This window comes from Streptomyces sp. NPDC008001, assembly GCF_042958085.1.
In the GTDB taxonomy this organism is placed as follows: domain Bacteria; phylum Actinomycetota; class Actinomycetes; order Streptomycetales; family Streptomycetaceae; genus Streptomyces.
Genome location: NZ_JBIBIZ010000008.1, coordinates 491,597 through 541,316, shown reverse-complemented (window position 1 = coordinate 541,316; position 49,720 = coordinate 491,597). Strand labels below are relative to the sequence as shown.

At 73.1% G+C, this 49,720-nt stretch carries 43 protein-coding genes and 1 tRNA gene (1 of these 44 only partly in view); 16 read left to right on the top strand and 28 right to left on the bottom strand.

What is annotated here, in order from left to right; translation table 11 throughout:
* Positions 1-135: 135 nt before the first annotated feature.
* The 4 genes from ACFZCD_RS23760 to ACFZCD_RS23745 all read right to left on the bottom strand — a co-directional run bounded on the left by ACFZCD_RS23760 (position 136) and on the right by ACFZCD_RS23745 (position 5,240).
* A complete protein-coding gene (locus ACFZCD_RS23760) occupies positions 136-1,374 on the bottom strand; it encodes a helix-turn-helix domain-containing protein (RefSeq protein ID WP_391833962.1) in 1,239 nt (412 codons plus the stop codon).
* 787 nt (positions 1,375-2,161) lie between these two features.
* Positions 2,162-2,920, bottom strand: coding sequence for a hypothetical protein (locus ACFZCD_RS23755; protein ID WP_391833960.1), 759 nt, complete (start codon positions 2,918-2,920; stop codon positions 2,162-2,164).
* Between the two features lie 9 nt (positions 2,921-2,929).
* Complete coding sequence (locus ACFZCD_RS23750; protein WP_391833958.1) at positions 2,930-4,003, bottom strand: hypothetical protein; 1,074 nt, start codon at positions 4,001-4,003, stop codon at positions 2,930-2,932.
* 82 nt (positions 4,004-4,085) lie between these two features.
* On the bottom strand, positions 4,086-5,240 hold the full coding sequence (locus ACFZCD_RS23745) for a siphovirus ReqiPepy6 Gp37-like family protein (RefSeq protein WP_391833956.1): 1,155 nt from the start codon (positions 5,238-5,240) through the stop codon (positions 4,086-4,088).
* A gap of 514 nt (positions 5,241-5,754) precedes the next feature.
* Between ACFZCD_RS23745 and ACFZCD_RS23740 the strand changes: the two genes are divergently transcribed.
* Together ACFZCD_RS23740 and ACFZCD_RS23735 are read left to right on the top strand one after the other, a co-directional pair.
* On the top strand, positions 5,755-6,240 hold the full coding sequence (locus ACFZCD_RS23740) for a ricin-type beta-trefoil lectin domain protein (protein WP_391833954.1): 486 nt from the start codon (positions 5,755-5,757) through the stop codon (positions 6,238-6,240).
* 271 nt (positions 6,241-6,511) lie between these two features.
* Positions 6,512-6,973, top strand: coding sequence for a hypothetical protein (locus ACFZCD_RS23735; protein ID WP_391833952.1), 462 nt, complete (start codon positions 6,512-6,514; stop codon positions 6,971-6,973).
* Between the two features lie 117 nt (positions 6,974-7,090).
* Here the strand turns inward: ACFZCD_RS23735 and ACFZCD_RS23730 are convergent, their stop codons facing one another.
* Together ACFZCD_RS23730 and ACFZCD_RS23725 are read right to left on the bottom strand one after the other, a co-directional pair.
* On the bottom strand, positions 7,091-7,234 hold the full coding sequence (locus ACFZCD_RS23730; RefSeq protein WP_391833950.1) for a hypothetical protein: 144 nt from the start codon (positions 7,232-7,234) through the stop codon (positions 7,091-7,093).
* 69 nt (positions 7,235-7,303) lie between these two features.
* The gene (locus ACFZCD_RS23725; protein ID WP_391833948.1) at positions 7,304-7,864 is read right to left on the bottom strand and encodes a hypothetical protein; all 561 of its coding nucleotides are present in this window, start codon (positions 7,862-7,864) and stop codon (positions 7,304-7,306) included.
* Positions 7,865-8,083: 219 nt separating this feature from the next.
* Between ACFZCD_RS23725 and ACFZCD_RS23720 the strand changes: the two genes are divergently transcribed.
* On the top strand, positions 8,084-8,554 hold the full coding sequence (locus ACFZCD_RS23720; RefSeq protein WP_391833946.1) for a hypothetical protein: 471 nt from the start codon (positions 8,084-8,086) through the stop codon (positions 8,552-8,554).
* A gap of 145 nt (positions 8,555-8,699) precedes the next feature.
* On the opposite strand, the gene ACFZCD_RS23715 is transcribed toward ACFZCD_RS23720, so the two are convergent.
* Positions 8,700-8,787, bottom strand: a tRNA-Leu gene (locus ACFZCD_RS23715).
* Positions 8,788-9,016: 229 nt separating this feature from the next.
* Here ACFZCD_RS23715 and fdhD point away from each other — a divergent pair.
* Positions 9,017-9,868 carry a formate dehydrogenase accessory sulfurtransferase FdhD gene (fdhD, locus tag ACFZCD_RS23710; protein ID WP_391833944.1) on the top strand — a complete coding sequence of 284 codons (852 nt, stop codon included), beginning with the start codon at positions 9,017-9,019 and terminating at the stop codon, positions 9,866-9,868.
* 37 nt (positions 9,869-9,905) lie between these two features.
* On the opposite strand, the gene ACFZCD_RS23705 is transcribed toward fdhD, so the two are convergent.
* Positions 9,906-10,367, bottom strand: a complete 462-nt coding sequence (locus tag ACFZCD_RS23705; RefSeq protein WP_391833942.1) for a MarR family winged helix-turn-helix transcriptional regulator — start codon at positions 10,365-10,367, stop codon at positions 9,906-9,908.
* A 135-nt stretch (positions 10,368-10,502) separates the two neighbouring features.
* Between ACFZCD_RS23705 and ACFZCD_RS23700 the strand changes: the two genes are divergently transcribed.
* Positions 10,503-11,462 carry a zinc-binding alcohol dehydrogenase family protein gene (locus ACFZCD_RS23700; RefSeq protein WP_391833940.1) on the top strand — a complete coding sequence of 320 codons (960 nt, stop codon included), beginning with the start codon at positions 10,503-10,505 and terminating at the stop codon, positions 11,460-11,462.
* Positions 11,463-11,528: 66 nt separating this feature from the next.
* Positions 11,529-13,484: an exo-alpha-sialidase gene (locus ACFZCD_RS23695; RefSeq protein ID WP_391833938.1), complete on the top strand. Its 1,956-nt coding sequence runs from the start codon at positions 11,529-11,531 to the stop codon at positions 13,482-13,484.
* A 15-nt stretch (positions 13,485-13,499) separates the two neighbouring features.
* Here the strand turns inward: ACFZCD_RS23695 and ACFZCD_RS23690 are convergent, their stop codons facing one another.
* The gene (locus tag ACFZCD_RS23690) at positions 13,500-14,516 is read right to left on the bottom strand and encodes a bile acid:sodium symporter family protein (protein WP_391833936.1); all 1,017 of its coding nucleotides are present in this window, start codon (positions 14,514-14,516) and stop codon (positions 13,500-13,502) included.
* 95 nt (positions 14,517-14,611) lie between these two features.
* Here ACFZCD_RS23690 and ACFZCD_RS23685 point away from each other — a divergent pair, with 95 nt between their 5' ends.
* The 5 genes from ACFZCD_RS23685 to ACFZCD_RS23665 all read left to right on the top strand — a co-directional run bounded on the left by ACFZCD_RS23685 (position 14,612) and on the right by ACFZCD_RS23665 (position 21,605).
* On the top strand, positions 14,612-15,475 hold the full coding sequence (locus ACFZCD_RS23685; RefSeq protein ID WP_391833934.1) for a LysR family transcriptional regulator: 864 nt from the start codon (positions 14,612-14,614) through the stop codon (positions 15,473-15,475).
* A 480-nt stretch (positions 15,476-15,955) separates the two neighbouring features.
* Positions 15,956-17,908 carry an AMP-dependent synthetase/ligase gene (locus ACFZCD_RS23680; protein WP_391833932.1) on the top strand — a complete coding sequence of 651 codons (1,953 nt, stop codon included), beginning with the start codon at positions 15,956-15,958 and terminating at the stop codon, positions 17,906-17,908.
* 170 nt (positions 17,909-18,078) lie between these two features.
* Entirely contained in the window at positions 18,079-18,879 is an 801-nt protein-coding gene (locus ACFZCD_RS23675; protein ID WP_391834032.1) for an aldo/keto reductase, read from the top strand.
* A 47-nt stretch (positions 18,880-18,926) separates the two neighbouring features.
* Positions 18,927-20,147, top strand: a complete 1,221-nt coding sequence (locus ACFZCD_RS23670; RefSeq protein ID WP_391833930.1) for a DUF1266 domain-containing protein — start codon at positions 18,927-18,929, stop codon at positions 20,145-20,147.
* 48 nt (positions 20,148-20,195) lie between these two features.
* Positions 20,196-21,605, top strand: a complete 1,410-nt coding sequence (locus ACFZCD_RS23665; protein ID WP_391833928.1) for a cryptochrome/photolyase family protein — start codon at positions 20,196-20,198, stop codon at positions 21,603-21,605.
* A gap of 68 nt (positions 21,606-21,673) precedes the next feature.
* Here ACFZCD_RS23665 and ACFZCD_RS23660 read toward each other — a convergent pair whose 3' ends face one another.
* Complete coding sequence (locus ACFZCD_RS23660; RefSeq protein WP_391833926.1) at positions 21,674-21,979, bottom strand: 4a-hydroxytetrahydrobiopterin dehydratase; 306 nt, start codon at positions 21,977-21,979, stop codon at positions 21,674-21,676.
* A 196-nt stretch (positions 21,980-22,175) separates the two neighbouring features.
* On the opposite strand from ACFZCD_RS23660, the gene ACFZCD_RS23655 reads away from it, so the two are divergent.
* Positions 22,176-23,978, top strand: a complete 1,803-nt coding sequence (locus tag ACFZCD_RS23655; protein ID WP_391833924.1) for an FAD-dependent oxidoreductase — start codon at positions 22,176-22,178, stop codon at positions 23,976-23,978.
* Between the two features lie 32 nt (positions 23,979-24,010).
* The gene (locus ACFZCD_RS23650) at positions 24,011-24,820 is read left to right on the top strand and encodes a helix-turn-helix domain-containing protein (RefSeq protein WP_391833922.1); all 810 of its coding nucleotides are present in this window, start codon (positions 24,011-24,013) and stop codon (positions 24,818-24,820) included.
* Here the strand turns inward: ACFZCD_RS23650 and ACFZCD_RS23645 are convergent.
* The 4 genes from ACFZCD_RS23645 to ACFZCD_RS23630 form a co-directional block, all read right to left on the bottom strand.
* Entirely contained in the window at positions 24,810-25,181 is a 372-nt protein-coding gene (locus ACFZCD_RS23645) for a nuclear transport factor 2 family protein (RefSeq protein WP_391833920.1), read from the bottom strand. The two genes, ACFZCD_RS23650 and ACFZCD_RS23645, sit on opposite strands and share 11 nt — an antisense overlap.
* A gap of 139 nt (positions 25,182-25,320) precedes the next feature.
* Positions 25,321-25,671, bottom strand: coding sequence for a VOC family protein (locus ACFZCD_RS23640; RefSeq protein WP_391833918.1), 351 nt, complete (start codon positions 25,669-25,671; stop codon positions 25,321-25,323).
* Positions 25,672-25,727: 56 nt separating this feature from the next.
* Positions 25,728-26,543, bottom strand: a complete 816-nt coding sequence (locus ACFZCD_RS23635; RefSeq protein ID WP_391833916.1) for a class I SAM-dependent methyltransferase — start codon at positions 26,541-26,543, stop codon at positions 25,728-25,730.
* A 43-nt stretch (positions 26,544-26,586) separates the two neighbouring features.
* Entirely contained in the window at positions 26,587-28,071 is a 1,485-nt protein-coding gene (locus ACFZCD_RS23630; protein ID WP_391833914.1) for a bifunctional phosphatase PAP2/diacylglycerol kinase family protein, read from the bottom strand.
* A 76-nt stretch (positions 28,072-28,147) separates the two neighbouring features.
* Here ACFZCD_RS23630 and ACFZCD_RS23625 point away from each other — a divergent pair, with 76 nt between their 5' ends.
* Positions 28,148-28,720, top strand: coding sequence for a TIGR03086 family metal-binding protein (locus ACFZCD_RS23625; RefSeq protein ID WP_391833913.1), 573 nt, complete (start codon positions 28,148-28,150; stop codon positions 28,718-28,720).
* Positions 28,721-28,841: 121 nt separating this feature from the next.
* Entirely contained in the window at positions 28,842-29,375 is a 534-nt protein-coding gene (locus tag ACFZCD_RS23620) for a GNAT family N-acetyltransferase (RefSeq protein WP_391833911.1), read from the top strand.
* 33 nt (positions 29,376-29,408) lie between these two features.
* Here the strand turns inward: ACFZCD_RS23620 and ACFZCD_RS23615 are convergent, their stop codons facing one another.
* Both ACFZCD_RS23615 and ACFZCD_RS23610 read right to left on the bottom strand, forming a co-directional pair.
* Positions 29,409-30,485 (bottom strand): MBL fold metallo-hydrolase, encoded by a 1,077-nt coding sequence (locus tag ACFZCD_RS23615; protein ID WP_391833909.1) that lies wholly within the window; start codon positions 30,483-30,485, stop codon positions 29,409-29,411.
* A 420-nt stretch (positions 30,486-30,905) separates the two neighbouring features.
* Entirely contained in the window at positions 30,906-32,114 is a 1,209-nt protein-coding gene (locus ACFZCD_RS23610) for a pyridoxal phosphate-dependent aminotransferase (RefSeq protein ID WP_391833907.1), read from the bottom strand.
* Between the two features lie 372 nt (positions 32,115-32,486).
* Here ACFZCD_RS23610 and ACFZCD_RS23605 point away from each other — a divergent pair, with 372 nt between their 5' ends.
* Positions 32,487-33,893 (top strand): amino acid permease, encoded by a 1,407-nt coding sequence (locus ACFZCD_RS23605; protein ID WP_391833905.1) that lies wholly within the window; start codon positions 32,487-32,489, stop codon positions 33,891-33,893.
* Here ACFZCD_RS23605 and ACFZCD_RS23600 read toward each other — a convergent pair.
* The 12 genes from ACFZCD_RS23600 to ACFZCD_RS23545 form a co-directional block, all read right to left on the bottom strand.
* Positions 33,883-34,644: an SDR family NAD(P)-dependent oxidoreductase gene (locus ACFZCD_RS23600; protein ID WP_391833903.1), complete on the bottom strand. Its 762-nt coding sequence runs from the start codon at positions 34,642-34,644 to the stop codon at positions 33,883-33,885. The two genes, ACFZCD_RS23605 and ACFZCD_RS23600, sit on opposite strands and share 11 nt — an antisense overlap.
* 51 nt (positions 34,645-34,695) lie before the next feature.
* Complete coding sequence (locus ACFZCD_RS23595) at positions 34,696-35,277, bottom strand: TetR/AcrR family transcriptional regulator (RefSeq protein ID WP_391833901.1); 582 nt, start codon at positions 35,275-35,277, stop codon at positions 34,696-34,698.
* 126 nt (positions 35,278-35,403) lie between these two features.
* Positions 35,404-37,422 carry a DUF5107 domain-containing protein gene (locus ACFZCD_RS23590; RefSeq protein ID WP_391833899.1) on the bottom strand — a complete coding sequence of 673 codons (2,019 nt, stop codon included), beginning with the start codon at positions 37,420-37,422 and terminating at the stop codon, positions 35,404-35,406.
* 163 nt (positions 37,423-37,585) lie between these two features.
* The gene (locus ACFZCD_RS23585) at positions 37,586-38,122 is read right to left on the bottom strand and encodes a GNAT family N-acetyltransferase (protein ID WP_391833897.1); all 537 of its coding nucleotides are present in this window, start codon (positions 38,120-38,122) and stop codon (positions 37,586-37,588) included.
* A gap of 41 nt (positions 38,123-38,163) precedes the next feature.
* Positions 38,164-39,564 (bottom strand): CoA transferase, encoded by a 1,401-nt coding sequence (locus ACFZCD_RS23580; RefSeq protein WP_391833895.1) that lies wholly within the window; start codon positions 39,562-39,564, stop codon positions 38,164-38,166.
* 588 nt (positions 39,565-40,152) lie between these two features.
* On the bottom strand, positions 40,153-42,294 hold the full coding sequence (locus ACFZCD_RS23575; RefSeq protein WP_391833893.1) for a CHAT domain-containing protein: 2,142 nt from the start codon (positions 42,292-42,294) through the stop codon (positions 40,153-40,155).
* A 1-nt stretch (position 42,295) separates the two neighbouring features.
* Positions 42,296-42,775 (bottom strand): hypothetical protein, encoded by a 480-nt coding sequence (locus tag ACFZCD_RS23570; RefSeq protein WP_391833892.1) that lies wholly within the window; start codon positions 42,773-42,775, stop codon positions 42,296-42,298.
* Positions 42,776-43,205: 430 nt separating this feature from the next.
* Positions 43,206-43,976: a 4'-phosphopantetheinyl transferase family protein gene (locus tag ACFZCD_RS23565; protein ID WP_391833890.1), complete on the bottom strand. Its 771-nt coding sequence runs from the start codon at positions 43,974-43,976 to the stop codon at positions 43,206-43,208.
* Positions 43,977-44,078: 102 nt separating this feature from the next.
* Positions 44,079-47,360 carry an amino acid adenylation domain-containing protein gene (locus ACFZCD_RS23560; protein WP_391833888.1) on the bottom strand — a complete coding sequence of 1,094 codons (3,282 nt, stop codon included), beginning with the start codon at positions 47,358-47,360 and terminating at the stop codon, positions 44,079-44,081.
* A complete protein-coding gene (locus tag ACFZCD_RS23555; protein ID WP_391833886.1) occupies positions 47,357-47,587 on the bottom strand; it encodes a phosphopantetheine-binding protein in 231 nt (76 codons plus the stop codon). The genes ACFZCD_RS23560 and ACFZCD_RS23555 overlap by 4 nt, the downstream gene beginning before the upstream one ends.
* Positions 47,588-47,592: 5 nt before the next feature.
* Positions 47,593-48,225, bottom strand: a complete 633-nt coding sequence (locus tag ACFZCD_RS23550) for an isochorismatase family protein (protein ID WP_391833884.1) — start codon at positions 48,223-48,225, stop codon at positions 47,593-47,595.
* A gap of 78 nt (positions 48,226-48,303) precedes the next feature.
* Positions 48,304-49,720 carry the 3' portion of a (2,3-dihydroxybenzoyl)adenylate synthase gene (locus tag ACFZCD_RS23545; RefSeq protein ID WP_391833882.1) on the bottom strand. 311 nt of this gene lie beyond the right edge of the window, so 1,417 of the gene's 1,728 nt are visible here — the last part of the coding sequence; its start codon lies beyond the right edge, outside the window — the gene reads right to left on this strand; its stop codon occupies positions 48,304-48,306.

The window sequence follows — 49,720 nt, the reverse complement described above, 5'->3', positions numbered from 1 at the left end:
TCGTCCGGAACAAGATCAGCACGCATCCGGACACCCTGCCGACCAAGATTGCCGAGCGCAAGACCCACAGCTCAACTCATTCTGAAACGATCAGTTAGTCGTCCGTCCTATACCACTCCGCCGTGAAAGGTGCCCTTAAAGGGCAGATTTGGCAGTCGCTGGGGGGAAGCCATGCGAAATGCCCGTTTGTGCCCCAATGAGATCCCTGACCCGCCGCAGCCGCCCCGTTGAGGCACGGCCCACCTTCTCGACGATGACATTGGGCAATGCCTGATGGCGGGCCCATTCAGGTGCCTGGACCAGTGTCTCCTCCAGCGTGTCCAGTGACCTGTCCCAGAGGCCAGCATCCGCGAGCGTCATCGCCTTATCCATGGCGTAGCGATGCCGGGCGGCTTCAGTGAGCCCTGTGACGTCCTTGATGCTGTCAATCAGCGTCAGCGCCTTGCCGGTCAGACCAAGGGCTACGTTGATACCCACCGCTTGCGTAGTAGCGGTCAGCGGGCCGAAGAGCGTCCCGTATGCCCGATGCTCCGCACCCATGCGTACGCCAGCAGCGTGGGACTGCGACAGATAGTCGGCAGCACGTTCCTTGTCCTTCAGGCGCGAGGCGACCACCGCGGCGAAGTTGATGTGGCTGCCGTAGACAGTCAGCTGGTCAACAGTTGCAGTGGAGAACCGTGGCTCAACGTCCACTGCAGCCTTCTCGGCCAGCCGAAGCGCGTCCTGAAGCCGTGCGTCCCGCAAGTAGATCCAGGAGCGCCCTGAGGCCACGACAGCCGGCTGCAGCTCGTCTGCCGAGCGTTCGGCTGCGGCCTGGGCGTGCCCGATCGCCGCGTACGCCAGGTCACGCGCGCCCATGAGGTTGGCTACGTAAGCGGAGATGCGGTAGCTGTCGGCGAGAAGGCCCCAGGCTTCGCCTTGCTCGCCAGTGGGGCGACCGTGAAGATGCATCGCCGCCTGCTGCAGAAGCGGGGCTGCCAGGGCGCCCGCCTCCACATAGAGACCTTTCCAATACCGTTCCCAGCACGCACGGATGACCGACCGCAGGTCGTCAGCCCCACCTGCCTCCTCGACACCTTCAGGCAGCAGCCCTGCGGCCGTGTCATGCACCGTTTGAGAAAGCGTGCGCAGCGTGATCCGATCAGCTTGGGCCATGGCTCGTCGGGGAGCCTGCTGCCCGAGGATGACGGACGTATCGGCTCCGAGGGCGTCCGCGATGGTCAGGAGCGTGTTCAGGCTGAGCGCCTTGTCCTGCTCAGCCTTCTGGATGGTGACGACGGACAGCCCCGTCATCTCGGCGAGCTGGGACTGGGTGACGTCCCTGCCCCGCAGGATCTTGATGCGTTGACCGTTCGAGTACTCGCTCCACTGCATGCCCCAACTCCTATCGGTGAAGCTCCCGTTCTTGAACGGTACCCGCACAGGGCGGCCTGTTGAGGCCGGCAGAGCCATCGCTCCCCAGGCGGCGTCACCAGCACCAGAGGAAGCAGCGACCATCCCCAGGGCCCTGAGGAGGCCCTGGGAGGGGTATATCCCCCCGACAATAAATATGTACCTGTGCTCCGAGCTGGGCATCACACCACCGACTCAATAAGTAGCGCGGATCACTTTATTAGTTGGCTAGCCTGCCCCAAGAGCCGCCGAACGGCGGCAGATCGCCCCGCCGGCGACCTCCACAGGCCCACTTGCAGCCATCTCAAAGCCCCAGCATTCGAATTCCACACCGCCAGACCGTCTGGGTCTCGCGAATGGGCGAAACTTTGATACCCGTACACGGTCGGAAAGAGGCACCCCCGGTGGGTCCTTTTCTTTTCTAACTAGGCATTACCCCCGGGTGCTACATGTGCCCTGACCTGCGGAGGGCAGGACCCCGGCTGGCGACAGCAGCGGAGACGGCTCCGCGGCCCCACCCTGCTGCGCACAGATCGATACCACCAGGTCACCGGTGCGCACGTCGGCCGGGACCGGCAACTCCGCCACGTCACCGGATGCGCTCGCGGAGACACTGCTGGAGAAGGACGGAAACTCGCTCGGCGGCCGGGCCTCACTGCGCCACTCGGCGCCATCCCAGTACAGGGGGGCACAGGCCGCCACGTGGCCCCGTCGAAGGCCTGGGGCGTCTGGTCCACCCAGGTCTTGCCCGTCGAAGACGAGGACTTGGTTAGCCATCTTCACCCACACGTCCCCCGCCCGTGGGGCGGCCGGCGGGAGCGGCCCCGAAAAGAGCCGGGCGGATCCCAGGTTCGAGGCCGTGACAGTGCCGCTGCTGATGACGGAGCCGTCCCCCCCTCACCTGAAAGACCGCGCCCTCGTTCGTCGGGCTCGCCGCGGTGGAGCTGACGTTGATCAGCGTCTTCCCGGCGCCGAACCCCGGGGCGCCGATGCACAGGGGCACCTTCTTCCCGATCGTGTCGAGGTAGAGGGCCCCGGTGCTGCGCAGCCGTGTCCGCTCATCCCCGTCCGCAGTGCGGAGGCGAAGTACGTTGCCGGTGGGGTCGTCGGTGACCACGGCGGACAGCCACGAGTCACCTGTCGGGGCCTGGACTTCCGCCGCGCGGGTGGGGAGGTAGGCCGCGAGGCGCTCGTCGGTGTACGCCCGGGACTGGTGCGGGTCGGTGTCCGTCAGGTGCTTGCGGAGCCGATCGCCCACGGTCACGGACACCAGGGCGATCCGGCCGACGTCGAAGTCCACCCACAGCCGCTCAGCATCGTTGGGCGGCCCGTAGAAGGGTGGGATGACGCCGCGGACGTCGGCCTGGAGCTGGATGATCGGTGCCTCGTCGGCGTCGGTCAGGTCAGTGATCTGCCGGGCGGCGTCGGAGGGGCCGTCCCAGACCGTGCCGACGGCCCAGGGGACGCGCCGGCCGTCGATGTCCTCTGCGACGTCGGAGGCCGTACCGCCGAAAAGATTCCGCGCCATGCTGCCTCCTTATTCGCTGAACACGTTGGCTTCGTAGGCGCCGGAGAAGTAGATCGTTGACCGGCCTGGGAAAGTTCGGAGCACGTCCATGCCCTCAGAGACGGTCTGCGAGTTGTGGTAGTACATGCTCGCGTGCGTGGAACCCCCACCGGGCCAGCACATTGTCTGAAGCTGGATGAGGTTGGCCATGCCGCCGCGATAGTCCATGTTGCGCATATGGCCGTTCAGGACCTGACCGGTAGCCCCGTTGGCCTGGTGGGGCAGTTCGAAAGCGATGGGGACGTCCGGCCGGTTCTTGATGTTGGTCGTCGTCGTGTTCTTGATGCTGATCGAGTAGTAGACGACGTTCGGGGCGATCCAGCGCCAACAACCCTTGTACACCATGCCGTTAGAGGGGACATTGATGGCGTTGGCCAGGCCGGTGTTGTAGGTCCGCGACTTCCCCACGTGCCGGGTGATGAGGCAGCCGTCACGGCCCTTGAACATCTCGTTCTGAGAGTCCCCGCCGTTGTTGTCCAGGTCGTAAAGGAAGGTGCCCACGGTAAGAAGATCTGCTGCAGGCCGGGGGTTCCACGGGGTGGCAAAGGCCTGCGGCAAGTCGAACGGGGCCCTCAGAGAGAGCTGCGGTGCCCCGTCCTTCGCGGGGACGTCGACCTCGTACAGCACCATTTCCCACTGCTGGCCCGGAATCCGCTTCGGCAGCGGCGCAATCGGGGAGGCGCTGGGCTGACCCTTGACCACCGCGGCATTCACCGAACCCTGCACCATGTCGGCGCGCACGACTACCGTGTCCTTACGGGCCTTGTCCGTCGGGTTGGGCTCAACAGTCAGCAGGGTGGAGGCGGTGAGCTGGTAGTAGAAGCCGCCGACCCAGGCACGGCCCGGCTGAAGCTCGATGGTGCGGCCGTTGATGACCGTGGCGGAGAACGGCAGCGCCCCGGAAGCATAGGATTCGCTCGTGAGCCGGAAATCGACCCGGTCCCCGCCCCACATGCCAGCCATGGTCTGCCACTGAGTCTCGGACACCATTTCCGTGCCGCCGGCCGGGCTCGACCGGGAAAACGGGTAGCTTATCTCTACCAAATGCTCACATCCTTGCTTCAAGTTTCCGCAGCTTCTCCCGCATCTCGAAAACCGTGTTGTAGAGGTTCAAAGGGGAGCCGGTTCACTGGTCGCCGACCTTCGGCGTGACTGCGGATACCCGTCCGCCGTCCTCCACACTGATGTTGACCTCGCGGACGATGTCCGTGTACTCCTCGCCATCCGCAGCAACGGTCACCTTGTCGCCAACGAAGTAGTCCCGGCCGAACTGCAGTTGCTCCGTGTCGATGGGGTAGATCTGGAAGTTCCCGTTGCGAGCACCCTCGCGCAAGACACTGTCGGCAGCATCGACCACGGCATTCTTCGCCGCCTCGAAGTCGGCATCCGTGACGTCAGGCTTGGCCTTGACCGGCTTACCTGCCGCAGGGTCGGTCTTGAGGGGAAGGTCCCAGCGGTCAATGAACTGCTCGATCTGCAGGCCCCATTCCTTCTCGGCCTCCTCGTCGACCTTCTGCCGGATGTACCGGTCGGCGCCCTCGCCCTGACAGGCAACAACGGCCCGGGTCACACGCGGAACGGCCCGGGTCACACGCGGAGCCGTCAATGTCCACGTGTACTCGCGCAGATTCCCCGGCTCCGGGGAAAACCGCACCGTCTTGCTTTTGTCCTGTGGCTTGAAGACGTCCAACGTAATGACCTTGCGGTCGGGATTGTGAACGAACCGGTAGCCGACATTCTTGGACCGGCACCAATCTTCGAGCTTGGTGCCCAGGACATCGAAGCGCAGGCTCTCCGCGACGGTGTCGCCGACGGCAGCGCCGACCCCGACGCCCGGCATCTGTCGGTCGGGCAGGGCCCGGGGGCCGATCGCGTGGTTCAGCTCCCACCACATGGCCTCGCCGGCCGTGCCGCTCGCACCGCGGAAATCCTTCGCCTGATACTGCTGGCTGACCGCCTTTGACGGGTCCGGGAAGGCCAGACGGCTGTATGCCAGTTTGTTGTCACACTTGCCTCCGACAAAAACGCTGCCCACACCAATGTGCTGCTCAACAGTCCAATACCGCTGGAAGAACTCGATCTGTCCGCTGAAGATCGGGAAGTCCACGCCGTCTTGCCAGACGCTGATTCCACCACCGCGCTGCAAGAGCTGCGCTTGGGGTGTGCGGTCCTTCACCAGGATTTGCCAAGTACCCTGCCGACAGAATCGGATGACGAGAGCCATCTTGATCCACGTGTCGATTTCTCCAATGCGGTTCAGAGCCTTGTCTCGGACCTCCACTCGGCATCCCAGGTTGCACCTCCAGTAAATACTCTATTGCCTTGTCGATCTCCCCAGCCGTAGGCCGCTGTATTCGCTGGTTGGGAAAAACCCGCGAGATCGCGATTGCAGACGGGGCAAGGTGCGGAAAGTCCGGCTGAGTATGCCCGTCTGGTCGGAACAGCCACACGGATAGGCGTGCGGACATACTGGAGCTGACGGTGATGGGTAATCCTCTTGGAGGAAACACGCAGCTCAGAGCGGGTTTCCTGGGTTTCCTCTTCCACGGGAAACCCAGACAACGTTGACCCGGCTGCCATGCCGGTGATGGCATGCAGTTACTGCACGGCGACCCGGCCAGACGGGGGCCGCAGGCCGGCGGCTCTGTGGCCGCAAGGGAGCAGAACAAGCCTTGCATGTCACGTGTTGTCTGGGTCTCAGCCTTCCTGAAGGCTATGCGACCTACCTAGGATCGTCGCTCAGTTCGACGAACGTTCAGTCCATCCACCTGCAGTGCGCATGGAAAGGGGGCAGCATGAAGAACGTGAAGAAAACGGTGCTGGCCCATCTGGCGGCAGCAATTGTCATAGCACCGTTGGCGGTAGTCGGGGTTTCTGGTGCAGCTTCCGCCCATAATGGCGACGTGGAGACCTGGCGAAACGTGGCCACCAAAAGGTGCCTGACCCATGACGGGAAGCATAAAGTTTACACTGCAGCTCAGCGTAGCTGCACTCAGGGATGGACTGAGCGCGCCATCCGTGAATACTCCGGAGGGCAGGGAATCTACCAGCTTGCATGGCATGTGGCCGGGAAAGACTTGCTGTGCCTCGACAGTAGCGACGCAGGCAGGGTCTACATGAACCCGTGCAACAAGGGCAGGTACCAAATGTGGGAGCAAATCAAGTCTTCGAGGGGCTGGGAGCTCACCAACGTTGCGACGGGCCGTGTTCTTGACAGCACCGACAGCGGCACGGTGTACACAAACCCCCAGAACTTCGGCCCGTATCAGCACTGGACGTGACGTTCAGATGAGCGGCCTATCCGGGTTCTAACAGCCTCTTGGGAGTAACGGAGCCGCCGCGACTCTTGCACACATTCCCTCATGGTCGCTCCTGGGGGAGTTGCCCGTCTGCGATTGATTGATCGCGCGACATAATTGGCAGGCTGGGAATCATAAGAGGGCCAAACAAGCCTCGCAGACTACATGCTGTCTGATTCTCGGTCTGTTCGGATGTCATATGCGATTGGTATGGTCACCCAGTCCAGCTCCACACTCACAGAAAGGGAACGGTGTGAGGAGAACGAAAAATCGGGTTCGCGCCCGGCTGATAACCGCTGCCATCGTAGTTCCGCTGACGATAGCTGGAGCGTCAGGTCAGGCGCTTGCCGACGAAAAGGCCGTGACGTGGAAGAACGCGAAAACCAGGCTGTGTCTTCAGGTCACGAGGGCCGCCAAGGTAGTAACCGGAGATTGCAGTAATCGCCTGTGGAGGGACTGGATTGAGACCCCGGTAGGCATCAATTACTACCTGTCCCCAGTCGAGTTCCCGTCCCAGTGCCTCGACAGCAGCGACGCGGGTAATGTGTACCTGAAGACTTGCCACCTCGGCGACTACCAGAAATGGGAGGAGGTGAAAACCTCCACCGGGTGGAAGCTCACGAATCACCAGACAGGCCGCGTTCTGGACAGCAACGCCGACGGTAACGTGTACACGAATCCCAGCTACAACAACCTGTATCAGCGCTGGGAATAACATCCGGGTTAGCAGCTCGGCCTCCGACGTGTGGGACTGTTCGGGGCAACCGGGCCGCCATCACGGTGCGCCGATGCCTCCAGGAGTTGCTCCTGGAGGCATCGTTCTGTTTCCCACCTAGTAAGTGCCGGTGGCGTCGGCCTGGAAGAGTACCCCGGGCCAGCGCCGGTCGGTGAAGGAGGTGAGCTCCCCCTCACCTCCGTACCCGGTGATCGACACGTAGGTGTGCCCCCACGCCATCGGGTGGGGCGGGATCGGCACCGGAACGGGCCGGTCCTCGACCACCTGATCTCGTGTTGCTGGTACGGGAATGAGGAACCTCCTTGTCGATTACATGCCGTACATCACCTCCGCGTACTGCATGGCCCGAAGCAAGGCCTTCGGCGTGGTCTCACCCTTGGCCTCGTGGACGTGGATTTCGTAGGTCCGGCCGCCCAGAAGTTCCTGCGTCTGCTGGGCGCTGTGCACTCGTTCGCCCCCGTGGAAGTCCACGAGCTCCGGGCCCTGTTCGCCCACCAAGCGGAGGCCCGGTGAGGCGGACATGGTGCCCATCCAGTAGCCGGACGTCCCGTTGAGGGCCCGGCGCCAGCCGGATCCGTAACGGTCGATCGCGTAGGAGAGACCGGCATAGAGGGAGGCCATCGGATTGAATTGCCCGAGGCCCCGGTACGGTCCCGCGTACGCATTGAAGGTCGAGCCAATCACCTGCAGCAGGCCCTTCGACGGGTCACCCGCCTTGGCGTTGGAGTCCCAGTTGTTGACCATGTTGGGGTCACCACCGGATTCCACGTCGATGCGGTGGAGCACCAGGGGGACGTCCGCGAGGGAGATTCCGCCCCGGGCGCCCAGCTCGTGAATGACCCGCTCGACCAGCGGTCGCCACTGGCCCACCAGGCCGGCGAACTCGCCGGTCCCCTCGGAGAAACGCGCCAGGGAGCCCGGCCAAGGGTTCAGGGACGGGCCCTTGCCCGCACCCGGAGCACCACCACGTGGGCGGAGTGCTCCATCACGCTCGGATGGGTCGTTGTCGAAGAGGGCAAGACCTTCCGACTCAGAAAGCTAACCAAGGAGGGCGAAGACGACGCGGTCATCTACGTGGACCAAGCCCTCATGGACGTGCTCCAGTGGCAGTGGGAGCGTCAGCAGTACGAGAAGCAGGTATTGGGGAACCTCTGGGTTGATCACGGCCTCGTGTTTGCCCGGGACTCCTTCAAGCTGTTCAAGCAGAGCCGGGCCGGCGGCGCACAGGACCCCGAGAAGGTCTCTGCCCGCTGGCGGACCCAGCAGGCTCGCCACAACCTGCCAGAGGGGTTTGGACTGCATGGCTGGCGCCGCACCAAGATCACAAATGATCTGGAAGCCAAGGAGAACCCCGTCGAGGTCTCCGCGAATGCCAGGCATCGCTCAGGGGCTGGCTACACGATGAAGCACTACGGCCAGCGTCGGGCTGACAACGCCAAGCGGTTGGCCTCTTCCAGCGCTCGCCGGATCGGCCTTGGAGGCGTCGGCCCGGCTGCTCAGCCCAGTCTCACTGAAGTCGTCCCGTCGGGCCCGCGCAGCCTGCCGACCCTGGCAGCCTGACGCAAGATCCCTAGCCGACCGGTCTCGTGGTTGGTCACGCCGTCGGCAAGGAAGCCCCGGAATCCTACTGGTCACGCGCTGGTCACGCCGAAGCCCGATCCAGTCCCGGAAAACAGAAAAACCCCAGGTCAACTGGGGTTTCTGCTGGTGTCCGAGGGGGGACTTGAACCCCCACGCCCGATAAAGGGCACTAGCACCTCAAGCTAGCGCGTCTGCCATTCCGCCACCCGGACTAGGTGTTGTCTCCGGCGGGGTGTTCCCCGCGGCGACATGGATAACAATACCAAGGTTTCGGAGTGCCTTTCACCTGGGTATCCAGCCGATACATAAGCCCTTCTTATGGGTGATATCCGGGCAAAGGCGGACAGTCGGGCCTGCCCGGGAGCCGTGGGCTTCGCCGGGGAGTCGCCGGGGACAATGGGACCGCCAGGGAACCCCCACGACCACCGGGACGGATCACTCATGGGACGGGTCACCGCACGACGCCGCGTCATCCGCATCCGGGACGGCGCCGTCAGTGCCCGCCCGGACACGCTGGTGACCGAGGAGCCGATGGAGATCCGGCTGAACGGCAAGCCGCTCGCCGTCACCATGCGCACGCCCGGCGACGACTTCGCGCTCGCGGCCGGCTTCCTGGTGAGCGAGGGCGTGCTGGGCCGGGCGGACGAGGTCGCCAACATCGTCTACTGCGCGGGAGCGACGGAGGACGGCTCCAACACGTACAACGTGGTGGACGTGCGGCTGGCGCCCGGGGTCCCGGTGCCCGACATCACCCTGGAGCGCAACGTCTACACGACGTCCTCGTGCGGGCTGTGCGGGAAGGCGAGCCTGGACGCCGTGCGGACCACCGCGCGGTACCCGCTGTCCGACGGGCCGGAGCCGATGCGGCTCACACCCGCCCTGCTGGCCTCCCTTCCCGGCCGGCTGCGGGAGGCGCAGCGCGTCTTCGACCGCACGGGCGGGCTGCACGCCGCAGCGCTGTTCTCCGCGGACGGCGAGCTGCTGGACGTGCGCGAGGACGTGGGGCGGCACAACGCGGTCGACAAGCTCGTCGGGCGGGCCCTCCAGCAGGGCCTGCTGCCGCTGGCCGGGGCGGTGCTGCTGGTCTCGGGGCGGGCCTCGTTCGAGCTGGCGCAGAAGGCGGTGATGGCCGGGATCCCGGTGCTCGCCGCGGTCTCGGCACCGTCGTCGCTGGCGGTGGACCTGGCGGCGGAGACGGGGCTGACGCTGGTGGGCTTCCTGCGCGGGGCGTCGATGAACGTGTACGCGGGCGAGCAGCGCATCGTCCTGGACGAGCAGCCCGCGGTGGCCTGAGCCCGCACTCCGCGGGGCCGGCCGGCGCCCGCGGGCGTCAGCCCAGCGGCCCCTCTTCCCGCTCCTCCGCCACGCGGGCGAGCAGGGCGACGAACTGTTCCCGCTCGGCGGGGGTCAGCGCCGCGAGCAGCGAGCGGTTGGCCTCGTCGCCCAGGCGCGCGAGCCGTTCCAGGCAGCTGCAGCCCTCGGCGGTGAGGGCAATGACGTTCTTGCGGCGGTCGCCGGGGTCGGGGGTGCGGGTGACGAGCCGGACCCGCTGGAGGTCGTTGAGGAGGCCGACCATGTCCTTGGGATCGAAGCCGGTCGTGCGGACGAGGGCCGCCTGGGCGGCGGGACCGCCGTCGGCGAGCGCGGCCAGCACGGCGTGGTGCGGCATGCGCAGGCCCTCCTGGGCGAACGCCTCGCCGAGCAGGCGGCGGCCGCGTCCGGCGGCGCGGTTGAGGAGCCAGCTGGGGAGGGCGCGGATGTGGTCGAGCGCGGGCTCGTAGGGCTCAGTCATGGCGTGACCCTACCGAAAAATCCATTGGGATCCCCAACAAAAAACGTTGGACATCCCAATGGATTCGACTTTACTGTTGGAACCACCAACGAATAACCGTTGGGAGTCCCAACGACCCCCTGGAGGTGCGGCCCCATGCGCCGTGTCCGCTATCACCAGAACGGCGGCCCCGAGGTCCTGCGCCTGGAGGAGACCGACGTCCCGCAGCCCGGCCCCGGCGAGCTGCTCGTGCGCACCGAGGCCGTCGGCGTCACCCTTCCCGTCGTCCGGAAGGTGCGCGGCGGGGGTCTCCCACTGCCCGCGAGCCTGGGCGGCGAGGTCGCCGGGGAGGTCGTGGCGGCCGGCCCGGACGTGACCGGCTTCGCACCCGGCGACCGCGTCACCGGCCTGTGCTTCGGCGACGGCTACGCCGACTATGCCCTGCTGCACGCCGCGATGGCCTCGCCCGTGCCCGGCGGAGCGACCGCCACGGACGCCGTCGCACTGGTCCGCTGCGGCCTGGTGGCGCGCGGGGCGTACGCGGCGGCCCGTCCGGCGCCGGGCGAGTCGGTGCTGGTGACGGGCGCGGCGAGCGGCGCGGGCCACCTCGCCGTGCAGCTCGCCAAGGTGCTCGGCGGCGGCCGGGTGGTGGCGGCCGTCAGCCCGGCGGCCGCGGAGGCCAAGGCCGCCTTCCTGCGCGAGCTGGGCGCGGACCACGTCGTGACGTACGACGACCTCGCCCGCGAGGACAGCGGCCGGTGGGGCGGGGACGTCGACATCGTCCTGGATGCCGTCGGCGGCGAGCTCCTCTCCCCCGCCGTGGCCGCGCTCGCACCCGGCGGCCGGCTCGTCGCGTACAGCTCGGGCGGCGGGACGATCGAGGCGTACGACCTGCTCGTCGGGGCGAAGTCCGTGGTGGGCTTCCAGATGGCGCTGATCGCCCGCCACCGGCCGGAGCTGATGGAGCAGTGGCGGCTGGAGCTGTGGGAGCTGTTCGCCGCCGGGCGGCTGCGCCCGTGCGTCCACGCCGAACTGCCGCTGGATGATGCCGCCAAGGCGCACGAGCTGATCGAGGCGCGCGTCAACCTGGGCAAGGTGGTCCTGCGGCCGGCGTGAACCCGTATGGGCTCTTCGGCCGGGTCCGACTTGTGCGACAGTCGTACGGCGCCTACGTTCGGCCGCATGGCGCCGCCGTACGTCCGCACTGGTCCCGCCGCCCCCCGAAGCCCCGTCAGAAATGCGTTGGCCAACGCCATCCCGGCTACCTTGGCCACTCTCGCCCTCCTGGCCTGCTCCCTCCTCCCCCTGCCGCGGCTCGCGGCGCAGCCGGCCCGTGCCACGGCCGCCGGCTTCGAGGAGCAGGTCCTCTTCAAGGCGGGGCGGGAAGCGCCCGGCACCGACGCGTACGCGTGCTTCCGCATCCCGGCGCTGGTCACCACCGTCCGCGGCACCGTCCTCGCCTTCGCCGAGGGCCGCAAGGGCAACTGCGGTGACGCCACCGACATCGACGTGGTCGTCAAGCGCTCCGCCGACGGCGGCCGCACGTGGAGCCCGCTGGAGGTGGTCGACGAGGGGCGCGGCGACACCCACGGCAACCCCGCCCCCGTCGTGGACCGGCGCACCGGCCGGATCACGCTCCTCACCACGTACAACAAGGGCCGCCCGGACGCGGGCAACTGCGACGTGCCGTGCGACCGCACGCCCCACGTGCAGCACAGCGACGACGACGGCGCCCACTGGTCGGAGCCGGAGGACCTGACGCGGGAGCTGCGCCCGCCCGGCTGGAACTCCTGGTACGCCACCGGGCCGGGTCATGGCATCCAGCTGGCCCGCGGTCCGCACCGCGGCCGCCTCGTCGCCGGCCTCAACGCCGAGAGCCACGACGGCACCCGCGTCCGCGCCAACCACGCCGCGCTCGCCCTCAGCGACGACGGGGGCGCGCACTGGCGGCTCGGGGCGGTGGACACCCAGGTGACCGCCCCGGACGGCACGTACGCGCAGAAGCCGTCCGAGCTGACGCTCGCCGAGCGGGCCGACGGCTCGGTGTACGCGGGCGGGCGCGAGCAGGACGGTACGGAGCTGGGCAACCGCGACTTCGCCGTCGGCACCGACGGGGGTGCGGAATTCGCCGGGCCGTTCCGGGCGGTCCCGGACCTGTACACGCCCATGGTGCAGGGGTCCGTGGCCGTTCTGCGCCCCGGGCGCTGGATCTTCGCGTCGCCCGCCGACCCCGACCGCCGGCGCTCGATGACGATCCGCTCCTCCTATGACGAGGGGCGCACGTGGGAGGGCACGGAGCACGGCAGGCTCGTCACCGCCGACTGGGCCGGTTACTCGGACATGGCCGTGGTGGACGGCGAGACGGGTGCGGCCGGGCTGCTGTACGAGGCGGGGCGGAGCAACGCGCGGGACGAGATCCGGTTCGCCCGCTTCACCGAGGACTGGCTGGGCCCGCGCCCCGGCCCCTCCCCCACGACGCCGGACGGGGCGCCGGGCGCGCGGCCCGCGTACGTCCTGGGAGGCCCGCGCCCGGTCCGGGGCCGCTCAGGCGGGGGCCTCGCCTTCGACGGGGTGGACGACGCCGTGCGGCTGCCCTACCGGGCCTCCCTTCCGCTGGGGACGCGGGACTTCACGGTGGTGCTGTGGTTCCGGTCGGTGCCTGGCGGGGGACGGGGCGAGCAGCCGCTGCTATGGATGGGCGGGATGGGCGGTGCGCCCCAGGTGGTGCTGCGGCTGGCGCCCGGCGGGCGGGTCACGGGGCAGGTGACGGCGGTCGCCGGGGCGGGGCCGGCCCGGACGGCGATCGTCCGGTCGGCCGCCTCGCCGGCGTACGGGGACGGGCTGTGGCACCGGGCCGTGCTGCGGCGCGGTGGCGGGCGGATCGTCCTCAGCGTGGACGGGACCACGTGGTCGGTTGCCGACGTGCCGGGGTCGGTGAGCCGGAACTCGACGTTCGGGGTGCACCTGGGGCAGCGTCCGGACGGCCGGGCGTGGCTGGCCGGGGAGCTGGACGACGTACGCGTGTACGGGCGGGCGCTGACGGACGGCGAGCTCGCGCGGCCGGGACGGTCCGGCGGCCCGGATCCCTCCCGTGAGCGCGATCTGGTGCTGTGGCTGCCGTTGGACCGCGTGCGCTGAGCCCGTCAGGTCCCGTCAGGTACGGGTGAGCGACGGTACGGCGGCCGCCGGGGCCGGCAGCCGCCCGTAGCGCTTCGCCAGGAACGCCCCCACCATCAGCTGCATCTGGTGGAACAGCATCAGCGGCAGCACGGCCAGGCTCGCCTGGGCCCCGAAGAGGACGCCCGCCATGGGCAGACCGGCCGCCAGGCTCTTCTTCGAGCCGCAGAAGACGATGGCCAGCCGGTCCTCCCGGCCGAAGCCGAGCCACCGGGAGCCGTACGTGGTGACCGTGAGCATCAGGCCCAGCAGGACGGCTTCGACCCCCACGAGGGCCAGCAGCCGCAGCGGGGTGACCTCGTGCCATATGCCGCGGACCATGCCCGCGCTGAAGGCCGTGTAGACGACCAGGAGGATCGAGCCGCGGTCCACGTAGCCGAGGACCTTCTTGTGCCGGGTGAGGAAGCCGCCCACACGGCGGCGCAGCAACTGGCCCGCCAGGAACGGCACCAGGAGCTGCAGCACGATCGACAGCAGCGAGCGGGCCGAGAAACCGCCGCCGCTGTTGCCGAGCAGGAGGGCGGCGAGGAGGGGAGTGAGGGCGATGCCGGCGATGCTCGAGAACGAGCCCGCGCACACCGCCGCCGCCACGTTGCCGCGGGCGATGGAGGTGAAGGCGATCGAGGACTGGATCGTCGAGGGCACCAGGCAGAGGAACAGCAGCCCGGAGTGGAGCTGCGGGGTCAGGAGGACGGGCACGAGGCCACGGGCGGCGAGGCCGAGAAGGGGGAAGAGCACGAACGTGCAGCCGAGGACCGTCAGGTGCAGCCGCCAGTGGCGCAGGCCGTCCAGCGCCTCGCGGGTGGAGAGGCGGGCGCCGTAGAGGAAGAACAGGAGCGCCACGGCGCCGGTGGAGGCACCGCCCATGGCGGTGGCCGCGGGGCCGCGCGCCGGCAGGAGGGCGGCGAGGGCGACGGTGCCGAGGAGGGCGGCGATGTAGGGGTCGACGGGGAGACGGAGGCGGGTGAGGGTGCGGGGGCGGGGGCGCGGCATGGGGCCCAGCCTGCCGGGCGGTGCGGCTATGCGGAACCCCGTTTACTGCTCTGACTGTCATCACGGAATGCGATAGCCAAGGCTAGGCTGGTTGCGTGTTCGATCCCGTGCAGCTCCGTACGTTCCTGGCCGTCGCGCAGACGCTGAGCTTCACCCGGGCCGCCGGGCGGCTGGGCGTGCGGCAGTCGACGGTGAGCCAGCAGGTCCGCCGGCTGGAGGCCGCTGCCGGGCGGCAGCTGTTCGTCCGCGACACGCACAGCGTGCGGCTGACCGAGGACGGCGAGGCGATGCTGGGCTTCGCCCGCACGATCCTGGAGGCGAACGAGCGGGCCGCCGACTGGTTCGCGGGGACCCGGGTGCGGGGGCGGCTGCGGTTCGGGGCGTCGGAGGACTTCGTCCTGACCCGGCTGCCCGAGGTCCTGGAAGGCTTCCGGCGCGAGCATCCCGAGGTGGACCTCGAACTGACCGTCGACCTGTCGGAGACGCTCCAGGAGCGGCTGGCCGCCGGGCGGCTGGACCTCGTCCTCGCCAAGCGGCACCCGGGCGAGCCCCACGGGCGGCTCGTGTGGCGGGACCGGCTGGTGTGGATCGGCAGCGAACGGCTCCGCCTGGACCCGCACCGGCCGCTTCCCCTGGTCGTCTTCCCGCCCCCGGCGGTGACGCGGGCGCGCGCCCTGGAGGTTCTGGAACGCAGCGGCCGGCCCTGGCGCGTGGCCTGCACGAGCGGCAGCCTGAGCGGTCTGGTGGCGGCGGCCCGGGCGGGGCTGGGCGTCATGGCCCACACCCTCGGCATGATCCCGCCGGGCCTGGTCCGCCTCCCTCCCGGCCCGGCCCTGCCGGAGCTGGGCGGAGTCGACGTGGTCCTCCTGCACGGGGCGGCCCCGGGAAGCGCGGCACGGGGCGCGGCCGAGGCCCTGACCCGAGCGGTCCTGACCGCAGGCGACCGCCTCCAGACGTAGGGCCTGCGGCCTGGCTTCGGGACATTGCCTCGGGTACGGAGCGGCTGGCGGCTTGACACCGCCGGGCTGCGGGGGTTGTGGCTGTTCGCCGTCGCGGCGGAAGGGTTCCGCTCGACGCGGCGGGAAGCCCGGCGGCACGCGGGGCGGCTGGCACCGCCGGGCTGCGGCGTTGTGGCCGATTGCCGTTGCGGCGGAAGGGATCTGCCTGGCGCAACCGCGAGCGTGGTGGGAAGCCCGCCTACGTACGGGGCCGCTTGGCGCCGCCGGGCCGCGGCGCTGTGGCTATTCGCCGTCGCGGCGGAAGGAACCAGCGGGCGCAGAGGGAAGCCCTCCGGCATGCCGGGCTTCCCGGCGCAACCGGCGGGCGGGCCGTCGCCCGGCTCGGGGCGGTCGCCAACGGGTCACTCTTTCGGGGTGGTTGAGGGGGTGGGGGGCCGGGTAGGGGGTTCGCGGTGTGCGGAGCATGACAAGGAGCTGCCGTTGCGCGAGTTCACCGTTCCGCCGCTGGTGACGGCGCCGCCCGCCGGGGGCCTGGCGGACGCCGTCTTCGACCGTGCCGCCGAGGACCCCGGGCAGACGGCGTTCGGCCGGAAGGGGCCGGACGGCCGCTGGTGGGACGTGACGGCGGCCGCGTTCCGGGACGAGGTGCTGGCGCTGGCCAAGGGGCTGCTCGCGGAAGGCGTGCGGTTCGGCGACCGGGTCGCCGTCATGTCCCGTACGCGCTACGAGTGGACCCTCTTCGACTTCGCCCTGTGGTCGATCGGCGCGCAGCCCGTCCCCCTGTACCCGACGGCGTCACCCGACCAGGTCTGCTGGATCCTGCGCGACGCGGGCGTGACGGCCTGCGTCGTCGAGCACGAGGACCACGCGATGACGGTCGGCTCGGTCGTCGGCCGGCTGCCGGGGCTGGCCCGGCTGTGGCAGCTGGACGCCGGCGCCGTGGAGGAACTGGCCGCGGCCGGGGCGGGCATCGGCGACGACCTGGTGCATCGCCACCGGATGGCCCTCACCCCCTCGACGCCGGCCACCGTCGTCTACACCTCGGGCACCACCGGCCGCCCCAAGGGCTGCGTGCTCACCCACGCCAACTTCATGGCGGAGGCCGACAACGTCGTCCGGCGCTACGAACACGTGTTCCGCTCCCGTCCCGGCGACGAGGCGGCGACGCTGCTGTTCCTGCCGCTGGCCCACGTGTTCGGGCGGATGGTGCAGGTCGCGGCGGTGCGCGGGCGGGTGAAGCTCGGGCACCAGCCGCAGCTGACGAGTTCCGCGCTGCTGCCGGACCTGCGGGCGTTCCGGCCGACGTTCGTCCTCGCGGTCCCGTACGTCCTGGAGAAGATCTTCGCGCTGGCGCGGCGCACGGCCGAGGCCGAGGGCCGGGCGGGCCCGTTCGAGCGGGCCGTGGACGTGGCGGTGCGGTACGCGGAGGCCGCGGAGCGGCGCGCGTTCGGCGCGGGCACGGGGCCCGGCGCCGCGCTCCGGCTCCAGCACCAGGTCTTCGACCGGCTCGTCTACGCCAAGGTGCGGGAGGCCCTCGGCGGCCGGGTGCGGCACGCGATGTCGGGCGGCTCGGCGATGGACCGGCGGCTGGGGCTGTTCTTCGCGGGCGCCGGCGTCACCGTCCTGGAGGGCTACGGGCTGACGGAGACCGCGGGGGCGGCGACGGCCAACCCGCCGGAGCGGCCCCGCTTCGGCTCGGTCGGGCAGCCCGTCCCCGGCACGACCGTACGGATCGCCGGCGACGGCGAGGTCTGGCTGCGCGGCGCCCAGGTCTTCGCGGGCTACCTGGGCGACGCGAAGGCCACGGGCGCGGTGCTGCAGGAGGGCTGGTTCGCGACCGGGGACCTGGGGCGGCTGGACGAGGACGGCTATCTGACCATCACCGGGCGGAAGAAGGAGATCCTGGTGACGTCCGGCGGCAAGAGCCTGTCGCCGGTGCTCCTGGAGGAGCGCGTACGGGCGCACCCGCTCGTCGCCCAGTGCGTCGTCGTCGGCAATGACCGCCCCTACGTGGCCGCCCTGGTCACGCTGGACGAGGAGGCGGTCGCGCACTGGCTGCACATGCACGGGAGACCGGCGCCGGAGGCCGGCGCCGGGGCGGGGCTGCTGTACGACACGGACCTGGTGCGCGACGCCGACCTGGAGGCCGAGATCCGGCGGGCCGTCGTGGCCGCGAACACCCTCGTCTCGCAGGCCGAGTCCATCCGCACGTTCCGGATCCTGAAGTCCCGGTTCACGGAGCAGGACGGCCTGCTGACGCCGTCGCTGAAGCTCCGGCGGAAGGCGATCGAGGCGGCGTACGCGCGCGAGGTGGACGCGCTGTACGGCGGACGGCCCCGCGGAGCCACCGGAAGCCTCGGCGGAACCGGAGGACTCGGTGGAGCCGGAGGCACCGGAGGTCTCAGGGGCCTCGGAGGAGCCGGAGGCCTCTGAGCTCCGGGAAGACTCGGAGGCACCGGAGACATCAGGGGCATTACGGGAATGCTGTGATCCGTGTGATCGTTGACGCTGGGAGTACGAATCACGTCTCCGACCGTAAGGACCGAGCACTCGTGAGCAAGGCTGCCTCCATTCCTTCCATCACGCTCAACAACGGCGTCGAGATGCCGCAGCTCGGCTTCGGCGTCTTCCAGATCCCCGACGCCGAGGCGACGGCCGCCGTCGAGACGGCCCTGGCCGCCGGGTACCGCAGCATCGACACCGCGGCCGTCTACCAGAACGAGACCGGCACGGGCAAGGCCCTGACGGGCTCGGGCATCGCCCGCGACGAGCTCTTCGTGACGACGAAGCTGTGGAACAGCGCCTCGCAGGCCTGGACGCCCGACGCCGTCCTGCGCGAGTTCGACGCCTCCCTGGAGCGGCTCGGCCTCGACTACGTGGACCTGTACCTCATCCACTGGCCGCGCGCCATGCGTGACGACTACCTCGCCATCTACCGCACGTTCGAGGAGATCGCGGAGAGCGGCCGCGCCCGGTCGATCGGCGTCTCCAACTTCCAGCCCGCCCACCTGGAGCGGCTGCTGGCCGAGACGTCCGTCGTCCCCGCCGTCAACCAGATCGAGCTCCACCCGTTCCTGGCCCAGTCCGGCCTGCGCGCCTTCCACGAGCGCCACGGCATCACCACCGAGGCGTGGTCGCCGCTCGGCCAGGGCAAGGAGCTGCTGAACGCCCCCGTCATCGCGGGGATCGCGGAGAAGCACGGCCGCACCCCGGCGCAGATCGTGCTGCGCTGGCACCTGCAGCTCGGCAACGTGGCCATCCCCAAGTCCGTCACGCCGTCGCGCATCCACGAGAACATCGACGTCTTCGGGTTCACCCTCGACGAGGAGGACATGGCGGCGATCGCCGCGCTCGACAGCGGCACGCGGCTGGGCCCGGACCCGGACGAGTTCGACGTCAACTGAACCCCTGGGCGCAGCCCCTGCCGCCCGGCCTCTATAGAGTCGCGCACATGTTCCCCGTGCCCTGGATCCCGCCGACCCCCGTCGAACAGCAGTTGCAGGCGGCCACGGCGTACGGGGACTGGGACGGGCAGATCGGCGCCCTCGCGGCGGCCGAGCTGTACGTGGCGGTGCCCAGGGCCGAGGCCGACGGCCTGGTGCCGCCCGCGCCGCTCTCCCCGTACCGCGACCCGGTCTCGGGGAAGCGCTGCCTGCCCGTGCTGACGCGCGGCGCGCTGCCTCCCTGGCAGCCCGACTGGGTCTTCCAGCGCACCAGGCTGGACGACCTGGCCCTGGAGTGGCCGCACGACAAGTGGCACCTCGCGGTGAACCCGGGGCAGCCGGCCGCGGCCGTCGTCCCGGCGACGCCGCTGGACCGCGCGGCCTGGCTGGAGGTCTACGCCGAGACGCCGCCGCCCGCGCCCGGCCGGCTGCAGTCCCTGGGCACCGGCCCCCTGCACGGCCCGCTCGCGCACGGTCTGGCCTGCGGCGCGCCTCTGTCCGTACGCGACGACGTGCCGTGGAACGACCTCGGGAGCGTTTACCGCGACTACGACGAGGACCGTGCCGTCCTGCGCGACGCGTGGGGCGTCATCGACCCCGCGGGCTGGTGGCATCTGACGGAGCGGCTGCTCGCGGGGGCGGGCGCGGGGCGTGAGGCGGAGTTCGCACTGCGGGCCCGCGAAGGCCTCGCCGAGCACTCCGGAACCGCGCCAGGGGGCAAGGACACCCCGGGCCCGGGCCCCAGGACCGACGAGTGGCGCGGAGCCGTCACCCACGTCCTCGTGCACCGTGCCGCCCCGGAGGCCGAGATACGGGCCATGGACGCCGCCGTCACCCGTATCGCCGGCGCCGAGGAGCGGCTGCGAGGCGAGGCGGTGCTGCAGCCCGGGGAGCGCGTCGCCTCGGCGGCCGCCCACGACCTCGCGCACGCGGTGGCCGTCGCCCGGCTCGGGCTCGCCGCGCGGCTGTGCGGACCGGCCGACGCGGAACGGGTCGTCCTGGCGGCCGGTGCGGCCGCCCGCAGGACGTACGGGTCGTGGTCCGCCTTCTCCGCGGGCTTCCTGCTGGGGCAGGCCCTGCGGGCGGCCGGCCCCGGCGCCCCGGCCGCCGCTCCCGGCCCTCACCCCGGCCCCGGCCCCGGCCCCGGCCCCGACGCCACCGCCCTCCTCGCCCACCGCGTCCTCACCGGTGACCCCGCGAGCCCCTGGGTCAACATCCCCTGGTCGTGACGGCCCTGCCGCCCGGCCCCGGGCGGACGCCGGGCGGACAATCACCGCATGGCCGTACCGAACGACCCGGAGCCCCGGGGGACGCACACCGGCGTGTCCGTCGCCCTCTTCACCTCCGACCTGCGGCTGCACGACAACCCCGTGCTCACCGCCGCTCTGCGGAGCGCACCGCGCACCGTACCGCTGTTCGTCGTGGACACCGGGATCGCGGCGGCCGGCTTCGCCGTGCCCAACCGCGCCGCGTTCCTGGCCGGCTGCCTCGCCGCGCTCGACGAAGGGCTGCGGGCCCGGGGCGGGCACCTCGTCGTCCGCAGGGGCGACGTGGTGGCGGAGACCTGCCGGGTGGCGGCCGAGACCGGCGCCGGCGAGGTGCACGTCGCCGCCGGGGTGAGCGGGTACGCGCTGCGCCGCGAGGAGCGGCTCCGGAGCGCGCTGGCGGCGGACGGCCGGCGGCTGCGGGTGCACGACGCGGTCGTCACGGCCGTGCCGCCCGGTGCGGTCCTGCCCGCCGGCAAGGACCACTTCGCGGTGTTCACCCCGTACTTCCGCCGCTGGTCGGCCGAGCACCTGCGGCCGGTCCTGCCGGCGCCGCGCGCGGTCCTGCTGCCCGAGGTGCGCACGGAGCCCCTGCCCGCGGCCTCGTCCCTGGCCCGGGGCACGGCCTCGCCCGCGCTGCCGCCGGGCGGCGAGGGCGAGGGGCGCCGCCGCCTCGCGGCCTGGCGGCGCGGCGGGCTGGCGCGCTACGCCGAGCGCCACGACGACCTGGCGGGGGACGCGACGTCGCGGCTGTCCCCGTACCTCCACTTCGGCTGCCTGTCGCCGGTGGAGCTGGCCACCCGGGCCCGGGAGCGGGCCGGCGGGGGCTGTGCGGGGGCCGCGGCGTTCGTGCGGCAGCTGGCGTGGCGGGACTTCCACCACCAGATGCTGGCCGCCCGGCCGGACGCGGCCCGGCACGACTACCGCACCCGGCACGACCGCTGGCGCGAGGCCCCCGGGGAACTCGCCGCCTGGCGGGAGGGGCGGACCGGCTACCCGGTGGTCGACGCGGCGATGCGGCAGCTCGCGCACGAGGGCTGGATGCACAACCGGGCCCGGCTGATCACCGCGAGCTTCCTGGCGAAGACCCTCTACCTCGACTGGCGGGCCGGGGCCCGGCACTTCCTGGACCTGCTCGTGGACGGCGACGTGGCCGACAACCAGCTCAACTGGCAGTGGGTGGCGGGCACCGGCGCCGACACCCGCCCCCACCGGGTCCTCAACCCCCTGGCCCAGGCCGACCGCTTCGACCCGGACGGCGCCTACGTGCGCCGCTGGGTCCCGGAGCTGGCGGGGGTGCCGGGCCGGGCCGTCCACCGGCCGTGGCTGCTGCCGGATCCGGAGCGCCGCGGCTACCCCGGGCCGGTGGTCGGGCTGGAGGAGGCGCTGGAGCGGTTCGGGCGGGCGCGCGGACGCATCTGAGCGCTGCCCCGGCAGCATGGCGCCCTGCAGGGCTCCTGGGAGCAGGGCTGCCCCCGGGTTGCGCAGGGTCAGTGCGCCCCGTGGCCGGGTGCGACGGCTTCGACGCGGCGGGCCAGTTCGAGGTCCAGGCCGGTGACCTTGCCGCCCACGCTGTGCGTGTTCACGCTCAGGGAGACCGTGTTGTAGCCCAGGGTCGTCTCCGCGTGGTGGCCCAGCTCCTCCTGGATCTGGGCGATGTGGACGACCAGCGCGGCGGCCTGGAAGTGCCCGTCGAAGCGGTAGGTGCGGCTGATGTTCACGCCGTCCGTGGTCCAGCCGGGCAGCTCCTTGAGGCGCTCCTCGATGTCCTTCTGGGAGAGCGGTTCGACGGCCATGACTGTCCCTTCGTGAGTCTTCGTGGTTGGTGCCCGCGCCGGGTGCCGGTGACTCAAGCGTCCCACGGGGCGGGGCGTTTTCGCGCCAATGTGCGGTACGGGGCCGTGCGTGCCGGAGAAGTGCTACCGGGTCGTAGGTGACGCTCCTACACTCCAGCGCCGGACGTGTACACGTCATCGACGCCAGGGGGCGGGCATGGACGGTACGGGCAGCACGCGCAGGGGTTTCATCGGAGGGGCCGCGGCCGTCGCCGCCACGGCGGGCTCGGCGGTCCTCGGCGGACCGGCCGCGGTGGCGGCCCCCCGCGCCAGACCCGCCAGGGCCGGCCGTGCCCGCGGGGCCGGTGCGCAGAGCGTCGCCGTCCTCGGGGGCGGCGTCGCGGGCCTCACCGCCGCGCACGAGCTCGCCGAACGCGGCTTCCGGGTGACGGTGTACGAGAAGAAGGCGCCCGGCGGCAAGGCCCGCAGCATGGACGTGCCCGGCAGCGCCCGGGGCGGCCGCAAGGCGCTCCCCGGCGAGCACGGCTTCCGCTTCTTCCCGGGCTTCTACCGGAACCTGCCGGACACGATGCGCCGCATACCCTTCCCGGGCAACGCGGACGGCTGCCACGGCAACCTCGTGGCGTCGACGGAGGTGATGCTGGCCCGGACCGGCCACGAGGACATCCGGCTGCCGTTCCGCACGGTCGGCAAGCCGCCGCCGCTGCTCACCCCGGACGCCCTGCTCCGCGCGCTGACGGGTTTCCTCGACGCCTTCGGCAACATCCCCGCCGCCGAGGCCGCCTACTTCGCCGGCCGGCTGCTCGTCTGGCTCACCAGCTGCGACGAGCGCCGGACGGGGGCCTGGGAGAAGGTGCCGTGGTGGGAGTTCATCCGCGCCGCGAAGATGTCGCCGAACTACCAGCGGCTGCTGGCCATCGGCATCACCCGCAACATCGTGGCCACCAAGGCCGAGGTGGCCAGCACCAAGACCGTGTCGACGTGCATCGAGGCGTTCCTCTTCAACGCCCTGGGGCGGGGCGCGGACGGCGAGCCGGACCGGGTGCTCAACGCGCCCACCAACGAGGCGTGGATCGACCCGTGGGTCGCGTACCTCCGCTCCCTGGGCGTCACCTTCGAGATCGGCCCGGCCGTACGGGACCTGCGGATCGACGGCGGACGGATCACCGGGGCGGTGCTGCAGGACCCGTCGGGCGCGCAACGCACCGTGACCGCCGACCACTTCGTCTCCGCCATGCCGGTCGAGCACGCCCGTACGACCTGGAACGCCCGGGTGCGGGCCGCCGATCCGCAGCTGGCGCGGTGCGACAGGCTGCAGACGGACTGGATGACGGGCATCCAGTTCTATCTGACGGAGCCGACGCCCGTCATCCACGGGCACGTCAACCACATCGACTCCCCCTGGGCCATCACCTGCGTGGGGCAGGCGCAGTACTGGTCCGGGCGCGACTTCCGCGCCGACTACGGGGACGGCGTGGCGGCGGACTGCCTGTCCGTGGACGTCTCCGAGTGGGACAAGCCCGGCATCCTCTACGGGAAGACCGCCAAGCAGTGCACGCGCGAGGAGGTCGCCCGCGAGGTGTGGGCGCAGATGAAGGCCGGTCTCAACGACACCGGGCGCACGGTGCTGAGCGACGCGAAGATCCACTCCTGGTTCCTGGACCCGGCCGTCGAGACCGGCGGCCCCCGACCCGTCAACGACGAGCAGCTCCTCATCCACCCCACCGGCACCTGGTACGACCGCCCCACGGCGCGCACCGCGATACCCAACCTCTTCCTGTGCGGGGACTACGTGGCCACCGACATCGACCTCGCCACCATGGAGGGCGCCAACGCCGCGGCACGGGCCGCTGTCAACGCCCTGCTGGACCGGACGGGTTCGCGGGCCGCGCGGTGCGCGATCACCCCGCTCTACCGGGCCCCGGAGCTGGAACTCCCGAGGGCCGAGGACGCGGTCCGCTACGGGCTGGGGCTGCCCAACGCCTTCGACCTGGGGTGAGCGCGCCGGGGGCGGCACGTTACGGTCGGATCATGACGACTGTCGTGGACGCCCCCGGGGTGGGCCCGCTGCTGAGGCAGTGGCGGGAGCGGCGCCGGATCAGCCAGCTGGAGCTCGCGCTGCGCGCCGACTCCTCCGCCCGGCACATCAGCTTCATCGAGACCGGCCGCTCCCGGCCGAGCCGGGACATGGTCCTGCGCCTCGCGGACCGCCTCGACGTGCCCGTCCGGGAGCGCAACACCCTGCTCGTCGCGGGGGGTTACGCACCCGCCTTCCCGGAACGGCCCCTGAACGGCCCGGCGCTGGGCGGGCTGCGCGAGGGCCTGGAACGGCTGCTGACGTCCTACGAGCCGTTCCCCGCGCTCGTCGTCGACGGCACGTACGAGGTGCTGGCGGCCAACCGGGGCATCACGATGCTCCTGGAAGGCGTCTCCCCGTCCCTGCTCGTCCCCCCGCTGAACGCCATGCGCCTCACGATGCACCCGGGGGGCCTGGCGCCGCGCATCCGCAACTACCGCGAATGGCGCGGTCACCTGCTGCACCAGATGGAACGGCAGCTGGCCCTGATGCGGTCCGCCCCGCTGCGCGCCCTCTACGACGAGGTGAGCGCGTACCCGCTCCCGGAAGCCGCCGGCGGGGAACCGGCCCGGAAGGAGGACGAGGACGAGGTCCCCTTCGCCCTCCCCCTGGTCATCGACCACGCGGGCCGCACCCTGTCCTTCGTCTCGGCCATCGCGACGTTCAACACCCCGATGGACGTGACGGTCTCGGAACTGGCGGTGGAGACGTTCCTCCCCGCCGACCGGGAAACGGCCCGCCTGCTGACCACCCTCATGCCGTAGGCACGCGGTCGAGGAACCCGGTCACGGTCCGGATCCGGCCGTCCCCGTCCAGGGTGATCACATCGGATCCGGCCACGGGCGCGGACCCGTCGGCGAGGGACACCAGCTCCCACCGGAAACGGGCGACGTCGTGGTGCCCCTCGGCCTCCCCCGCCCGCCGGAACTCGAACCCGGGGAACTGCTCGTGCGCCGCCGCTATGACCGCGGCGATGCCCTCGTGCCCGCGGACGTCGGCGAGCGGGTCGGTGTAGGACCCGTCCTCGGCCCACGCGGCGGCGACGGCCTTGGCCAGCTCCTCCGTGGTACCGGTGGCGTTCCAGGCCTCGAAGTAACGGGCGACGGCGGTCTCGTACTGCGACATGGCGGGCTCCCTGAGTAGGCATCACGAGTGGCGTCCACGCCCCCGGGCCGGAGTGCGCCGGCCCGGGTGGCGCTTCGCCCCTCACGATGCCGGGCGCGGCACGGAAGGGCGATTACCCGTGAGGTAAGGGACCGCCGCCTCAGGGCTGTTTGCGGTCGACGTATTCGAAGACCGAGCCGTCCGGGTGGCGGGCCACCACGTTGCGGCCGATGGGGGTGGGGACCGGGCCCGCGATGATGTGGGCGCCCACCGCTTCCAGGTCGGCGAGCGCGTCGTCGACGTCCGTGACCGCGATGGTGGCGGTGATCTTCCGCAGGACGGAGAGTTCCTTCTCCGGGCCGCTCATGAGGAAGAAGCATCCCACCGCGGCCACCGCGACACCGCCGCGCTGGAAGCGCAGCGCTTCGGCGCCGGTCAGACGTTCGTAGACATCGATCGCGTGGTCGAGATCATCGACGCACACCCGCAGCGAGGTCCCCAGAATGTTCATGGGGACAAGGCTAGTTGGAGCCGCCGGACGATGCGGGGCGGTTCACGCGGGGCGGTTCACGCGCGGCACAGGAGTTCTCCGTTCAGGACGGCGAACCAGGCGTCCTCGTGCCGTCCCCACGCGCGCCAGGCGGCGGCGATCCGGTCGAGTGCGGCGCGGTCCGCGTGGCCGCCGTCCAGCGCGAGCCGCGCGTAGGCGGAGGCGACGGTGCGGTCCGCCCACAGGCCGCTCCACCAGGAACGTTCCTCCTCGCTCGCGTAGCACCACGCGCTCGCGGTGGCGGTGGTCCGGGTGAAGCCGGCCTGCCGGGCCCAGGACAGGAGGCGGCGGCCGGCGTCGGGTTCGCCGCCGCCCGCGCGGGCGACCCGCTGGTAGAGCTCCTGCCACTCGTCGAGGCCGGGGAGGCGCGGGTACCAGGTCATGGCGGCGTAGTCCGCGTCGCGGACGGCGACGATCCCGCCGGGGCGGCAGACCCGGCGCATCTCGCGCAGGGCGCCCACGGGATCGCCCACGTGCTGGAGCACCTGGTGGGCGTGGACGACGTCGAAGGAACCGTCCGGGAAATCCAGGGCCCGGACGTCGCCGACCGTGAAGTCGACGTTGTGCAGGCCCCTTTCGCGGGCGGTGGCGCGGGCCTTGCCGAGGACCTCCCCGGCGGCGTCCAGGCCGGTGACCCGGCCCTGCGGGACCAGCTCGGCCAGGTCCGCGGTGATGGTGCCGGGCCCGCAGCCCACGTCGAGGACCTCGTGGCGGGGGCCGAGGTGCGGCAGCAGGTAGGCGGCGGAGTTGGCGGCCGTGCGCCAGGTGTGCGAGCGCAGGACCGACTCGTGGTGGCCATGGGTGTACACGGTGGTTTCGTCAGCAGCAGGCATGCCGGAACCGTATGCCGACGTCTCGGCTTCCGAGAAGCGCGTCTCAAGTACCGGACAAGGCGCGGTACACGACCAGGGCCTCGTTCTCCTTCCGCAGCGTCAGCTCCTCGGGGGCCGGGCCGATCTCTCCGTCGTACGCCAGGTGGGTGCCCGGCCCGATCCCGCTGATCCGCAGGCTCCGCAAGGGGGCCGCCCGCAGGACCGGGGAGTGCTTCAGGTCGCCGACGAGGGCGGCCGCGAGCAGCCGGGTGCGGGCCAGCGGGCCGCCCGAGACGGTGCGGACGTCGAGGACGCCGTCCGCCAGGTCGTGGCGGCGCACGGGGGCGAGGCCCACGCCGTGGTAGGTGCAGTTGCCCGCGAACAGCATCCACAGGCGGCGGCGCTTGCCGTTCACCCCCAGGCGGACCGGGCGCGCCGTGCGCAGCACGTGCACCGCCGCCAGCACCCCGGCGGGCCAGGCGCCGACGCGCGGGGCCCAGCGCTCGCGCACGCGGACCAGTTCCGGGTAGGCGCCGATGCTGAAGGTGTTGAGGAACCAGCCCAGCTCCACGCCCTCGCGCGTACGCATCTGCACCATGTCGACCGCCACCGCCTCGCCCGTCTCCACGGCCCGGCAGGCGTCCGCCAGGGACTCGATGCCCAGGTCGTAGGCGAAGTGGTTGTACGTGCCGCCCGGCAGCACCGCCAGCGGCAGCCCGTGGCGCCGGGCCGCGACGGCCGCCGCGTTGACGGTGCCGTCGCCGCCGAAGACGCCCAGGGCGCCGCCCAGTTCCCGGGCCCGGAGGGCCGCCGACTCCAGCGTCTTCCCGAGGCTCTCCCCGCCGTCCCGCTCGTACGGGACGACCTCCGCGCGGGGCAGCACCGTGGCCACCCCCTGCGCGGGGTCGGGGCGCACCCCGGCCCGCTGGCCGGAACCCGGGTTGACGACCACCACCAGACCCTCGCCCTCCGGCAGCGCCGGGGCGTCGGCCCGGGGCCGGGCCGGGGGCGCGAGCTGGGAGCGGGTGGGGGCGATGCCGCGCACGGCGAAGGCGGCGCCCGCGCCCAGCGCCGCGCCCGCGAGCACGTCACCCGGATAGTGGACACCCGTGTAGACGCGCGAGAAGCACACCGCGGCCGCCACCGGTGCGAGGGCCAGCCCCCACGCGCGGTTCTCCAGGGCCACGCCCGTCGCGAAGGCGACCGCCGACGCCGAGTGGCCCGAGGGGAACGACGTCGTGACGGGCTGCCGGGCCAGGTGCCGCACGGCCGGCACCGTGTCCAGCACCGGCCGCAGCCGCCGCACCGAGCGCTTGCCGACGGTGTTCACGGCCGCCGAGGCGACGGCCAGGGACACGGCACCGCGCACGGCGGCGCGCCGGGCGGGCCGCCCGCCCGCCAGCGCGGCACCCGCGGCCAGGCCGAACCACAGCAGCCCGTGGTTCGCGCTGCGCGACAGGCGGGGCAGGACGCGGTCGCCGCCCGGCCAGTGGTGCGCGGCGACCGCCAGGAAGGCCGCCCGGTCCCAGGAGCTCACTTTCTTCCGCATGGCACTCCTGTACCCCGTCGGCGGCGGACGACGCCGGGAAGTCGCCGCCCGGCCGCACCGCGCCGACAATGGGCCCATGACCGATGCGACGCTGCTCACCCGGCACAAGGAAGCGCTCGCGCTGTTCACCGAGCGCGTGCACGCCGTCCGCCCCGGCCAGTGGGACGAGCCGACGCCCTGCACCGAGTGGTCCGTGCGCGACCTCGTCAACCATCTGGCGGTCGAGCAGCTGTGGGTGCCGCCGCTGCTGGACGGCTCGTCCATCGACGACGTCGGCGACTCCCTGGACGGCGACCAGCTGGGTGACGACCCGGTGGCCGTCTGGGACGCCGCGGAGGCCGCCGCGCGCGAGGCGTTCGGCGCGCCCGGGGCGCTCGACCGGACGGTGGAGCTGTCCTCCGGGCCGTCGTCCGCCCGCGCGTACTGCTCGCAGATGGCGGCGGACGCGATCGTGCACGCGTGGGACCTCTCCCGGGCGATCGGCGCGCCGGAGCAACTGCCGAAGCCGCTGGTGGAACTGGCGCGGCGCGAGGTGGAGCCGTACATCGACAGCCTCGCGGGGACGGGCCTGTTCGCCGAACCGGTGGAGCCGCCGCCCGGCGCCGACGCGCAGACCAGACTGCTGGCACAGCTGGGGCGCCGGGTCTGAGGGGGCGTAAGGCCGCGGCGGGGCGGTACGCAAGGCCGTAGCGGGCAGTACGCGGGGCTGTACGCGGGTACACGGGTACGCGCGGTCGGGTAATCGGCCGGGCGGTGGGCAGGATGCCGGCATGGCCTCCCCACTCACGCGGCTGACGCCCCGCCTCACCCTGCGCCGCTGGCGCGCGGACGACCTCGAGCCGATGGCCGCCGTCAACGCCGACCCGGAGGTGATGCGCTGGACCGGGGACGGCTCCGTGCAGGACCGGGAGGGGACCTCGGCGGCGATCGCCTCCTGGGAGCGGGAGTGGGACGAGCGCGGGGTGGGCCTGTTCGCCGTGGAGGTCCGCCACTCGCGCCGGCTGGCCGGTTTCGCGGGCCTGTCCGTGCCCTCCTACCTGCCCGAGATCCTCCCGGCCGTGGAGCTCGGCTGGCGGCTCGGCCGCCCCTTCTGGGGGGACGGCCTCGCCACCGAGGCCGGCCGCGCCGTCCTGGACTTCGCGTTCCGCGACCGCGGGCTGGCCCGGGTCGTCAGCGTGCACCACGCCGGCAACGACGCCCCGGCGGCCGTCATGCGCAAGCTGGGGATGCGGCGCGAGCGGGAGACGACCCATCCGGAGTACGGGATCCCGGTCTGCGTGCACGTCCTCGACGCGCGCCCGTAGCCCGGAGCCGCGCGCGGCCACCGCCGCTGCTCCTCAACCGCTCTGCCCCGTCAGCTGCTGCGGCCCGTCCTCCGTACGGTCCGTGGGAACGCGGGCCGGGAGGACCCGCGAGCCGCCCACCGGCAGGTCCCACAGGTCCTCGCGCGGCCGGCCCGTGGCCTCCCAGGCGGCGCGGACGCGGTGCAGCGGCTCCAGCGGGGGCTCGGCCGAGAGGATGAAGGTCGACCAGTGCATGGGCGCCATCGCCCGGGCGCCCAGGTCCTGGCACGCGGCGACGGCCTCCTCCGGGTCCGTGTGGACGGTGCCCAGCATCCAGCGCGGGTCGTAGGCGCCGATCGGCAGCAGGGCGAGGTCGATGCCGCCGAAGCGCCGGCCGATGCGCTCGAACCAGTGCCCGTAGCCGGTGTCGCCCGCGAAGTACACGCGCTGCCCGCCCGGCGCGGTGAGCACCCAGCCGCCCCACAGCGACCGGCAGGTGTCGGTGAGGGTGCGCTTGCTCCAGTGGTGGGCGGGGACGAAGTCGCAGCGGACGGGGCCGGCCGGGCCGGGCAGCTCGACCGCCTCCCACCAGTCGAGCTCGGTGACGCGCGTGAAGCGGCGCCGGCGGGCCCAGCGGGCCAGGCCGGCCGGCAGGAGCAGCGGGGTGTCGCGCGGCAGCCGTTTGAGGGTGGGCGCGTCGAGGTGGTCGTAGTGGTTGTGGCTGATGACGACCGCGTCGACCGGCGGGAGATCCTCCCAGCGGACGCCGACCGGGGTGAGCCGGGGCGGGGTGCCGAGGATCCTGCGCGACCAGACGGGGTCGGTGAGGACCGTGAGACCGCCGATGCGCAGGATCCAGCTGGCGTGGCCCGCCCAGGTGACCGCGGTCGCGGTGGCGTCGACGGCCGGCAGCGGGCCGGGGTCGACCGGCAGCGCGGCGACGTCGCGGAGCGCCTCGGCCCGCGGGCGCAGCCGTCCCTCGCGGGCCAGCCGGGCGAGGGCGCGGACGCCCGGCAGGGGCGCGGTGAGGCGGTCGGCGAACGATCTGGGCCAGATGCGGGTCTCACCGAGCGGGCGCGGCGCGGCGAGGGGGCGCGGCTGGGCGAGGGGGCGCTCGGTCTGTTCGGTCATCGAGGGGGCTCCAATCGCGGGGGAACCGGGGCGGTGCGGCGCGGTGCCCGGCCGGACGCCGGGCACCGCAGCGACCGGGCTCCGGCGGCTCGGCCGGGCGGCTGATCGGTGGCGCGGTTCGTGGCGGCGTCCGGACGGCGGCGGCAGCGGCGGACGGCGTGTCGACGGGTGACGGAATCGAACGGATCGAACGGTGGCGGGCAGTGCGGAAGCGGAGTGGGGCGATACGGGATCGAGCGGTCGCGAACGGCAAGGACGGACGGCGGAGGAGGGCAACGGAGGAGGGCGACGGAGGACGGACGGAGGGCGGAGGGCGGACAGGGAGGGACGGGAGCGGCGGACGCGAGCGGCAGACGGCGGCGGACGACGGGCGACGGAGGGCGGACGGCGAGCGACGGCGCATGACAGATCGACGGTAGGTCAGCCGCCCGCGAGCCGGACGAAGGCCGATCCGAAACCGGTCAGTGCGTCGCTGACGCCCGGCACGGCGAGCGGGTCCGGGGAGTCCAGGGCCCGCTGCCGCTCCTCGTCGGCGGGGCCGAGGAGCGGCGGCGTGGAGATCCGGACCCGCAGGGCGTCGGGCGCGTCGCCGAAGCGGTGGCCGCCCGGCACGGGGCGGCCGAGCGCGGCGCTGAGGTGTGCCTCCAGTTCGACGGAGTCGGTGATGGAGCGGGCGGCGAGCGCGGCGCGGAGCTCGCCGAGGTCGGCGTAGAGGTAGGGGCCGGCCTGCGGGGGCCGGCTCAGCACGCCGGCCGCGGTGAGGCGCTCGTGGGCGGCGCGGGCGAGCGCCCCGTAGAGCCGTACCGCGGCGGCGGCGCGGGCGCGGACGGGCTCCGGCTCGTCCAGGGCGTACGCGGCGGCCGCGGCGACCGGCGGGGCCGGCTCGGCCCGTACGGCGGCGAGCGCCGAGGTGACGCGGGCGCGCAGGACGGGGCCGCGCCCCCCGGCGGGGAAGCGGGCCACCGCGGCGGGCCAGGCCGTGGGGAGGAGGCCGCCGGCCAGGTCGGTGAGGACGACGACGTGGTCGGGCCACATCTCGGCCGGGCCGAAGAAGACCGTGCCGCCGGGGTCGTGGCGCATGTCGCGCCAGGTCTCGTCGCTGACGATCGTCAGCTCCTCGGCGGCGGCCGCCTCGCACACCTCGTGGAGCAGCTCCGGCGGGGTGACCGAGCCGGTGGGGTCGTCGGCCGGCGACAGGACGAGGACGCGCGGCCTGCCGCCCTCGGCGCGGATCCGGCGCACGGTCTCCAGGAGGGCGAAGGGGTCGGGCACGCCGCCGCACTCGGCGGGCACCGGCACGTGGTAGGTGGGGCGCCCGGCGAGCCGGGCGAGCGGCGGGTACCAGGCGGCGCAGGGGCGGGTGAGCAGGACGTCGCCGCCGGCGCCCGCGAGGACCGCGAGCAGCAGGGGCTGGGCGCCGGGCGCCGCGAGGACGTGCTCGGGGGCCGTGGGCAGGCCGCGCCGGGCCCAGTAGCCGCAGGCGGCGGCGCGCAGGGCGGGCCCGCCGCCGACCGGTTCGGGCGTGCTGTCCCGGGCGGCTCGCGCGAGGCACTCGGCGAGCTCCGGCAGTACGGGCAGTCCGCGCTCGGGCATGGTGCCGGGCGGGAGCGCGGGAAAGCTGGCCTGCATCCGTCCGTACCTCCGACCGCCGCGCCGTCCGCACCGGGCGGCAGCACCTGTCCGGCCCGGGGCCGGACGCCGCCGCCCCCGTCCACCTTGGCAGATCACGGGGTGCGGGGCGGGGCGACACGGGCGGGCGGGTGACGGCGGATGCCCGCGGGCTCCCACGGGTGGCGGCCGTCCGGCCGGGGGCGGGCGGGGCCCGGGGAGGGCGGCTGGACGAATCACGGCCGGGGGGCCTGATCGCAGCACCATTTGCGGCTGCCGGGCGGGAGCGGCGGGACAAAAACAAAGGATTTTGCGGACTGCTCTGCTCCGGTCACCATGTCGTGTCGCACATCCTGGCGAACCTGCCCGCTGGACCGAGAGGCACACCCCCTCATGCACGACACCGACGGCACGCACTCCCGCCGTTTCGGCCTCCCGACCGCCGTTGCCCTGGTCATGGGCAACATCATCGGCGGCGGCATCTTCCTGCTGCCCGCGTCCGTGGCCCCCTTCGGCACGGTCAGCCTGCTGGCGTTCGGCGTCCTCACCGTCGGCGCCATCGCCCTGGCGCTCGTCTTCGGACGGCTCGCCGAGCGGCATCCGCGCACCGGCGGCCCGTACGTCTACGCGCGCGAGGCGTTCGGCGACTTCGCCGGCTTCCTGTCCGCCTGGTCGTTCTGGACCATGACGTGGGTGAGCAACGCGGCCCTCGCGGTGGCCGGCGTCGGCTATCTGCACGTGATGACCGGCGGCGGTTCCATGGCCGGGGACCTGGCCATGGCGCTGGCCATGCTGTGGCTGCCGGCGCTCGCGAACCTGGCCGGTACGCGCTGGGTGGGCGCCGTCCAGATGATCTCCACGGTGATGAAGTTCGTCCCGCTGCTGTTCGTCGCGGTGATCGGCCTGTTCTTCTTCGACCCGGCCAACCTCGGCTCGTTCACGACGGCCGACGGCGACTGGACCGGCGGGCTGACGGCGTCGGCGGCGATCCTGCTCTACTCGTACGTGGGCGTGGAGTCCGCGGCGATGAGCGCGGGCGAGGTGCGCGACCCGGAGCGCAACGTGGGGCGCGCGAGCGTCCTGGGCACCGTCGGTGCGGCGCTGGTCTACCTGCTGGGCACCGTGTCGGTCTTCGGCACCGTCCAGCACGACAAGCTGGTCAAGTCCACGGCCCCGTTCTCGGACGCGGTCGACGTGATGTTCGGCGGCCACTGGGGCGGCATGCTGATCGCCGCCTGCGCCGTGATCTCCATCGTGGGCGCCCTCAACGGCTGGACGCTGATGAGCGCCCAGGCCCCGTACGCCGCCGCGAAGGACGGCCTGTTCCCGGCCGCGTTCGGGAAGAAGAAGCGCGGCGTGCCGACGTTCGGCGTGCTCGCCGCCACGGTCCTCGCCACGGGCCTGACCGTCGTCAACTACACGTCGGGTGCGGGCGGGGTCTTCGAGATCCTGGTCCTCATCACGACGTTCTCCGCGACGGTCCCCTACCTGCTGGCCGCCGCCGCGCAGGTGTACTTCCTGCTGACGGGGCAGCGCGACAAGGTGCGCACCGGCCGGTTCACGCGTGACCTGGTGCTGGCGCTGGGCGCCTTCGCCTTCTCCTTCTGGCTGGTGGCGGGCGCCGGTTACGCGGCCGTCTACCAGGGGGTGCTGTTCCTCTTCGCGGGCATCCTCGTCTACGTGTGGCTGACCGCCCGCCGCCCCGCGGCAGAGGCACAGACGCAGGCCCCCGCCGCGGAGCGGGCCGGGACGGCGCAGGAGACGCAGGAGGCGCAGGAGGCGGCGGCCGTCAGGCCGTGACGCCGCCGTCGAGGACGAGGTCGGCACCGACGGTGTAGCCGGCCTCGTCCGAGGCGAGGTGCAGCACGGCGGCCGCGATCTCGTCCGGGGTGCCCGCCCGGCCGGCCGGCACCTCGCGGCGCATCCGCTCGGCCTTGTCGAGCGAGGACTCGCCGGGGCGCGAGGACATCGGGGTCTCGACGGGCCCGGGGCTGACGGCGTTGATCCGCACCCCTTCGCCGATGTGGTCCAGGGCGGCGTTGCGCGTCAGGGCGGAGACGGCCGCCTTCGTGGCCGTGTAGGCGCCGAAGCCGGGCTTCCTGCGGTGGGCGCCGACGTTGGACGCGATGTTCACGATGGCGCCGCCGCCGTGGGCGCGCATGTGCCCGATCTCGTACTTCATGGACAGCCAGACGCCCTTGAGGTTGGTCTCGACGATCCGGTCCCAGTCCTCCTCGGGCACGTCCGCGACCTTGGCCGGCGGTACGGCCAGGCCCACGTTGTTGACGGCGACGTCGAGGCTGCCGAAGCGGGCGACGGTCCGCTCCACGAGGGCGCGCACGTCCTCGGACCGGGTCACGTCCGCGGTGACGGCGAAGGCCTCGCCGCCCTCCGCCTCCACGTGGGCGACCGTCTCCTTCAGGGGCTCCTCCCTGCGTCCCGCGACGACGACGCGCGCGCCCTCCCGGGCGAAAGCGAGGGCGACGGCCTGTCCGATTCCCGTGCCGCCCCCGGTGACGAGGACGGTCCTGCCGGTGAAACGTGCGGTCATGTGGGCGCTCCTGAGCAAGTGGGTGGTCCGCCGGCGGGGCCGGCGGCGAGGTCAGGCCAGCAGGGCGAGGGCCTGTGCTGCGGCGTCCCGCAGCCGTGCGGAGCCGGGCGCGGCCTTGCCGACCACCCGCATGCCCTGCATGAGGACGAGCAGCATCCGGGCGAGCGCCGCGGGGTCGCGGCCTGCGGGCAGTTCGCCCTGGTCCGCCGCGCGGGTCAGGGCCGAGGTGAGCGCCGTCTCCAGGGCGAGCCAGCTGTCCTGGACGCCGCGGGCCGCGTCGGGGTCGTGCGGTGCGAGCTCGACGGCGGTGTTGGTGACGAAGCAGCCGCGCCGCAGGTCGTCCCCGGCGGCCTCGGCGGCGAAGCGCGCCACCAGCTCCCGCACGGCGGGCAGGGCCGGGCCGGGGCGCGACAACTCCTCGGCGATGCACGGGTCGTGCTGCTCGCCGTAGCGCTCCAGCGCCTTGAGGTACAGCGCGCGCTTGCTGCCGAACGTCGCGTACAGGCTGGCCCGTGCGATGCCGAGGTGACCGACGAGGTCGGCCATCGACGTCGCCTCGTAGCCGCGCCGCCAGAACAGCTCGAGGGCCGACTGGAGCGCGGCGTCCGGATCGAATTCCTTGGTCCTGGCCACGCGTTGACCGTAGCCGTTTCTGGAACGATCGGTCAAGAACGATCGGTCCAGAAACGTCAGGTTGCGGGAGGGACGAGGGTTATGGGGTGGGGGTTACGGGACGGGGCTCGGGGTTACGAGGCGGCGTCACGGGGCGGGTCGCATCCTGAAGTCATACTGCCGGGGCAGCCGTTGCCCACGCACCGTGGCGCGGATCTCCTCCGTGACGGGGCCGTCGCCCGCCCGCAGCCGCTCCTCGATCGCGTACCAGGTCTCGCCGAGGGACTCGTCGCCCTCGCGCAGGTCCTCCACCTCGAAGCCCCGGTCGAAGACCTCCCGCGCGGCCGCGGCGTCGCCCAGGGCGAGCAGGACCCGCGCCCGGAGCAGCCGGAAGCGCCCGCGCTCGCGGATGCCGGGCCGCAGGCCGTCCAGGACGCCCGCGGCGTCTCCGGCGCGGCCGGCGGCGAGCAGGGCCTCCACCGTCTCCTCGCCGAGCGCCGCCATGGCCGCGGTCCACGAGGCGCCCTCGCGCCGCTCGTCGCGGGCGTCCTCGAAGGCCTCCAGGTAGCGGTCGGCGGCGCGCTCGGGGTGGCCGTCCTCGGCGTCGGCGAAGGCCAGGCAGCGCTTGACGAACCACAGGTACTCCGCCCGCCCCTCCCAGGCGCGGACCGCCTGCGAGCGGTCGCCCGCGTGCCAGCGGGCGACCCCGAGGTGGTAGGCCCCGTAGAGGTCGCCCTCGTCGGTGGTCTCCAGGAGCTCGCGCCACTGCGGCGACACGAGCGAGGGCGGGGGCGGCAGCACCCGGGACGGCCAGGGGTGCGAGCCCGTCCGCAGGAACTCCAGCCAGGGCTCCTGCTCCTCCCCCAGCGTCTCCGGGGCGAACGGCGTGCCCGGCAGTTCGTAGTGCCCCCGCTCGGCTTCGAGGGCGCCCCAGCCGGATCCGGTGTGCAGGCTCTCCTTGGGTTCGGCGTCGGCGTACGGGCGCCACGCCGCGTACGCCGCGTCCACCTCGGCCCGGGGCAGGGCCTCCTCCAGCCGGGCCGCCGTTTCGGCGCGGGCGGCCGCCCAGTCGGCGCCGTGCACGGCCGCCGGATCCGCGGCCAGCGGGCCGTACGCCTCCAGCCAGGCGAACTCGCCTCCGGGCTCCAGCGGTACGTGCTCCAGCTGGGTGCGGGCGAGGCCGGCCTGGATCTCGGCGTAGCCGCCGGTGCCGGGCTGCGTGAGCCACTCCTGCCAGCGCCGGCCGCCGCGGCCCGAGCCCCAGACGAAGAGCTTGCGGCCGCGCAGGAGATCGGTCGAGGTCTGCACGAGGCCGTGCCCGTCCGCGCCCAGGGAGGCGATCCAGCGGCGCTCCGCGCCGGGCACGTCGTAGAAGAAGTCGGCGGCGTGCGTGCTGTTCAGCGGGTACGTGCGGTCCGCCCCCTCCCACTCCGGCACCGGGACCCGGCTCAGGCGGCGCTCGTAGCCGAACCGCCAGGCCCCCTCGGCCGGGGCCAGGACGCGCGAACCCTCCTCCTCGGGGACGGCGGTGTTCGACCACCAGTAGACGGGCGCGGGCCGGTGGTGGGGGTTGCGGATGCGCACGCCCACGTAGAGGAAGTCCGAGCCCTCGGGCAGCCACAGGTCGACCTGGAACGGAAGGTCGCGCAGGCGCTCCCACTCCCACAGGCGCAGCATCTCGCCGCCGCCGGGGGCGGGCACGCGGGCGGCGTGCAGCGGGGCCACGGACAGCGGGGTGTGGCCGGTGGCGCCGATGTTCCACTCGATGCCGCCGGAGAACCAGGCGCCGTTGAGCGCGAAGTGGGCGGGCTGCAGGACGGGGTTGGAGTAGAGCAGCTGCCGGCCCGTCGGCTTGTGTTCGAGGGAGTGGACGCGGCCGCCGAGGCCGGGGAGGACCGTGGCGCGCAGCCGGTCGTTCTCGATGACGAGGGCGTCGAGGTCGGTGAGGACGCGCTTGCGGGTGTAGTGGTCGCGGCGGCGCACGGGCAGCACGGAGCGGAGGGGCTCGTAGCCCGTCTGCCGGGCCATGTCGGCGGGCAGGCCCTTGCGCTGCGCCGCGTCGAGGCGGTGGACGTCGCGGACCGTGCGGAGGGAGGGCAGCGGATTCTCCGCGCCGAGCGGGGCGGCGGGGAGGGACAGCACGGCGCGTCGGATGGTCGTGGGCACGGCAACCTTTCTCAACCCTGGTGGTTCGGTGGCTTCTCAGCCTTGGTGGTCGTGCGTCGGTGCGGGTGCCGGTGCGGAGCCGGGCCGGGGCCGGGGCCGGTCTGCCGGCCGGCCGGGGGCGGTGGGTTCCCGGCGGTCGTCCGGTGCTGCCGGGACGGCCCCTTCAGCCCTCGTGCGGCACCATGTCGGCGGTGATCGCCCAGCGCTCGTGGTCGCGCCACGCGCCGTCGATGAAGAGGAACGCCGGGGAGAAGCCCTCCAGCCGGAAGCCCTGCCGCTTCACGAGCGCCTGCGACGCGGCGTTGCCCGGCTGGATGTTCGCCTCCAGCCGGTGCAGGCCCAGCGGGCCGAAGGCGTGGCGCAGCACGAGCCCGAGGCCCTCGCTCATGAGGCCGCGGCCCGCCGCCGGCGCGAAGGCGCCGTAGCCGAGGGCGCCGCACTGGAAGCGGCCGCGCGCGATGTTGTTGATGTTGATGAAGCCCGCCATCCGGCCGGTGTCCCGCAGGCACACGAGCAGGCCGACGCGCTGTTCCCCGTCGAGCGTGGCCGCGTACTCCGCGAAGCCGTCCGCGGTGGTGGGCATGGACAGCCACGGGTGGTGCAGGTCCGCGCTGTCCCGGACCAGGCGGGTGAACTCCGGGCCGTCCTCCGGGGTCACGGGGCGGAGGACGACGCGGCCGGCGGTCTGAACGTCTGACACCGCTTCATCGTACGGTCCGGCGGGGGTGGCGCGGCGGGCCGTCAACTCCACTCCGGCGCGTCGGCGCCGCAGCGGGCGGGCATCCTCGTCCAGTCGCGCGGGGCGCCCTCGACGTCCACCGGCGGCTGTGCGTAGCGGACGTTCCCCAGCGGTCCTCGGGCCTCGGTGAGCCACGCGTCCGGCTCGTAGGTCCCGCCGTCCGGATCACCCTCGTCGTGCGCGAGTCCGGAGGTGAGCCAGGCGGCGGTCTGCGCGAGGGCGAGCCGGGCGACGTGCGTGCCGCCCGCGGTGCACTGCTCGGTGACGGCGCGCAGGACGGCGGCCGCGAGGAGGTAGCCGGTGCCGTGGTCGAGGGCCTGGGCGGGCAGGGCGCCGGGCGTGCCGTCGGGTCCGGCCTCGGTCACGGCGATGCCACAGGCCACTTGGACGAGGCTGTCGAAGCCGCGCCGCTCGCCCCAGGGCCCGTAGGCGCCCCACGCGCTCAACTGGCCGACGACCAGCCCCGGTCGCCGCTCGGCCAGTGCCTCGGGGGCGAGCCCGAAGCGGTCGAGCGCGCCGGGGCGGTAGCCGGTCACGACGACGTCGGCGCGGGCGAGTAGTTCTTCGAAGGCCGCCCGGTCGGCGCGGTGCGCGAGGTCGAGCGCGGCCGAACGCTTGCCGAAACCGGTGTCGTTGTGCGCGTCCTGGCTCTCCGGCAGGCCGGGCGGGTCGAGCCGCAGCACGTCCGCGCCCAGCAGGCCGAGGGTGCGGGTGGCGACGGGGCCGGCGATGACGCGGGTGAGGTCGAGCACGCGCAGGCCCTGGGCGGGCGCCCCGGGGTCCCGTGGCAGGGCGCGCACGGGGCCGTCGGCGACGCGCTCCAGGGTGAGCAGGGGGCGGCGGGCCACGGCCGCGCCCTGCGGGTGGGCGGCCCACTCCTCCGGCGAACGCACCGCGACGGCCAGTCCGCCGGCCGCGACGACGGTCTCCTGGAGCTCTTCCGCGTCGCGCAGGGCGAGTTCGCCGGCGACGAGGGCGACGAGGGCCTCGTCGTCGGCCGTACGGGGCAGGCCGAGCGCCTCAATGAGGCGGGCGCGGTGGTGCGGGTAGTTGGCGTGCGTACGGAGCCAGCCGTCGCGGGTGCGCCAGAAGCGGGACAGGGGGGCGAAGGTGGTGGCGGCGCGTCCGTCGACGCGCAGGTGCCGCTCGCTGACGAACGCGGTGGCGACGGCCCCGTCGTCGACCCGCACGGCGGGCAGGGGGCCGCCGCCGCGCCGGGCTGCGGCCAGCTCGGCCGCGGCGAGGGAGGCCACGGCGACCGTGGACCGCGCCAGCTCCCGGACCGGCAGCCGCGAGGGCAGTGTGCCGCCGGGCCCGCCGTAGGCGACGGCGCCTGTGAATGCCGGGTCACCGCCGAGCGCGGCCCAGGCGTGATCGGTTCCACCAGTGGCTCTCTTGATCATCCAAGCAGTCTGCCATCGGGCCTTGCAGGCGGCCAGAGCGTGTCTCACGGATCACGGCACCCGCGCCACTTGCGGTGCCCGTGCATGCCGCCGGTCCCCCGCCGCGACGGGCGACTTTCCCGGCTCGCAGCCGGCCCCGTACGCCACGCCCGCCGGTTGCGGCGGCCCCGTGGGCCGCCGGACCCTCGCCATGGTGGCTGATCGCCGATGCGGCGGACAGTTTCTGCGGCTGGCAGTATTCCGCCGCAACGGCGAAGGACCATCACGCAGCAGACCGGCGGCGTCAACCCACCCGCAGGCGAGACCAACTCCCGCCGCGCGCCCCGCATGCCACGCCCGCCGGTTGAGGTGGCCCCGTGGGCCGCCGGTCCCTCGCCACAGTGGCTGCTCGCCGTCGCGGCCGGCGGTTTTCTTCCGCCGCAACGGCGAAGGACCACGACGCAGCAGACCGGCGGCGCCGACCCACACGCAGGCGAGGCCAAGTCCCGCCGCGCGCATCCTCCTTCCGTCGTAGCGGCGATACGCCACCCCGTGGCAGACCGGCCGTGTCCTGTCGAGCCGCACGACCGGGGCTCCGCCCGGGGCCTCTCAGTCGTCTGCCTCCGGGACCCGTGTCAACTTGATCGTTTTGTCTTCGCTGCCGCTGGCGAGCCAGTTGCCGTCCGGGCCGAAGGCGATGCAGAAGACCGTGTCGTGGTGCTGCACGCGCAGCGCACGGGTGCCGGTCGCCGTGGACCACAGGCCGGCCGTGCGGTCGGCGGAGGCGGTGGCGAGCCAGTGGCCGTCGGGGCTGAAGGCGACGGCCTTCACGGCGGCGCCGTGCCGGGCCAGGAGGCGCTGGTGGCCGCTGCCCGCGTCCCAGAGGCGTACGCAGCCGTCGTCGCCCGCCGTGGCCAGCCGGGCGCCGTCGGGGCTGAAGGCGACGGCCTTGACCGGGTGGTCGTGGCGCAGGCGCAGGAGGGCGTCGCCGCCGAGCGACCACACGCGCACCGAGCGGTCGGCCGAGGCCGAGGCGATCCGGCCGCCGTCGGGGCTGAAGGCGACGTCGGTGACGACCTGGTCGTGCCGGATGCGCAGCATCAGGTCGCCGCCGGTGGAGTCCCACAGCCGGACGGTGCGGTCGGCGGAGGCCGAGGCGACGCGGAAGCCGTCGGGGCTGAAGGCCGCGGCGAAGACGACGTGGTCGTGGCGCAGGCGCAGCAGTTCCTCGCCGTTGGAGGAGGCCCAGACGCGGACCGTGCCGTCGGCTCCTCCGGTGACGAGGCGGCGGCCGCCGGGGCTGAAGCCGGCGGCGAGGACGGACGAGAGCCGGCCGCCGACGGCCTGTTCCCAGATCCGGGTGCCGCTCAGGGCGTCCCAGACCCTGATCCGGTTGCGGGAGCCGGCCGCCAGCCGCGTTCCGTCGGGGTGGAAGGCCAGGGCCTGCACCCACTGGCGGGCGTTGAGGACGCGCGGGGTGATGCCGGGGCCGGGCGACGGCGGCCCGTCGCCGCCCGTGCCGGCCTGCGGGTCCTGCCGCGGTCTCGGCGGCACGGCGGCGGGCCGGGGCGGCCCGGCCGGAGCCCCGGGCTGCGGGCCCGAGCCCGGCTCCCGCGACGCGCCCGGCTCCCGCCCCGCGTCCGGCCCCCGCTCCCCCGCCGGCAGGTCGAAGAGGCGGGCGTCCCCGCCGCGCAGGTAGAGGACCGGCGTCGCCCACTCCAGGCTGTCGTCCTTGTCGACGACGAGGGCGATCCGCCCGACCCGTACGGCCTCGTCGACCGTGCGGCCCTCGGCCAGCGCCTGGTAGAAGGACGCGGCGAAGCGGGTGGCCGCCTTGTCGGTGACGGCGAACTGCATGGCGACGATCGCCGGCACCGTCCGCACGAGGACGGCGGCGGTGCTGGAGAAGAGGTCCTCGGCGTTGCCCATGCCGCTCTGGCAGCTGTTGAGGACGACGAGCTGGGGCTTCGGCCGGGCCACGCTGAGCAGCGAGGCGAGGGCGGAGGCGTGCAGGTGGTGCTCGCGCCCGTCCGCGCCCGCCAGCGTGAGCATGCCCTCGTGGCGCTGGGGGTCGTACGCGCCGTGCCCGATGAAGTGCAGGACGTGGCAGCCCCGGAGCAGCCTGCGGGAGAGGTCGTCCGCGGTCTGTCCCTCCACCCAGTCGAGGCCGACCAGCCCGCGCTCGGTCAGCGGGCGGAGCGCGACGGCCAGCGCGGCGCGCTCGCTCTCGGCGTCCAGGGGCGCGCGGGAGCGGGGCAGCGAGGTCATGCCGAGGACCCTGAGCGGCCGGGCGGCGCGCAGCGGGACCAGCGGCTCGGGCAGGTCGACGTAGCGGACGAGGGGCTGGTGCAGGCACAGGTAGCCGCCGAGCTCCTCGTCGTGCAGCAGTTCCCAGGGCAGGGCGGCGAGTTCGGGGGCGCGGATGCGCAGGACCATGCGGAGCGCCTGGTCGTGCTCGGCGGCGCGCTGGCGGCTGGCGAGGTACAGGCCGCGCAGGCGCTCGTCGAAGACGGTGCGGAAGAGTCGCTCCCCCACGTCCCGTACGGGCCGCTCCAGGCCGAGCGCCGCCGCCCGCGGGGTGACCGAGGAGGCGAGGACGGCCCGCTGGAGGTCGGGGAGGCGGGCGCCGATCGCGCCGGGCTCCAGGGTGACCGGGGCGGTCCCCTCGCCGGCGGGCGAGGAGACCGTCACCGCGTACGGCCCGCCGGGCCCGCCGCTGAGCTCCAGGACGAAGTCGGCGGTGCCGGTCATGTCACGTGGCCGTGCCGTGCAGCGGGCCCGCGTTCTTCCACCACGCGAGGAGCTGCCCGTACGAGGCGAGCGGGGCGTGGGCCTGCCCGATGATCTTCACGTCGTCGCTCGACCACGTGACATAGGCGTCGCCGTCCTGGGGATCCTGATAACAGGCGAGTTCGCCGACGGTCTTACCGCTGTTCTGGTATTTCTGCCGGCCGTTGAGCGGAGTGGACGAGTCGCATGAGCTCTGTGTGAAACGCACATCGCTCACCAGCCGCTGGAATCCCCCCTGGGTGCTGATGTCGTCCACGAACTGGGCGTAGACCACGGGAAATCCACCCGCCGGAGTGCACGCCACCACGGCGACGACCGACGCCGGGAATGCCGACGCGTCACCGTCGGAGCAACTGGGACGGACGGCCTCCGGCACGTGGGCGAGCAGGGACGCTGCCGCCCCCGGGGACGGAGCTGTTGCCGGCCCGGGTGCGGTGCTCACCGGCTGCACGGGCGGCTGCCCCGAAGGTGGCCTCACCAGTGGTGAAGAGGCTGGTGGCGACGGTGGCACGGATGTCTGCGATCCGGCTATCGGCGGCGTCCCGCCGGAATCCGTACGCGCCAGAAGCACGATGCTGGTGACCACGAGTCCGGCACCCAGCAGCGCCGCCGTGGACCGGATCAGCGGGCTGATCCGGGGAAAGGAAATTTCCCGGACCGAGAATCCGCTGCCGAGCAGGGAGATGAGGACCATGAGGCCCCCGAAGACGAAAAGAATGATCGAAGCAGAGGCCGGCATGTTGTCCCCCCGATGCGTCGCGACCCTCCGCGGACCAGTCAGGTTATAGGGAATTCAACGGAATGCCGCCGGGCCGTTCGGGGCACATCCGGCTCCTCGCCCCCGCGCGCTCCCGGAACGCGCCCTCACGCCCTTACGGCCGGTCCGGCACCGGCGCGTTCGCGACCGCGACGGCCGCCGCGTACCCCGGCACGGCCGGGACGTCGCTCAGCGTCCAGCCCGCGGGAGAGGCCGGCTCGGGGCCCGTGCCCACGTACGTCACCGACGGGTTCTCCGACAGGCCCGTGCCCGTGCCCTTGAGGTAGGCCTCCTTACGCGTCCAGCAGCGCGCGAAGGCGTCCGGGCGCTGCGCGGCGGGCAGCGCGGCCAGCTCCGCCGTCTCGGTGCGGTGCAGGACGCGTGCCACCTCGTCGACCACCTCGGCGGGCTGCACCTGCTCCACGTCCGCGCCGACGGGCGTGTCCGCGAAGGCGAAGAGCGCGACGTCGCCCGCGTGCGAGAGGTTGAAGTGGAGGGGCGCGCCCGCGGCCGCCGGGCGGCCGTGCGGTCCGCCGCAGCCGGGGCAGGGCTCGCGCACGAGCACGACCGCGGCCGGGTCGGTGCCCAGGTAGGCGCCGAGGAGGAGGCGCAGCCCCACGTGGGAGGCGATGTAGCGCTCGCGGTGCTGGTCGCGCACGAACGCGGCGGCGCGCTCCCGCTCCCCGGCGTCGAGGATGCGCGCGTGGTCACGCAGCGGACCGGCGAGCGGGCTGCCGGGCCGGGGGCCGCCGTGCGCGAAGCCGTCCGGCCACAGGCCGTCGAGCCGCATCAGCCAGACGTGCGGCCCGCCGGGCGTCCACGCCCCGGGCAGCGGGTCCTCTCCGAGGACCCTGGGCCGTATGCCCGGCCCGCCGCTCACACGCATCAGCTGTCTCCCAGGTGGCGGGTCACCTCCCTGGCGACCTCCGCGATCGGTCCCGGCCGCGTCATGGGTGCGTGTGCGCAGCCGGCATCGTGGTTGATCACCCTACCCGTGACGTACGGGCGCCACGCCTCCCGCGCCGCCCAGCCGGCGGGCGAGGGCGGCCGGGGTGGGGGCGCGGAAGAGGCTGCCCAGGGCGAGGGGGCCGTCCTCCCCGGCGTTCTCCCCGCCGTCCTCCGCCGTGTCGCCGCCGAAGACGTCCTGGATGCGGGCGACGAGGCGCGCCGCGAGCAGGGACGTGCCGCCGAGGGCGAAGAAGCTGTCGTCGGCGCCGACGTGGGGCAGCCCGAGGACCTCGGCGAACAGCCGCGTCAGGGTCTGCTCCCGGGATCCGGCGGGTGCCCGGCCGCCGGCGGTCGCCTCCGGGGCGGGGGCGGGCAGGGCCGCGCGGTCCAGCTTGCCGCCGGGCCCGGTCGGGAAGGCGTCCAGGACCACGACGGCGGCGGGCACCGCGCTCTCGGGCAACTGCGCGGCGAGCGCGGCGCGCAGGGCGTCCGGACCGGCCTCGGCGGCGGCATCCGCCGAGGCCGGAGTCACGTAGGCGACCAGGCGGCGGTCGCCGGGCCGGTCCTCGCGGACGACCGCGCAGGCCGCCTGGACGCGGGGGTCGGCCAGCAGGAGGGCCTCGATGCCGTCGAGTTCGACGCGCCGCCCGTGCAGCTTGACCTGGCGGTCGGTGCGGCCGAGGTATTCGGCTTCGCCGTCCGCCCGCCAGCGGGCGAGGTCGCCGGTGCGGTACATGCGGGCGCCGGGCCCCGCGAAGGGGTCGTCGACGAACCGTTCGGCCGTGAGGCCGGGCCGGCCCAGGTAGCCGGTGGCGAGCTGGGCGCCGGCCAGGTAGAGCTCGCCGGGCACGCCGGGCGGGCAGGGGTGCAGGGCCGCGTCGAGGATGTAGAGGCGGGTGTTCCAGGCGGGCCGTCCGAGGGGGACGGGACCGGTGTCGCCCGGCCGGCAGGTGTGGTGGGTGACGTCGACGGCGGCTTCGGCCGGCCCGTAGAGGTTGTGCAGCGAGGTGCCGGGGAGGAGCCGGTGGAAGGCGTCGGCGGTGGCGCGCGGCAGGACTTCGCCACTGCTGAAGACGTGCCGCAGCCCGGTGCAGCCGGCCGTGCCGGGTGCGGTGAGGAAGAGCTGCAGCAGGGACGGCACGAAGTGCGCGACGGTGACGCCGTGCGTGCGGATGGTGCGGGCGAGCTCCGCGGGGTCGCGGTGGGCGCCGGGCCCGGCGACGACGAGGGTGGCGCCCTCGCGCAGCGGCCAGAAGAGCTCCCACACGGAGACGTCGAAGCCGGCGGGCGCCTTGTGCAGGACGCGGTCGCCGGGGGCCAGCGGGAAGAGGCCCTGCATCCAGCGCAGCCGGTTGTCGATCGCCGCGTGCGGGACGACGACGCCCTTGGGGGCTCCGGTGGAGCCGGAGGTGTGCAGGACGTACGCGGGGTGCTGGGGCGTCAGAGCCCGGCCGGGGTCGGTGGGCAGGTGGGCGGCGAGCGCGGCGCGCACGGCCGGGTCGTCGAGCGCGACGACGGGTGCCGCACCCGCGGGCAGGGCGGCGGCGCCGGCGCGGTCGGTCACGACGCAGGCCGGTGCGGCGGTCCTCAGCGTCCCGCGCAGCCGCCCGGCCGGGTCCGCGGTGTCGAGCGGCAGGTACGCGCCGCCCGCCTTGAGGACGGCGAGCAGGGCCACGACGAGCTCGGTGGAGCGCGGCAGGGCGACGGCGGCGAGGGTGCCGGGCCGGACGCCGAGCGTGGCGAGGTGGCGGGCGAGCCGGTTGGCGCGCGCGTTGAGCTCGGCGTAGGTGAGGGTCTCGGGGCCGCAGACCAGGGCGGTGGCGTGCGGGGTGCGGGCGGCGCGGGCCTCGACGGGGCCGATGAGGGTGGTGGGCGGCACCTCGGTGGCGGTGTCGTTGAACTCGGCGAGGACCTGCCGGCGCTCGGCGGCGGTGGCCAGGGGGAGGCCGCCGGTCGGCAGGTGCGGGTCGCTGCGGGCGATGCGGGTCAGCAGGTCGGCGAACCGGGCCTGGTGGGCGGCGAGTTCGTCCTGGCCGTAGCGGGCGGGGTTGGCGTCGTAGTCGATGCGCAGCCCGCTGCCGTCGGCGCGGTCGCGGATGCCGACGGTGAGGTCGTCGACGGGCCCGGGGGCGAGGTTGTGCGCGTCGGAGCGGGCGCCGGCGAACGTGAGCCCGTAGTCGAAGGGCATGACGTTGACGAGGGGGCCGGTGAGCGGCCGGCCCTCGCCGAGGAGGCCGAGGTCGCGGCGGATGTCCTCGTAGCGGTAGCGCTGGTGGCGGCGGGCGGCCCGGATGCCGAGGACGGTCTGGTGGACGAGTTCGGCGAAGGTCGTGTCGGGGGTGACGGTCAGGCGCAGCGGCAGCACGTTCATGACGGTGCCGGGGACGCGCAGGGCGACGGAGCCCATGCGGCCCATTATGGGCAGGCCGAGGACGACGTCCTCGCTGCGGGTGGCGCGCGAGAGGTGCAGGGCCTGGGCGGCGAGGACGACGTCGGTCCAGGTGGCCCGCACGGCCGCGGCCAGGCGGCGCAGCGCGGCGGTCGTCTCCGGGCCGAGGTGGGCGGTGGCGCGCAGGTGGGTGCGGGAGGGCAGGGCGGGGCGGCCCGGTGAGGCGAGGGTGGGGGCCTCGGGGCGGTCGGCGAAGACGGTCAGCCAGTGGGCGCGGTCGCGGGTGCGGGTGGCGGAGCCGCGGTAGGCGGCGTCCTCGTCCACGAGGTCGGCGAGCCGGCCGAAGGGGCTGGGGGCGGGGTCCTCTCCGGTGGCCAGGGCGGTGTAGAGCTCGGCGACACGGCGGGCGACGAGGGAGTGGCCGTAGCCGTCGAGGACGGCGTGGTGGACGCGCTGGTACCACAGCCAGCGTTCGTCGCCGGTGCGCAGGAGGGCGTGGGAGAAGAGCGGGCCGCGGGCGAGGTCGAAGGGCTCGGCGAGGCCGGCGCGCATCAGGGCGAGTGCGGCCGCGCCGGGGTCGGGCTCGCCGCGGAGGTCCGCGGTGTGCAGCGGGAAGCCGTGGCCGGGCGCCTCGACGGCGATGGGGAACTGGCGCGGGCCGGCGGGGGTGTCGGCGATGCGGACGCGCAGGGCGTCGGCCTCGCCGACGGTGCGGTGCAGGGCCTCGGCGAAGAGGCCGGGGTCGATGTCGCCGTGGATCTCCAGGTACTCGGCCGTGCCGAGGGCGGGGCTGCCGGGGTCGAGCGCCTGGGCGAACCACATGCCCGTCTGGGCGGCCGTCAGGGGGAGGCCCTCCGGCGCGGGGGCCCGCCCGGCGCCGGTGCTGCCGGGCAGGCCGCGGGTCCCAGCCCGGTCGAGCGTGCGGGCGTTCACGTCCTCGCTCCCAGCAGCGGTGCCCACTGCTCTATGGCCGGCTGCTCGGCGAGGGTCACGAAGGTGACGTCGGTGCCGTGGTCGCGGCGCCAGCGCTCGACGAGGGTCATGATGCGGACCGAGTCGAGGCCGTAGTCGGTGAGGTTCTCGTCGTCGGGGATGTCCGCCGGGTCCTCGCCGAGCACGTCGGCGACGTCGGCCCGGATCTGGTCGAGGGTGAGTGCCATGGGAGTTACGCCCCTTCGAAGAGCCGGTCGGTGGTGGTCACTACGGCGCACTTGGCGGCTGCCCAGCGCAGCGCCATGGCGTGGTCGGCGGCCGAGAAGTCGGCGACGGCGTCGGCGACGAGGAAGGGCCGGATGTCGCGCATCCAGGCGTCGCAGGCGCTCATCATGACGCCGATGTGGGCGTACACGCCGACGATGATCAGCTGGTCGCGGCCCTGGGCGGCCATCCGCCCGGCGAGGTCGGTGCGCACGAAGGCGCTGTACTTCCACTTGGTGAGGACCGTGTCGGCGGCGGTCGGCGCGACGGCGTCGGCTATGGCCTTCGCGTGCTCGTCGTCGGGCAGGCCGGGGCCCCAGAAGTCCTGCTGGAGGCCGCGCTCGGCGGGGCTCTGGCCGCCGGGCTGGGCGGAGTAGACGACGGGGACGCCGAGGCGCTCGCAGCCCTTCTTCACGGCGGCGACGTTGGCGAGCAGCTCCGTGACGGGCGAGGCCCCGGCCTCGAACGCGTCGAGGAAGTAGTTCTGCAGGTCGTGCACGAGCAGCACGGCGCGGTCCGGGTCGACGGTCCAGCCGGCCTTGTTCGGGGGCAGGTCGGCCGCCCCCGGCATGGGGTAGGGGGCGATGGCGGGCAGAGCCATGGTGTTCGGTGGGCCTTTCTCGGTGCTGTCTGCGGTGCTGTGTGCTGCTGTGCTGTGCTGTTTCTGCTGTGCTGTCCGCTACTGCGCTGTGTGCGGTGCCGTTTCCTGTACGGCCGTTCCCTGTGCTGCCGTTTCCTGTGCTGCCGCGGCGGCGACCCGTGCGGCGATGGCCGCGCGGAGCTCTTTCTTCGACACCTTGCCGATGCCCGTCTGCGGGAACTCCGTCACGAACTCCACCCGGTCGGGGACCTTGAAGGCGGCCAGACCGCGCTCGCGGACGAACTTCTTGACGTGCACGGACCGCACGGGGCCGGCGTCCTCGCGCAGCACGACGTAGGCGCACGTGCGCTCGCCCAGGTAGGCGTCGGGCATGGAGACGACGGCGGCGTCGTGCACGGCCGGGTGGGCGAGGATGTGGTTCTCGATCTCCTCGGCTGCGACCTTCTCGCCGCCGCGGTTGATCTGGTCCTTGGCCCGGCCCTCGACCACGAGGTGGCCGGTCTCCGTGAGCCGGACGACGTCGCCGGTGCGGTAGAAGCCGTCGGCGGTGAAGGCGGTGGCGTTGTGCGCGGGGGCGCGCCAGTAGCCCCGGATGGTGTACGGGCCGCGGGTCAGCAGGTGACCGGTCTCACCCGCGGGCAGGTCGTTGTCCTGGTCGTCGACGACGCGGATCTCGTCGTCGGGCGAGACGGGGCGGCCCTGGGTGGTGACGATCGTCTCCTCGGGGTCGTCCAGGCGGGTGTAGTTCACGAGCCCCTCGGCCATGCCGAAGACCTGCTGGAGGGTGCAGCCGAGGGCCGGGCGCACGCGGCGCGCCGCCTCCTCGCTGAACTTCGCGCCGCCCACCAGCAGGACCCGCAGGCTGCTCAGGTCGTACGGGGTGGTGGCCGCGGCCTCGGTCCAGAGGAGGGCCAGCGGCGGGACGAGGCCCGTGAGGGTGACGCCCTCGCGCTCGATGAGGGGGAACGCCACGTCGGGGCTGGGGCGGGGGGCGAGGACGACGCGGGCACCGGCGTAGAGCGCGCCGAGCGTGCCCGGGGAGCTGAGGGGGAAGTTGTGGGCGGCCGGCAGCGCGCACAGGTAGACGCTGTTCTCGTCGACCGCGCAGATCTCGTTGGAGCCGCGCAGCGAGTAGATGTAGTCGTCGTGGGTGCGCGGGATGAGCTTGGGGACGCCGGTGGAGCCGCCGGAGAGCTGGAGGAAGGCCAGGTCGTGCGGGGCGGGGACGTCGTCGACCGGCACGGGAGCGGTGGGGACGGCGGAGAGCGCGGTGTGCTCGCCCGGCTCGCCGGCGACGAAGACGTGCTTGAGGCCGGGGACCTCCGCGCGGACCCGGGTGGCCAGCTCGCGGTAGTCGTAGCCCTCGGCGGTGTCGGCGATGACGTAGGCGGCGGCCTCGGTGAAGGCGCAGAAGTGGCGGATCTCGGTCTCGCGGTGGGCGGGCAGCGCGAAGACGGGGAGGGCGCCGATGCGGAAGAGCGCGAAGACGACCTCG

What these genes read in the sequence shown, in the direction of transcription:
- ACFZCD_RS23655 (WP_391833924.1), top strand. Translation starts at nt 22,176, where the DNA reads ATGGACGGTACGGGCAGCACGCGCAGGGGTTTCATCGGAGGGGCCGCG.
- ACFZCD_RS23630 (WP_391833914.1), bottom strand. Translation starts at nt 28,071, where the DNA reads ATGCGGAAGAAAGTGAGCTCCTGGGACCGGGCGGCCTTCCTGGCGGTC.
- ACFZCD_RS23580 (WP_391833895.1), bottom strand. Translation starts at nt 39,564, where the DNA reads ATGATCAAGAGAGCCACTGGTGGAACCGATCACGCCTGGGCCGCGCTC.
- ACFZCD_RS23605 (WP_391833905.1), top strand. Translation starts at nt 32,487, where the DNA reads ATGCACGACACCGACGGCACGCACTCCCGCCGTTTCGGCCTCCCGACC.
- ACFZCD_RS23705 (WP_391833942.1), bottom strand. Translation starts at nt 10,367, where the DNA reads ATGACTGAGCCCTACGAGCCCGCGCTCGACCACATCCGCGCCCTCCCC.
- ACFZCD_RS23575 (WP_391833893.1), bottom strand. Translation starts at nt 42,294, where the DNA reads ATGACCGGCACCGCCGACTTCGTCCTGGAGCTCAGCGGCGGGCCCGGC.
- ACFZCD_RS23610 (WP_391833907.1), bottom strand. Translation starts at nt 32,114, where the DNA reads ATGCAGGCCAGCTTTCCCGCGCTCCCGCCCGGCACCATGCCCGAGCGC.
- ACFZCD_RS23555 (WP_391833886.1), bottom strand. Translation starts at nt 47,587, where the DNA reads ATGGCACTCACCCTCGACCAGATCCGGGCCGACGTCGCCGACGTGCTC.
- ACFZCD_RS23665 (WP_391833928.1), top strand. Translation starts at nt 20,196, where the DNA reads ATGGCCGTACCGAACGACCCGGAGCCCCGGGGGACGCACACCGGCGTG.
- ACFZCD_RS23635 (WP_391833916.1), bottom strand. Translation starts at nt 26,543, where the DNA reads ATGCCTGCTGCTGACGAAACCACCGTGTACACCCATGGCCACCACGAG.
- ACFZCD_RS23675 (WP_391834032.1), top strand. Translation starts at nt 18,079, where the DNA reads ATGCCGCAGCTCGGCTTCGGCGTCTTCCAGATCCCCGACGCCGAGGCG.
- ACFZCD_RS23755 (WP_391833960.1), bottom strand. Translation starts at nt 2,920, where the DNA reads ATGGCGCGGAATCTTTTCGGCGGTACGGCCTCCGACGTCGCAGAGGAC.
- ACFZCD_RS23620 (WP_391833911.1), top strand. Translation starts at nt 28,842, where the DNA reads ATGGCCTCCCCACTCACGCGGCTGACGCCCCGCCTCACCCTGCGCCGC.
- ACFZCD_RS23565 (WP_391833890.1), bottom strand. Translation starts at nt 43,976, where the DNA reads ATGCGTGTGAGCGGCGGGCCGGGCATACGGCCCAGGGTCCTCGGAGAG.
- ACFZCD_RS23670 (WP_391833930.1), top strand. Translation starts at nt 18,927, where the DNA reads ATGTTCCCCGTGCCCTGGATCCCGCCGACCCCCGTCGAACAGCAGTTG.
- ACFZCD_RS23760 (WP_391833962.1), bottom strand. Translation starts at nt 1,374, where the DNA reads ATGCAGTGGAGCGAGTACTCGAACGGTCAACGCATCAAGATCCTGCGG.
- ACFZCD_RS23600 (WP_391833903.1), bottom strand. Translation starts at nt 34,644, where the DNA reads ATGACCGCACGTTTCACCGGCAGGACCGTCCTCGTCACCGGGGGCGGC.
- ACFZCD_RS23625 (WP_391833913.1), top strand. Translation starts at nt 28,148, where the DNA reads ATGACCGATGCGACGCTGCTCACCCGGCACAAGGAAGCGCTCGCGCTG.
- ACFZCD_RS23695 (WP_391833938.1), top strand. Translation starts at nt 11,529, where the DNA reads ATGGCGCCGCCGTACGTCCGCACTGGTCCCGCCGCCCCCCGAAGCCCC.
- ACFZCD_RS23650 (WP_391833922.1), top strand. Translation starts at nt 24,011, where the DNA reads ATGACGACTGTCGTGGACGCCCCCGGGGTGGGCCCGCTGCTGAGGCAG.
- ACFZCD_RS23700 (WP_391833940.1), top strand. Translation starts at nt 10,503, where the DNA reads ATGCGCCGTGTCCGCTATCACCAGAACGGCGGCCCCGAGGTCCTGCGC.
- ACFZCD_RS23720 (WP_391833946.1), top strand. Translation starts at nt 8,084, where the DNA reads ATGGACGTGCTCCAGTGGCAGTGGGAGCGTCAGCAGTACGAGAAGCAG.
- fdhD (WP_391833944.1), top strand. Translation starts at nt 9,017, where the DNA reads ATGGGACGGGTCACCGCACGACGCCGCGTCATCCGCATCCGGGACGGC.
- ACFZCD_RS23615 (WP_391833909.1), bottom strand. Translation starts at nt 30,485, where the DNA reads ATGACCGAACAGACCGAGCGCCCCCTCGCCCAGCCGCGCCCCCTCGCC.
- ACFZCD_RS23550 (WP_391833884.1), bottom strand. Translation starts at nt 48,225, where the DNA reads ATGGCTCTGCCCGCCATCGCCCCCTACCCCATGCCGGGGGCGGCCGAC.
- ACFZCD_RS23645 (WP_391833920.1), bottom strand. Translation starts at nt 25,181, where the DNA reads ATGTCGCAGTACGAGACCGCCGTCGCCCGTTACTTCGAGGCCTGGAAC.
- ACFZCD_RS23660 (WP_391833926.1), bottom strand. Translation starts at nt 21,979, where the DNA reads ATGGCCGTCGAACCGCTCTCCCAGAAGGACATCGAGGAGCGCCTCAAG.
- ACFZCD_RS23740 (WP_391833954.1), top strand. Translation starts at nt 5,755, where the DNA reads ATGAAGAACGTGAAGAAAACGGTGCTGGCCCATCTGGCGGCAGCAATT.
- ACFZCD_RS23690 (WP_391833936.1), bottom strand. Translation starts at nt 14,516, where the DNA reads ATGCCGCGCCCCCGCCCCCGCACCCTCACCCGCCTCCGTCTCCCCGTC.
- ACFZCD_RS23640 (WP_391833918.1), bottom strand. Translation starts at nt 25,671, where the DNA reads ATGAACATTCTGGGGACCTCGCTGCGGGTGTGCGTCGATGATCTCGAC.